The following is a 57671-nucleotide window of genomic DNA, read 5'->3' on the forward strand; positions in this document are numbered from 1 at the left end:
TCCATTAAAGTGGATAGTTAACACTTCGACAGAGGCTTATGGAAATCCTTGTTAGTTAATTGGTCCGTCGTAGAAAAAAAATGCCGCCGCCAGGCACGAACGTGCAAAGCGTCGGCATCTGTTGCCGCTTTATGTATAGAGCCGTTTACTTCTGCAATGTCGGCAATCCAAGCCGTTCATGCAGGTAGCTGCGAACCTGCTCCGCCAAATCCTCGCGCTCCAGCGCAAAATCAATGGTCGCCTGAACAAAACCAAGCTTGTCGCCCACGTCATGCCTGCGTCCGTCAAAGCGCATGGCGGTTAACGATTCCAGCCGGTTCAGCTCCTGCAAGCTGTCGGTCAGCTGAATTTCGCCGCCTTTGCCAGGCTGAGCCTTCTCCAGCAAATCAAAAATGGCCGGACTAAGCACATAACGTCCCACTACTGCATAATTGGAGGGCGCTTGGCCCGGAGCCGGTTTTTCAACAATATCGCGTACCCTGGCTATCGCCTTTCCTTGCTCGATATCAACAATCCCGTATTTATGGGTTTGATCCCATGGAACCTCCATAACCGCTACAACAGAAGAATTTTCCGCCTGATAAACATCCACCATTTGCTTGATGCAAGGAGGGTTGGAGGTCAAAATATCGTCTCCCAGCAGCACCGCAAAAGGTTCATTGCCGATAAATCTGCGAGCGCACAATACGGCATGGCCGAGGCCGAGCGGCTCCTTTTGCCGGACGTAATAAATATCGGCAAGCTGCGAGATGTCGCGGACTACCTTCAGCATCTCTTCATTATGGCGCGCCTCCAGCTCCGCTTCCAGCTCTACCGATTTGTCAAAATGATCCTCAATTGCGCGCTTGTGCCGTCCGCTTATGATGACTATGCTTTCAATGCCGGATTGTACAGCCTCTTCTACAATATATTGGATTGCAGGTTTGTCGATCAAAGGCAGCATTTCCTTTGGCTGAGCTTTAGTTGCCGGCAAAAACCGAGTGCCTAAACCGCCGGCAGGTATGATAGCTTTCCGGATAACATTATTTTTCACTTGCATTTGCTCCCTCCATAAACGGCTTTAATAATAACCAACATTATAGAAATCATAGGGCGTTATTTTTTCATACTGCCTACATCATACCCTTTTTTCCCAATTCATGCTATCTAAAAGACCCAAGATGAATGTTAGATGAACTGTATTGACAGCTATTACAGTTTGCATTAACGTAAGGACATAAGATTTGCGGAAGCAACGTTTCAGTATATTCTCGAAGGAGGCGCTTTAGATGCGCAAAACAATTATTATTGGTACGGGACCAGCGGGACTAACCGCCGCTATTTATTTGGCAAGGGCCAATCTGGAGCCGCTTGTTATCGAAGGCTGGCAGCCTGGCGGCCAGCTTACCACCACAACCGAGGTTGAAAACTTCCCCGGCTTTCCAGAGGGCATATTGGGCAGCGAGCTCATGTCCAACATGCGCAAGCAAGCTCAGCGATTCGGAGCTGAATTCAAAACCGGCTCCGTCAGCAGCATTGATTTTAGCAAACGTCCCTATACGTTGCAAGTGGAGGGGATCGGCGAGCTTCAAGCGGAATCCGTCATCATTTCCACTGGAGCTTCTGCCAAATATCTTGGCATCCCCGGCGAGCAGGATAATATCGGACGCGGCGTCAGCACCTGCGCAACCTGCGACGGCTTTTTCTTCCGCGGCAAAAAGATTCTGGTCGTTGGCGGAGGAGATTCCGCTATGGAGGAAGCCGGCTTCCTGACCCGCTTTGCGTCAGAAGTGACGCTGGTGCACCGCCGCGAGGAGCTGCGCGCCTCCAAAATCATGCAGGACCGCGCTCGCGCGAATGAAAAAATTTCATGGAGCCTGAACGTGACTCCGCTTGAAATGGTTCCCGGCGAAGTCGGCTTAAAAGGGATGCTGGTGCGGGACAATGTGACCGGCGAAGAAAAGCTGCTTGAGGCGGACGGCGTTTTTGTCGCAATCGGCCATACGCCCAACACCGGCTTCCTTGGCGGGCAAATTACGACCGACGAGCAGGGGTATATCGTTGTGGAGCCAGGTACGGCCCGCACCAATATTCCCGGAGTATTCGCCTGCGGCGACGTCCAGGACAAAAATTACCGCCAGGCCATTACGGCAGCGGGCAGCGGCTGCATGGCAGCGCTGGACTGCGAGCGTTTCCTGGAGGAGCTGTCGCATGACGCTGTTCATGCCTGACCAAGTATAAATTTGTTACAGAAACCCGTCCGTCTAATTAAGGTAGAAGCAGTTTTTTAAATATTCCAAAATTTTATTCATATTGGTATAAAAAAATCTGGTGCGAAGCTCAACATTCATGTATAATAATGGTTGTTGAGAGTTCAAAATATAAAGGCACTGCTACCGCAACCTCTGTTCCTATACGCCTCGCGAGAGCGGCGCTAGGTTAGGGAAAGGTACAACCTCGGTCATTAACCGACGGTTGTGCCTTTTTTCGCGTTATCCAAACTTTTTTAAATGGGAGAGATGTGTCATGTTGCTTGAAGCCGTCTATCATCGTCCGAAACAAAACTGGGCTTACGCCTACGACCACCAAAGCATTCACCTTAGAATCCGCACCAAACGCGGAGATGTTCATGCCGTCGAAGTCATTGCCGGAGACAAATACGCATGGAACGAAACAGTCGTCACCGTACCTATGGCGCTTCTGGCCTCTGACGGCATGTTCGACTATTGGGAAACCTCTCTGGTTCCACCCTTCCGCCGCTTGCGGTATGCCTTTAAGCTGCTGGGAGCAGATTCGACGCTGATAATGACAGAAAGAGGGTTTGTAGAAGATGTTCCCGAAAACTCGCTAAGCTTCTTCGACTACCCCTTCATTAATCCGGCAGATGTCTTCCAGCCGCCTGCGTGGGTTAAAGACGCGGTATTTTATCAAATTTTCCCGGAGCGCTTCGCAAACGGCGATCCGTCATTAAGTCCGGAAGGCGCTCAGCCATGGGGCGGGAAACCAACGCCGGTCAATTTTTTCGGCGGCGATCTTCAGGGCGTAATCAACCATCTCGATTATTTGTCCGAGCTTGGCATCACTGCGATTTATTTTACCCCGTTGTTTGAAGCAACAACCAACCATAAATACGATACCGAGGATTATTTGCAGGTGGACCGCCATTTCGGAACCAACGAAAAGCTGAAGGAATTGGTCGATTTATGCCATGCACGGGGTATTCGCGTATTGCTTGATGCCGTCTTTAACCATTCCGGCCGCACCTTTCCGCCGTTCGTGGATGTACAGCGCAATGGAAAGGATTCCAAATACGCCGACTGGTTCCATGTCCGGGAATGGCCGCTTGAAATCGTCGACGGCGTGCCTACCTACGAAACCTTTGCTTTTGAACCGCTTATGCCCAAGCTGAATACGGAAAACCGGGAGGTCAAGGCCTATTTGCTTGAAGCGGCCCGCTACTGGATTCAGGAGGTCGGGATTGACGGCTGGCGGCTCGACGTAGCCAACGAGGTAGACCATCAATTTTGGCGCGAATTTCGGACCGTCGTCAAAAAAGCCAATCCCGAAGCCTATATTTTGGGAGAAATCTGGCATGACTCCATGGCGTGGCTGCAAGGCGATCAGTTCGATGCGGTTATGAATTATCCCTTCACAAACGCGGCGCTTGATTTTTTTGCTTATGAAAAGCAGGCTGCTTCCAGCTTCGCGGAGGCGATTGGAGCGTTAATTGCAGCTTATCCCCGCCAAGTGACCGAAGCGTCATTTAATTTACTCGGAAGCCACGATACGGCGCGGCTGCTGACCCTTTGCGGCGGCAATACTCAAAAAATGAAGCTGGCGGCCCTGTTCCAGCTCACGTTTCCCGGCGTACCATGCATTTACTACGGCGACGAGGTGGGCATTGACGGAGGCTATGACCCCGATTGCCGCAAATGTATGGAATGGGACCCAGCCAAACAGGACGCCGGATTATTATCCTTCTTCCGCGAAGCTATCGCGCTTCGCAAAGCTCAGCCAGCGCTTCGGGCTTCCGGCCTTACCTTCCTTTATGCCGGCACGGAGCAAAGCGATGGCGGCGCCTTGGCCTATGCACGTTCAGACGATAACGAGCTGCTGCTGATCGCCCTTAACGCCCGTCCTGTTGAAAGCGAGCTTGAGCTTGACCTATTTTCGCTTGCCGGTATTAATCGTGCGGGCGGAGGCGGAGCGATCATCCCGTTTCGCGGCTTCACATCCGCAGCGGCCGACGATTTGGAGGTTCAGCCAAAGGCTCAACCTGCGGCTGGGGAAGACTCCGCAATACACTCTGCGGCAGCCTCTTGGGCCGTGTTGTTTTCGGGCTGTTCCGCTCTGCCCCCCGGCAGCGAGACTTACGCCGATGCAAACGGAAAGCTGGAGCTAACATTAGGCGGGTACGAGTTTGTTGTTCTAAAACGGCAATATTCTTAATTGCAGGTCTTGTAAGTCTTTATTTCATATAATCGCTCAATTGTCTCTGAACAAAAAAGGACGCTTAGAGCAAATCGGCATGTTAGCCAGAATTCCTCAAGCGTCCTTCTTTTATTTTATAATAACGGTGCTATACGGAGGAAGCGTCAAAACGGTTCCCTCCACCGAAGCTTGCGGATTGGAGCTATGCGCCAGCTCGCCAAACCCTCCATAAAAAGTGGACGGCTCAAGCGCTGCCTTATGCTCCTTGCCCGATAAATTATGGACAACCAGCACGCGTTCCTCGCGAGTAACGCGTACATAAGCGCTTAAAGCTTCACTAACACCGTCGCTTGGAGCCGAATCATCCTTGACGGCTTTCAGCTCGTATTCGCCTATCGCGCCGTCACGCAAAGCAGGCTCCGCGTTGCGCCAGGAGATCAGCATACGGTAATGCTCCAGCAGCGAGCCCTCCACTCCTGCCTGCGACTCCACCGACCTATCCCCGGCTTCGCGGTTGTGACGAGAAGCAAGCCATCTGCTCTCTCCTCTTCCGCCAGCAGGGTCGGCATACCATAACATCGGCTCGCGTATATATTCATCCGGCTTGACGCCTTTCATTCCAATTTCCTCTCCATAATAGAGATAAGGCGTTCCCGGAAGCGTCAACAGCAGCGCCGCCGCCATCTTTGCATGGTTTATATTGCCGTTCAGGACGCTCATTACTCTGTTTTGATCATGGTTGCTTAGAAACGGGGCATCCAGAAAACTGCCGCCCGAGGACTGCTCATAAGCCCGATGAATCCTCCCCAGTGAAAAAGCGAGATCGGGATCGCTTTCGTTCCTCGCCGCGCCGAGCAGCTTGCCCGCCAGGTCAAAATGGAAAGCGGAATCCAGAGCCTGATCAAAATAAGGAGCAATAATGGAAGCGGAATCCCAGACCTCACCGATCAAATAGGCATCAGGATTAACCTCGTTAAGTCCTTGGCGGAACTCCTGCCACCATGCCCGGTTTGCCGCCTGCACCTCTGGCGAGCTTGCCGTTGATTTGAAATCGCCGTAAACATGTTTGGCTGCATCCAGCCGGAAGCCATCCAGCCCTTGCCCCAGCCAATATTGCCCGATCCGGATCATTTCCTTCCGCACGGCCGGCTCGTCGAAGTTCAAATCCGGCATGCCGCTCCAGAAGATGCCCAAATACCGGCCGCCGTCATAGCTGTGCCACGGATTGCCATCCACCGCTCCGTCTGCGGGAACTTTATCCTGCTCCGAAGCGAATGTATACCAGCTGCGGTAAGGACTGGCCTCATCCGCCAGCGCTTCCTTGAACCAGGGATGCTGACTGCTGGAATGATTAACGACCAAATCCATAATGACCCGAATGTCGCGTTTTTTGGCTTCGGCAAGCAGATTATGCAAGTCCTCCAGCGTTCCGTAGTCGGGATTAATGGCGTAGTAGTCGGTAGTGTCGTATCCGTGATAGCTTGGCGACTCCAGAATGGGCATCAGCCAAATGCCGCCTATGCCAAGCTCCTGCAAATAATCCAGCTTTTCGGCAACGCCCCGAAGATCGCCAATGCCGTCCCCGTCGCTGTCATAAAATGATCTTACGAATATTTCATAAAAGACGACTGAGGGCTGTTCATCCACATCATAGAGCGGAGCGCCAGCAGACTCCGCGTCAGCGGAATGGGAGTTGCTGCTCCCTGCTTCAGCTGCCTCAGCAGAATGCTTACCGTCGGCCCCTGCTTCGCCCGCTCCGGAGGAATGATTCACAGCATGCCCTGCTTCGCCCGCTCCGGCCTTGTGCTCCGCCTCGCCAGCCCGGTCTCCTGGCCTGGCGCTCTCCTTGAAGCCGGAGCCGTCGCCGTCCGTTTTTGAACAGGCGCCAAGGGGCAGAATCAGGCATACGAGCCATATAACCAGCGCAGCGAGCCCGATATTTCGCCCCGCCTTCATCCCTTGGAGGCTCCTGCTGTCAGACCCTGCACGAGGAAGCGCTGAAGGAACAGGAACAGAATTGTAATAGGAATCGCAATAATGACACAGCCCGCCGCAAACATCGTGAAGTTGCTATTTTGCATGGAGCTGATCAATTCGTACATGCCGACGGCCACCGTCATGTTTTCTTTGGATCGCAGCACCAATCGCGCAAAAATAAAGTCGCCCCATACCCCCGTAAAGGAGGTTAACGCCACATACGTCAAAATCGGCCTGGATAACGGCAGCATGATTTTTACAAAAACCTGCAGATGGCTTGCCCCATCAATGCGGGCCGCCTCGTCCAGACTGCGCGGAATGGTATCATAATAGCCTTTTACAATAAAGCCGCCCAGCGCCGCGCCCGCGGAATAAACCAGAATCATTGCGGCATGGGTGTCCAGCAAATTGACCTGAAGCAAAATAATGTAGATGGCGATCATGCTCATAAAGCTTGGGAACATGCCCAGAATCAGCATAACCGTCAGCATGCTTTTGCGCCCCCGGAACCGGAAACGCGACAACGCATACATACTCAGCGTAACCAGAATAACGGAAAAAACCATCGTAAAGCAGGCGATTTTGAGCGTATTCAGGTACCAGATGCCAAACGTATATTGCGTGCTCGTAAACAGCTCGATGTAGTGCTCAAACGTCCATTCCCGAGGCCAAAAATGCTTGCTGTACAACGAGCCGCCGGGCCGGAACGAGGAAACGACAACCCAAAGCGCCGGATATAGCGCGCATACGGCCAAAATGATAAGCGTCAGGTAGCTGAAGGTCAGGCGCACAACGCTGTTCCTCTTTTTCATGACAGCATATCCTCCTCTTTAAACGACTTGGAGCGGCGGAAGCTCCAGATAGAAATGCCGGCAATCATAATAAAGATGAGAATGCCGATTGCAGCCGACATATTGTATTTGTTATTGACCAGCGTCAAATTGAACAGCCAGGTTACAAGCAGGTCGGTGGAGCCTGCGAATTGATATTCGCCTTTTGCCGGCCCTCCGCCCGTCATTAAATAAATAACATTAAAATTGTTGATATTGCCCGCAAACTGCATAATGAGAATCGGCGCTGTCGCAAACAGGATATACGGCATTGTTATAATGCGGAATTGCTGCCTTCTGCTAGCTCCATCCACCTCTGCCGCTTCGTACAGATCGCGCGGAATTGCTGTCAGCACACCCATAACAAGCAGCATGCTCACCGGAATGCCGATCCACATATTAACGAGAACCAGCGTAACCTTCGCCCAGAACGGATCAGTCAGCCACGGCAAACCGTCGAGTCCAAAATAAGCAAAATATTGATTGATGGGGCCAAACTTGGCATTAAAAATATTGCGTAGGATCAGCAGTGAAATGAGCTGCGGGATGGCGTACGGAATAATAAACAGGGTACGCCATAGTTTTTTGAAGCGGATGCCCTTGGATTCCACCAGCAAAGCAACGAGGATTCCTCCGAAATAACAGGTGACGGTCGCCAGAATCGCCCAGATAATTGTCCAGACCAAAACGCCGTAAAACGTCTTGCTCCACGATTTCATCTGCAGCAAATCAATAAAGGATTGAAAGCCGACCCAATCCACCAGCTTGGCGGGCGGTATATGGTTAGGCGCCGAATAATTCGTAAACGCCAGCATAATCGAAAACAAAATAGGCATGATTGTAAAAAACAACACGCCCAGCACCGGTATAAACAGCAGGAAATACGGAAAATGATGAACCGTTACATTCCTCCACGACTCGACAAAGTTTGGAACCCGTTTCCCTTCATCGCGTTTTTTGCCATTTTGATAGGCATCATAAATATTGGAAGCATAAATGATGGCAAACACAATAAATACAAGGAGCACAATAATACCGTTCAGCATCAAAAAGATGGAATGATCGCCCTTGACAAGCTGGGTCGCCTTGCCCACCTTTACAAATTTTTGCGTCGTTTCCCCCAATGTGGCAAGGCCCCATAAAGCGCCGCCGAGACGCGGGATCAAGTAATAAAGACCTAACCCTTGAACAAGCATAAAAATAATGCCCTTCAGCCATTGCCGGTTGTACAATTGACCAAGCCCTTGCAGCACAATCGACAGGACGGCCGCAGTTATGCGATGCCGTTTCATATTTTCCCAGCTCCTCTCCCCAATATGCAGTAATAAGAAGGGGCTGCCCGAAAAGTCTGTTACGGTGAATCATTATTCAGCAAAACCAGTCCCTCCCGGAAAAGGGTGTCTTGGAAGCTCAAACATTTTTGCGCGCAAAAAAACTCGCCCTCAAGACACCCTTTCCCGTCCGCTTCCCTCTGCTGAATAATGATTCGTTCCACTTGACTTTTTGGGCAGTCCCGCCAATGAATTCGTTATAACATGCAGGGCGTTAGTTGGCCCCGATGCTGTCCTTGATTTGGGAGACGGCATTATCCAGCGCCGTTTTGGCATCCTTGCCGTCATTCCAGATTTCCGAAATGGCGGACGTAATCGGATTCCATACGCTGCCCATTTCCGGAATGGACGGCATCGGCGTGGAGTTTTCAAACTGGGCAAGGAAACCTTTTGTCACCTCGTCATTGGATACCGCCGGGTCATTCGCTGCCTCCTTGTTCGCAGGGATCAGACTGTTTTGCTGGAAGTTTTTCATTTGCGCTTCCTTGGTTGAGAGGAACCGCGCCAGCAATTGCGCCGCCTGCGGATATTTGGAATTCGCGTTGACATAATAAGCTTGCACGCCGGAGAAAGAAGTCATGGGATTGCCTGCAACCTTCGGAAGCGGTGCTACGCCAAAGTTCAAGCCGGCAGCCTTGTAGTCTGCAATTGCCCAAGGGCCGTTAATATCAAGTGCAAGGGAGCCCTCCAGGAACAAGCCCTTTTTAATATCGAAGTCGATATCTCCGGTATTCAAAGGAAGCAGCTTTTGCTTGATTTCCTGCAGGAATTTCGCGCCTGCAACAGCCCCGTCATTGTTCAGGCCGATATCGGCGCTGTTTGTATTGTCGTCGCCAAACATATATCCTCCCTGGGAGGCAAGGAAAGCGAAGTTGTAATAAAACTGCTGCAGCTCCCATGCAAATGCATATTTATGCTGCGACGGGTCGTTAAAGGTTTCGGCAAAAGCAAAAACGTCGTCAAACGTTTCGGGCGCTTCCGCAATGAGGTCCTTGTTATAAATCAGGGCATAGGTTTCAACCGAGCGGGGATAACCGTACAAAATGCCATCATACGATACGGCCTTGACCGCATTTTCAACATTCTCCGCTACCACTTCGTCCTCAAACACTGTATTGGGCAAAAGCAAACCTGCCGTCGCCGCATTGCCGAGATGGTCATGAGGGAATAAAAGAACATCGGCGGCAAGTCCGGCGGGGCCATCCGTCATCAGCTTGCTGACCTGATCCGTATTGCCAACCTCTTCAAACTTGACCGGAACTCCGTATTCCGCTTCAAAGGCTTTGCCCATTTCCTCCAAAAACGCTTTTTGGTTATTGGCATCCCAAATAACAAGGCTGGCTCCCGGCTCCGGCGCAAACTCTTCCTCTGCCGCTCCTACTTCATCATTGCCGGGAGCTTCCGTGTTCCCTGTTTCGCTGCTTGCCGCCGGACTGGCATTCCCGCCATTTCCTCCGTTGCCGCCTCCGCTGCATGCGCTTGTCACCAATAACATAGATGCAGCCATCAAAACCATCCACTTTTTCATTGCTTGATCCCCTTCCCATCGTTTAATACTCTTTGCCTGACGCAACGACCTTTCGCTAAACGCCTTTTGCTTGTAATACAGCCCTTTACCGTTTGAACAAACGTTTGCTCAAAATTCGAAAAACAGTCGCTTATCAATGAATCGAACCCCTCTAACAACTATTTCCATGTCGTTTATATCAATTGTAAGCGCTGCAATTCTGTAATCACTATACATCAGCCTATCCCGTTTGTTAAAACGTTTGCACAAACTGTTTTTCCTTATATAAGCAGGTTTTTGCCGGTTTATCTTTTGTTTTCTCTTCCGTTCTCAGTTTTTCGCTATTTGTGTCTCTGAAGGCAATCAGGCTATACTTACAGGTAACAGGTGTGCAATCGTTATTTCATGCTACTGCATTGGGGGCTTCGAAGGAATATGATAACCATTAAAGATATCGCCAAAGCGGCGAATGTATCGCCTTCCACCGTATCTCGGGTGGTATCGGGGCATACGCGCATCAGCAAGGCAACCACCGACAAGGTTAAGCGGATTATGGAGGAGATGGGCTACCATCCCAACGCAATGGCCAAAAGCCTGGTCTCCAAAACGACCAACACGCTTGCCATTCTTCTCCCCCGCCCCGCGGAGGAGCTGTTTCAGGACCTTTTCTTCGGCGAGCTTCTGCGCGGCATTCTTGCCCAATCCTCCAAAGCAGGCTACGACATGCTGCTATCCGCGGCAACGTCGCCGCAGGATGAAAACGATACGATTTCCCGGCTTGTATTCGGTCGCAGGGTCGACGGCATTATATTGCTGTCCGCTCGCATCAACGATCCCTTGATCGCTATGCTGGATTCGCATCAATTTCCTACGGTGCTGATCGGACGCGACGAAAACTGCTCCACTATATTGACCGTAGACAACAACAATGAGCAAGTTGCATTTGACGCAACCCAGCATCTCATCCAGCAAGGACATGGGCGTATCGGCTTTGTCAGCGGCCCGCCCGATTTGACCGTATCGCGGGACCGCATGGCGGGTTATCGCCGCGCGCTGGAGGAAGCCGGTCTGCCCATTCGGAGCGAGTGGATCGTCGAAGGAGATTTTTTACAGCATAGCGGCTACCGCGCCATGTCCTCCATTATGGAGCTGCCTGAGCGCCCGGATGGTCTGGTCGTCATCGACGACGTTGTCGCCTTTGGCGTTCTTCGCGGCTTAAACGAGCTGGGTTATCGCGTACCTGAGGATATAAGCCTGGTCAGCTTTAACAATATTGCCCTGTCGGAGCTTGCTACTCCGCCAATCAGTTCCGTTGACATCGGCACGTATCAGCTCGGGTACACGGCATCCCAGCAATTGATTCGGCTCATTCAGGGCGAGCATCATTTCCAGAGGCGGACGCTCATCCCCCATCGGCTTGTCGTCAGGGAATCATCTATCCGTCATTATCACAAATAGGAGCTGACAAAATGTCCAACACCAACAAGCCTTATTTGATTGACGCTATTATCGGAAATTCTTCACTCCTTGCTTCGCTTGGGCGAAACGGCAGACTGCATAGAATGTGGTGGCCTCATATCGACACGCCTCAGCATATCGACGCCATGCGAACAGGCATCGCTTATGAAGACGGCCGTCTTTCCTGGTTCGATGATGAGGAAAGCGGCTGGCGGCATAGCTGCGCATACGCCGAACGCAGCAACACCGTTGCCATTGCGGCAATCCATGATACGGAGCCTTTGGCTGTCGACACCCTGCATTTTGCCGTTCCCGGCCAAAATCTGCTTGTTCGTCAATACACCTTTACAAACAGGGGGACTAGTCCCGCCTCCTTTCATTTTGTCGTGCATTCTTCCTTTTTGATTAGCGAAAATACGCTTTACAACACCACCATGTTTAACGAAAACGACGATGCATTGATCCATTTCCGGCACCGTTATTTTTTTGCGCTTTCCAGTGCAAACGTATGCAGTAAATTTCAGGCAGGGCTTCCATGGCATGAAATGACGGGCGGAGCATTACAAAAGCTGAGCGGGAAAACCATCGAAATGAGCGGAGACGGCGCTATGGCGTGGCAAATTAACGGACTGGAGCCCGGGGCATCCGTAACTATTCCTCTATTTATCTCTGCCGGACATAACGAGCCGGAGGCATTGCAGGCGCTAAGGGAAGCAAAAGGTAAAGCAGCAGCCGAGTGGGCCGCCTTAACCAACGCGTATTGGCACGGCTATTTGGAGGAGGCAGCGCCTTGCCCGCTTCCCGATATTAAAATCCGTTCCTTGTATGAACGCTCCCTGCTTATGTTCAAGCTTATGGCGGATCGCGATAGCGGCAGTATCATAGCAGCCCCTGAATTCGACGAGCATTTCAGCCGCTGCGGGGGGTATTCCTTCTGCTGGGGCAGGGATGCCGCGTTTATTACGTCGGCGCTGGATCGGGCAGGGTTATACGAGCTATCGGAGTCCTTCTATGAATGGACGCTTCAAGCCCAGTCTCCGGACGGCTCATGGCAGCAGCGCCATTATCACGACGGCTCGCTGGCTCCTTCCTGGGGCTTGCAGATTGACGAAGGAGCTTCGATTCTGTGGGGCATGAGGCAGCATTATTTGGTTAAGAAAGACGAGGAGTTTGCCCGAAGGGTGTGGCCGGCCGTGGAGCGCGGAGCAGAGTTCCTTGAAGCGTTCCTGGACCCGGACAGTGGCTTGCCGCGGCCCAGCATTGACCTGTGGGAGGAACGCGAGGCTTCCCATACCTATTCCTCCGCTGCCGTATATGGCGGACTCATGGCAGCAGCCGACTTTGCCCGAGACGCAGGGGAAATCGCAAAGGCAGAACGTTGGAGTAATGCTGCAGCCGGCATAGCGCAAGCCATTAATGAAACCTGCTGGAACGCGGATGCGCAGAGCTACTTCCGGGGACTGCATCTCACCGTTCCACAAAGCCATTATGAGGAAGCTGTGGCCACTGGCAAATCGGGTTTTACACAGAAGCTGAACAAAGGTTATGTACGTCATGTGCTGAAGCACGATGATATGCCCGATATTAGCCTGCTGGGCATCTCACATCCATTTGGAGCCGTTGCCCCGGACAGCGAGCAAATGCGCAGCACGGCAGATGCACTGGAAGCGGCTTTGACCGTCCCCCTCGTAGGCGGCATCAAACGGTACGGCGACGATCATTACATCGGAGGCAACCCGTGGATTTTGACTACCCTATGGCTTGCGCAATACCGGATTGCATCAGGTGAGCCGGATAAGGCGCAACAATGGCTGGACTGGGCAATAAACCACGCCACGGAAACCGGTCTGCTGCCTGAGCAAATAGACAAAAACACAGGCGAGACCGCTTGGGTCGTTCCTCTGACCTGGTCGCATGCCATGTTTGTATCAACGGTTCATATGATGGCCGAAGCAAAAATCTTGCAGCCTACCTGCGAATCGCAGTCAACCTCGGCATCATTGTAGTCATTTATTGCACAGGCTGGTTTTTTAACCGGAACCTTTAACCATTTCATAGCTAAAAGCCGCCGTTTTTTACTCAAGGCGGCTTTTTAAATATCTTCTTTTCTGGTTCATCCTAATAATCTGCGTTTGGCATTATCTGTCTTCTGTCGGTCATTCATGACCGTTACAGAGTAAAAATTCTGGATTTCTCTTGAGAAACGGTCACTCGTGTCCATTAGAGCTCTGATGTGGCGCATATAAGCGGGATTTGGGCATGTTACGGACGCCAATGTCCACTACACATTTATTTTACGTCGAAAACAACTCCTACCGGTCATCCTTGTCCGCAGGAATGGGGCTCCCACAAAAATCCTTAGCGCTCCTCAATAGAGTAGCTTGATATCCTTTTCAAGCTTGATATCTCCTTCAAAGACTTGACAAATGATTATTAATTTATAATAATTATAAATAAGGATTTAGTATAAGTCTTTATTTGATGCGATAAAGTGCCGATTATGGCTCATTATCATTTAACCAGGGTAACAAACTTCACTGATTCATCATCTTCCGACATGTTTAAATAAGGACATAACGGAGCAAACCAATAAGAGAAAGGATGATTTAACATGACTATTCAACAACATCTCAACCGTCAAATCGCAAACTGGAGCATTCTTTACATTAAGCTGCATAACTACCACTGGTATGTCAAAGGCTCGCAATTTTTTACGCTGCACGAAAAGTTTCAGGAGTTTTATGAAGAAGCCGCGCTGCATGTCGATGAAATCGCCGAGCGTCTGCTTGCCGTTAAAGGCCAGCCGCTTGCCAAAATGAGCGATTATTTGGAGGCATCCAGCATTAAGGAGGCAGGAGGCAATGAAACGGCGGTGGAAATGGTGGATCAATTGATTCACGATTTCTCCGTTATCATCGAGGAGCTGAAGGCGGGCATGGCTGCCGCACAGGAGGCCGGCGACGAAACCACTGCCGACATGCTCCTTGCCATTCATACCACGCTTGAAAAGCATGTTTGGATGCTCAGCGCCTTTAACGGAAGATAAGGAAGACGCAACGGCCGCCCCTCCCTCCGGTTTTAATTGCCGGAAGTGAAGGGCGGCCGTTGTTCTTTTCAAAAAAACCATTCTTAATCTTCGTTCATTCGCAGCGCATCGGCGGCTTTCAGACGAAGCGCCGCTTTGGCGGGCAGCATATTGAGCAGCAGCGACAGAAGTAGCAGGGTGCCTAATATCGGCAGTACGACTTCGTATGGGTACGAGATAGCAAGAGCTTGCTCGTAATCCGGCACATCGCGCTGGGCTGCGCCTATAAACAGCTGCGAGCCGGTAGAGCCGATGGCCCACCCTGTCAGCAAGCCCGCTCCGCTAATGAAAAGCCCCTCCAGCACAAAGATCCAATAAAGCTGTTTGCCGGGAACGCCAATACACCTCATCATGGCGATTTGCTTGCTTCTCTCTCTTACAGATCGGAACTGTACAACAGCAAGTCCCATCAAGCTGATCAAGCCCGAAAAAGACGCAAAGCCTACAAAGCTGTAGACAAGCCGTTTTGTAAAAAACTCTTGCGCCCCGTTATTCAGATAAGGAACCGTAAAGTTCATTACGCCCCCCACGGCAAATCTTTGCTCCAGCTCCTGAGACAAGCCCACATCCCTGTAATCAAAGCGGAGCAGCACAAAGCCTTGCGTATTTTGATTGCTCCACTTGAACCCGAATTCCGAAAGCTCCTCGGCAACCGAAGCATGCATATAAGTCGTATTATAAAAATCGATCTGGTGCTGTTGGGCCTCCGGAGGCAGAAACCCAGCGATACGGAACGTTACGGCAGCGCCTTGCTCCATAGGCTCGTTCTCCATCCGCAGCTGCTTGTGAATAAATACCGGAAGCGTCACTTCGTCTCCTGCTTTAAGGGAATGCCACCCCGGCAAAGACTCTACTTCCTTAATAAAGGCCATCGGCAGCACAATGGAATCGGGATTATTCAGTACGCTCTCCCACGCCTCCTGATCGCTTCCGAATTCAGGGGAGCGTCCGGCTAGAGGAGGAAGCTCGCCTTGGAGCAGCTCCTCTGTTACCGGAATGACTGCTTTTGCCAAGCCCTCTTCATTTGGGCCCAGATTCAGCATAAAAGGCTCCACAGCCAACATACCGTCTATTACGCCTGCAATATCGGGATCTAACCGTGCGACGTTCAAAATTTTCTCCCGCTCCGTCTCGCTTTGATAAGGCGCATAACCTCCGCTGCCAAGCACCGTTTGCGGAACGCGATGCACCGATTGCATAGCGGTCACCAGGCTTATGATGGTAACAGTCATCGTCACGATCATCATAATCAGGCTGAACAGGAGCGAGGTTGTATAAATGCGTCCCATCCCGTTACGAGGATATTTGACTGCCAGCATCAGAGATAGCTGCGGTATGCCGATCCGCTTCAACAAGGCAATCAAGGGTCTCTCAAGCTTGCCAACGGCATAAATAACGGCAGCCAATATTGCGCAGCAGGTACCAAGCCAGGTAATTATAATCAAGGGCATATTGCCCTCCTTGCTTAGATCGGGAGGAAAAAGAAACGTCAGACCAAAATGAAAGAGGACGGCATAGCAGCTCAAACCAATAAGCAGCCAGCGGAGGACCCTGGATTTTCTTTTACGAGGCCCGCCGTTATTGCCCGCTCCTCTGAGCGCTTCCACTGCGCTGAATTTCCCCGCCTTTCTTGCAGAGAGCACTGAAACCATTCCAAGAAAAGCGAATACTAGCGCAAACAACAACAAAACTCCTATCCACGAAATATGAGGTTCAATAAGTATCGCTTGCCCCACCATCCGCTTAAGCTCATCATGATAACCCCCATAAAACAGAGAGACAAACGCAAAGCCGGCCCCAATACCGGCAGCGCAGCCGACCAATGAGCTAAGCAGCGACAGAAGCATGGCTTCCATTGCAAACATGCCTGCAACTTGCCTCCCTGATAAACCAATGGCCTTTAAAACACCATACATTTCACGGCGGGAATCCGCGATCATAATTAGCACCTGACGCATAAACAGCATGCTGGAGAAAATGGCTACAGCACTAATAAAGCCGATAATCAGGGTGAAATTCATTTTTCGGCCCGTGCTGCGCAATTCTTTTTTCAAATAGTGGACATTGTAATCTACCTCTTCAATCCGAAACATGGCATCTTCGGATATATCGGGATTATCCGAGCCCGACAGGATGGCAGGATATACCCCCTCAGGCAAGCCCTTTAACTCACGGACCAGGCTTTCCGCAACAATAACCGTTCCTCCATAAACTCCGCCTTCGGCAAATCCGGTCAGCCCCTGCTCCTTCACAACATCTCTGACCCGCAGCAGCCTGTCCGATTCCCCCGCTTCCAGGCTGATGACATCGCCCTTGGCAGCGCCAAGCAGCTCCGCCGTTGCCGCGTTCAGAATAACCTCGTCATCGCCAACTGCTTCTCTCCATAAACTGGCGCGGCTTGGGCTTGGATCAAAGTTAGCCGCCGCTTCGCCAGGATAACTGATTGCCAATACGGATTTTACGACAGATATCTTATTGTCGTCTCCATCCTCCATTCGCAGCGTCACTTCGCTGGACACATATGGAAGCATTTTATAGGAGTCGGTTACTCGTTCCCCCGCTTCTACCAGCTTGTCCACCTGCTCTTGCGTAAAACCAGGAAGTTGATCATCGGTTGGCTTCAGCATCCAGGTTATCGGCCCAAGCTGCCGGTCAATGGTCTTTTGAATGCTATATTGCAGCGAATCATAATTGACGAAAGTAACGGCTATCAGTATAGCGCCTATCGCTCCAGCTCCAATGGTGAGCAGCGTCTGCCGCCAATTTCGGAGCAAATTGCTCCATGCCATTCGCCAAATCATGCCGGCCCCCATCATGGCCCGTTTCCTCCATCATGAAGAATGCGGCCGTTCCGCATGCTGATTGTCCGGCTGCATCTGCCCGCCACTGCCGGATCATGGGTAACGATGACGATCGTTGTTCCATGATGCTTGTTCAGCATTTCCAGCAAACCAATAATCTGGTCCGCCGTATGAGTATCCAATGCTCCCGTAGGCTCGTCCGCCCATATGATTTCCGGATTGCCAACGATCGCTCTGGCAATCGCTACCCGCTGATTTTGCCCGCCTGAAAGCTGGGAAGGATATTTGCCGGCTTTGTCTCCAAGCCCAACCTCCTTAAGCGCCTCCAGCGCCCGCTCCTTCGCCTTGCCGGTTGGCGCGCCGGACGCAATAAGCGGAAGCGCCGCATTTTCCCATGCCGTCAACACAGGGATCAAATGATAGGACTGAAAAACAAAACCCATCTTCTCCAGACGGAGTCTGGCTATTTTTTCATCATCCCATTCATGCAGCGGCGCGTTCCCAATCCATACCTGACCGCTGTCTACCGACTCAATGCCAGCCAATACGTGCAGCAGCGTCGTTTTTCCGCAGCCGGAAGGTCCGGTTACGGCAATCATCTCGCCTTTGCCGATTTCAAGCTGCACCTCTCTCAGCGCACGCGTGGCGGCTTCGCCTATGCCGTACGTTTTTGACAAGCTCTCTACTCGGATTAACACCTGCATCATCACCTCTTGTTCAACTTAATGCCTTAACATTAGCAGAACATTTTGCAATCCTGATGGACTGAATATGCAGAACTTGTGCAGAGGCCTATTCCTCCATCACCGGTATTTTTACCCTGAATATCGCACCCTGTCCGTAAATGCTTCGTACCGTTGCTTCCCCTCCATGCGCACGCGTAAATTCGCGCACGATTGCAAGCCCAAGCCCCAGACCTGCGCTTCGTTCCTTTCGCTGCATGGCATCCGTGGAGGCAGATCGGTAAAAGCGTTCAAAAACGGACTCCAGCTCCTCCTGTTCCATGCCAAGCCCATCATCGCCAATTTCCAGCACAACGCAATTCTCCTCCCTCAAAATACGCGCCTCCACCTTGCTGCGGGCATGACGAAAGGCATTTCCGGCCAGATTGATCACGATTTGTCTAATTCTCGTCTTATCCCCGTAAAGCATTGTGCTGCCGGTATCCTCCAGCCGGTAGACAATACCCCTTTCTTCTCCCTCCACAGCAAGCGTCTCAAACACTTCCTCTACCACCTCAGACCATACAAACCAAGATTTATCCAGCGGCAGGTGTCCGCTCTCCGCAAGCGACAGCTCTTGAAGCTCTCTTACCAGCCTGGTCAAACGAAGCGTTTCGTCATGCAGCGAAGCCGTCTTGGCGGCATCCATCATAGCTCCCTTCTGCAAGGCATGGTCCAGCGTTGTCCGCATAATGGAAATTGGCGTGCGCAGCTCATGGGCTATATCGGCGACCATCCTTCTCCGCACGGTTTCCAGCAATTCATTACGGGCTAATAGTTGACGCACCCCCGCCAAAGCGACAGCCCAAGCTTCATCAGCTTCTGCCTGACCAATCGCCCAGCGCAAGGCCGGGCCATTTTCCCCCCCATGTCCTCTTGAAGCTGCAGCCTTGGCATGTTTCCGCGTCCCTGACGCCCCGGACAGATTCGAGGCAAGCTCCCCCGACAAAAAGATGCGTTCTTTTGCTCTCGCCTTGGCCAAAACACGTTTTCGCCATTCACCGAGGCCATACAGCAGAACCGCCAATCCACCAGGCAAGCCGTATTGCATATAGGCCAGCCCTGAAGGAGCGGCAAAAAAAACCTGAGTATATCCGATAATGCGGCGCTCGCTCATAACGAGAAGCTGGCGCCCAGGACTGAAAGCTGCGTCCTCTCCCAGCAGAACCTCCCGCTTTCCCTCCATATCGATCCAAACAAGAGAAAGCCGGCCTATATCCCCGGCATGCAAATACCCTTGGGCGTTAATCCGCTCTCCCAAACCGTCAACACGGCCCGTCAAATCCATATACATCTGAACATAGCCGTTCCAGAACAGCTCCGTCTTCTGCCGCTCTCCCCGTTCCCAATCCAGAAGCAGCGGACGCAGAAGCAAACCGGCAAACAGCGCAGCCGCAAGGCACGCCAAAACAAGCCGAAGCCGATAAATGGAGCCTGTTCCATCCCTTTTAACGGGCCCTTTCATTTGTTATCCTCCTGCTCCTCCGCAAACCGGTAGCCGACGCCATAAACCGTCTCGATGAGTTGATGCTCCGCTTCGTTATCCCCCAGCTTTCGGCGAAGATTGCGAATATGGGAGTCCATGGTGCGCTCATAACCCAAGTAGTCGTCCCCTAGCGCTTCATCCATTAAATTCGCCCGGGTAAATACTCTGCCGGGATGGCTTGCCAGCTTCCAAAGGAGCTGAAATTCCGTTTTTGTTAACTCCAGCCGCCTTCCATCCAGCTCCGCGGCAAAACGCTCATTGTCCAAAAAAAGCCTGCCCCGGCGCAGCTCATGGACTTCCCGCTTCTCCCCGCTATGACTGGAGGCTTTGCCGGAACGCCTTAGCACCGCCTTAATGCGCGCGCTTAGCTCCCGCAGACCAAACGGCTTGGTTAAATAATCGTCCGCTCCAAGCTCAAGCGCCAGCACCTTGTCGAATTCATCGCCTTTTGCCGTCACCATAATAAGCGGCAGTTTCCAGCTCCGCTCGTTCCGCTTGCAGAAGTCAAGACCGCTTTCCCCTCCCGGCAGCATCCAGTCAACCAATAGGAGCTCCGGCCGATGCTTTTCGATATACGCATCCGCTTCTCCCGGGTCCGATGTACCGTACACCTGTATGCCTTCGCCCGACAAATAGTTGGAGCATTCCCGAAGCAGCGCGCCTTCATCCTCAATCCATAAAACCTTCAATAATTGCCAGCTCCCTTCCCTGCTTTATTCCAAAACACTGCTTTATAGCAAAAAAAAGGCCCGCAAGGAGCTGTTTTCTCCTGCGGGCCGGTCATCCCCGGTATACCAAAACGATCCAGCGGGGCCTTGCTTCGGACACAAGAGCTAGACAAGCCGCACCGAGCAATGTCCCAGCCTGTCCTGCCCCCAAAATGCCTCAAGCCGGTCGCCGTCCTTCAGCGCAGCAACGCCTGCAGGCGTTCCCGTAAAAATAAGATCGCCAGGCCCCAGGCCAAAATGGCCGTCAATATACGTCAACAGCTCCTGCACGCCAAACAGCATGTCGGACGGGCAGCCGCGCTGAGCCACCTCGTCATTGCGAAGCAGCGTAAAGTGGCGGGTCTGCAAAGTCTCCAGTCCCGGAAACGGAATCCATTGGCCGAGCGGAGCCGAGCCTTTAAAGCCTTTGGCCGGAAGCCACGGATGCCCCTTGGTCTTCAATCTGGACTGAACATCTCTTAAGGTAAGATCAAGGCCCAGCGTCAATGCGTCGATGCTCTGCAAAAGCGGAATGCCGCTGCCGCATGCTTCGCCCATTCGGAGCACAACCTCCAGCTCAAAATGAACCTCGCCCGCCCCGCCGGGAAGCTGAATCACTCCGCCATCCATCGCCGCTGCTGAATGAGTTGGCTTAGTGAACACCATCGGCTCATCCGGCACCTCGTTTCCCAATTCCAGCGCGTGCAGCCTGTAATTGCGTCCTATGCAATAAATGTTGCCGATCCTCTCGTCCGTAAGCTTCATACCGTCGCTCCTCCCCATCGCTACCGCGATAGAACCTTCTGACCTTCTGACAACCGCATTTGCCCATCTTGTAAACGCCGTTTCAATCTTGATTTATCCTTTGCGCTGCGCCTCGATTTCTTCAGCCAGCATGTTCAGCTCTGTCCAGCGCTCCATCAGCGACTCCAGCTTTTCCTCCAGCCGGCTCTGCTCCCCGGCCAGCTCCTGCAGCGCTGAGGAATCGCTTGCGCTTTCCTCCATCCTGCGCGCTACCGCAGCCAGCTCCTCTTCAGCATCCTGAATCCATCCGTCAATCGACTCAAAATCCTTTTGATCCTTGTACGACATCTTTAGCGCCCGTTCCTTGCCCCTGGAGCGGCCGCCGCCATCCGGCGTTCCTCCGTCTCCCGAAGCTTTGGCAACGCCGGAGGACGCTGTACCAGAGGATGCTACGGCCTTTGAAGGCTGGGCCGACGATCCAGCGGAGCGGCCCTCTCCGGAATCCGGCAGGCTGCGCTTAACGGCCTGCTCCTGATATTCGCTGTAATTTCCGGTATACAGGTCAATCATTCCATTGCCTTCAAATGCAATTATTTTATCCACGGTGCGGTCCAGAAAATAACGGTCATGGGACACCACAAAAACAACGCCCGGGAAATCATCCAGATAGTCCTCCAAAACGGTCAAGGTTGAAATATCCAGATCATTTGTTGGTTCATCCAGCATCAAAACATTTGGCGCGTCCATAAGCACGCGGAGCAGCTGCAGGCGGCGCTTCTCTCCCCCTGAAAGCTTGCCGATTGGCGTCCACTGCATTGCAGGCGAAAAGAGAAAACGCTCCAGCATCTGTCCAGCGGAAATGGTCGTGCCGTCAGCCGTCTTGACCTGCTCCGCCCCTTCGCGGATATATTCGATGACCCGCTGGCTTTCATCCATTTCCTCGCGCTCCTGCGAAAACCAGCCTAGCCTTACGGTAAGCCCCAGCTCAACCGTTCCGCTATCCGGCTGAAGTCGTCCGGCCAGCAGCTTTAGCAGCGTAGACTTGCCCATTCCGTTGCGGCCAACGATGCCAACCCGATCCTCCGGCACGGCAATATAGCTGAAATCCCGGATCAGCTGGCGGTCGCCCATGCTTTTGCACACCGCCTCGGCTTCCACAATTTTTCGGCCGAGCCGCGAGGATGCCACAGACAGCTCCAGCTTTCCGTTAGCCCCTTTTGGACCGGCTTCCTTCAAGGCCTCGAAGCGGTCAATTCTTGCTTTTTGCTTGGTGGTGCGGGCCTTCGCTCCCCTTCTGATCCAGGCCAGCTCGTTGCGAAGCAGATTTTGGCGTTTGGCTTCGGATGCCGCCTCCCGTTCTTCGCGCTCCAGCTTCAGCTCCAGAAAGCGGCTGTAGTTGGCCTGGTAGAAATGGGCCTCGCCGCGGTCAAGCTCGATTACCCGATTGCTGACGCGGTCGAGGAAATAACGGTCATGCGTAATCATCAGCAGTGCGCCGCGCCGCTTCTGCAGCATGCCTTCCAGCCAGGCGACGGACTCATTGTCGATGTGGTTGGTCGGCTCGTCCAGAATAAGAACATCTGAAGGCAGCAGCAGCGCCGCCGCCATCGCAACCCGCTTGCGCTGTCCGCCGGACATCGTTTCCACCAGGTCATGATGACCGGAAATGCCAAGCTTGCTCAAGGCGGTTTTGGCTTCATTCTCAAGGCCCCACGCATCAAGCTCGTCCATTCTGGCGTTAGCGGCAATCAAGCTGCGCTGCAGCTCCTCACTGCCCGGATTCAGCTCCAGCGCCTCAAGCGCCGCGGAATAAGCCTGGACCGCCTTCAGCTCCCGGGAGTCTCCGCCCAGCACATGCTGAAGCGCCGTTTCGCCGGGCGCAAACACGGGGTCCTGGGACAACATCCGGATAACGGCGCCGCCCGCGACGGAAATATTGCCGGAATCCGGCTGCTCAACGCCTGCAATCACCTTCAGAAACGTCGATTTGCCCGTGCCGTTTACGCCGATGATGCCGATCTTGTCGCCTTCTTCAACGCCAAACGAAACGTCGCGGAACAATATTTTTTCGCCATAGCTTTTGGTTATATTCTCAATTGATAATAAATGCATGCATAAAAACCCACTTTATAAATAATGTTATCTTCTTGATCATCATATCACAAACAGGCCGCGTCAAGCACTCCTCCTCTCTTTTCCCGTTTTTAACAGATTCGGGGCAATGTGACGATATAAAAAATAAGGAAGGAGCGTGACTGACATGGCAACCAAACGTCCCTATATCTTTATATTTACCGGCACCGCAGGCTCTGGCCGCAAAACAACCGCCCATAGAGCGCTTAAGGGCAGAGACGGCATCCAGCATGTGCCCTCCTGCACCGATCGGCCGCCGCGGAGCATCGAGCATCCCGACAGCGATTACCGGTATGTCAGCCCGCAGCAATTCCAGCTTATGCTGCTAAACGATTATTTTGCCGAGCATGTTATCATCGATCGTCATTATTACGGAATCGGCAGACGTTATCTCGAAACGGCGCTGGACACCGGCAATCATGTTTACCTGATAGTAAACCGTGAGGGCAGCGACGCCATTGTTAAAAAATACGGGGACAGAGTCATTCGAATTTTTCTGTACGCGGATAAAAAAACGGTGCAGGAGAGATTGGAAAGCAAAGGCATGTCCTACGGCGTTATCGACAACTACCTAAGCCATTACGGCGAGGAGGTCACCTATCGAAAAAGCTGCGAGCATGTCATTGAAAACGTAGAAATCGAAGGCACGGTTGCCCAAATCCGAAGAATTGTCGAGGATTATATTTCAGAATAAGGCGTGTATGCATACACGCCTTAGGCCGGGGGCATCCGACCTCAAAAAGCATCATCCGTAATGGCGTAGAGGATATGATCCTCCCAGCTTCCGTTAATATGCAAATAGCGGCGGGCAAGCCCTTCTTGCCTGAAGCCGCATTTCTCCAGAACAGCGGCGGAGGCTTTATTGATCGGCATAACCGACGCCTGAATGCGGTGCAGCCCCTGCTCCCGGAATGCCATTTCTATGCAGCGGGACACCGCTTCGGTCATTAAGCCCTTGCCGCTATTTTCATGATGAATGAAATAGCCCAGATTGGCATTTTGAAAAGGGCCGCGGGCAATGCCGGATAATTCGATTCTGCCGATCAGCTTCCCCGTCCCGATTAACCATATGCCCAGCGGCAAGCTCTGCCCCAGCCGCATAGCCTCAAGGCCGGCAGCAATATGCTCCCTCTGGCCCTCCAGCGTCCAAAAGCGCTCATCCCGAATAGGCTCAAAGGGCTTCATAATGTCTTTGTTTTCCACTCTGATTTGCAGCATAGCCTCTGCATCGCTGATCTCCAGCGGCTTCAGTTCTATACGGGCAGGATTTCCCATAAGGCGCACACCTCGTTTTTCAAATTTTCAAAGCATATAAGGCTGAAAAATCGGCTGCCTCTTACGTTATAATCAGCAGCCACACATAAAGTCCAATAAGAGTAACCAGTAAAGTCGGCACAGTCAGCAAAATGCCGATGCGGAAATAATAGCCCCAGCCGATTTTGACGCCCTTCCGCGACAGAACATGAAGCCAGAGCAGCGTAGCTAACGAGCCGATTGGCGTTATTTTGGGACCAAGATCGCTGCCGATCACATTGGCGTAAATAAGCGCCTCCTTGATAACACCTTGCGCTCCGATGCCGTCTATAGCAAGCGCATTAATCATAACGGTAGGCAAATTGTTCATTAGAGAGGATAACAAGGCTGCCAGAAAACCCATGCCGATTGTAGCGGCGAACAAGCCTTGCTCCGCCATCCGGCCAATCAGCGTTCCCAGCGCATCCGTCAGCCCCGCATTTCTCAGGCCATAAACGACGACGTACATCCCGATGGAAAAAATAACAATAGACCAAGGCGCGCCCTTGACCAGCTTTTCGGTGTCGATTGTGCCGCTGGCGCGGGCCAGCATCAGAAAAATCAACGCTATCGGACCGGCCACAAGCGATACGGGAATGTGAATAAATCCGCTTATCAGATAGGCAGCCAGCAAAACAGCAAGCACAACCCATGAAAGCTTAAACAATCTTTTGTCCTTGATAGCGTCAGCGGGTTTGCCCAGCGTATCCAGCTCGTAGCGGGCAGGGATACCCTTTCGGAACAACAGATACAAAAACAGCAGGCTTGCCCCCAGGGAAACGATACCGATAACGATCATCCGGCTGCCGTATTGAATAAAGTTGATGCCAAAATAATCCGCCGACACGATATTTACGAGGTTGCTGACAACAAGCGGCAGCGAGGTGGAATCGGCAATAAACCCAGAGGCCATAATAAAGGGCAAAATCATCGCTTGAGGAAACTTCAGCGCCCGGACCATCGCCAGCACGATCGGCGTCAGAATCAACGCGCCCCCGTCATTGGTGAAGAAGGCCGACACAGCAGCACCCAGCACGATCATATACAGAAACATAAGCTTGCCGCTGCCTCCGGCCAATCTTGCCATATGCAGCGCGGCCCATTCAAAAAAGCCGATATCATCCAGGATAAGCGAAATCAAAACAACGGCGATAAATACTAAAGTGGCATTCCATACAATGCCGGTCACCGTCCAGACGTCCTGCAGGGAAACGACCTGAAACGCAAGCGCCAGCAGACCGCCTCCGGCTGCCGTCCAGCCGATGCCAAGCCCTCTGGGCTGCCAGATAACAAAAATAATCGTAATTAAAAACAACAGGCTTGCCACATATATCATGGTGCTCTCTCCCGGCTGCAGGTTATTATTCCATCCATCATTTTCGCAGCAGCCCGGGGTTTTGTAAATGGTTATTTTTAGCGCGCAGCATCAAGCTCAGGGAGCCAGCCAGTTCGCAAGCTCCTCCGTCTGGGCAAGCACGGCGATAGGATCGTAGTACCAGCTTCTCTCCTCCGGCCACAGATAGATTCGGTCCTGTTTAACAGCCTCCAGAGAGCCCCAGATGGGATCCTCTTTAAATTTTTGCAGATTCCATTCACTGATTGAGCCGACAGTCACAACAAGGTAGTCGCCCGCATATTCCGGCAAAATCTCCATTGATAATTCCTTCCATTGCTTCTCCATAATTTCATCGGCCACCTCTGCTTTTGGAGCGCGTCCCAATGCCTGATAAATCGGCTGGCCGCCGCGTCCAAAATTATCTCCATACACCCAAACTGCCTTGTCCGACCGCTCGAAAATAGTAAAGGTGGCATCGGCTGGAATTGCTTCATCCACTCTTGCTTTGGCTGCCGCAATTCGTTTATCGTAATCGCTCAGCCATTTGTCGGCCTTCTCTTTTAAACCGAGCAGCTCTCCAAAATAGGAAAGCTCCTCATGCGCATTTTTCAGCTCGCCATAAGGGATAGCGATCGTTGGAGCAATTTTGTTCATTTGCTGAAATCGGGCATCATCGTTGGTAGCTGTAATAATCAAATCGGGCTGCAAAGCGATTATTTTTTCAGAAGAGGCATTGCCATAATCGCCTATATCCTCCACTCCCTCAAGCGCTTCTATGTAATAGGGATTTTTAAGGTGAAGGCCCGGTGTGCCCACAGGGATAGCATCCAGAGCAATCAGACTTCCCAAATAATCGTCGGCGACAATCCGTTTTGCTGCAACCGGCACTTCAATATCACCAAATACAGTGGAAACTGTCTTGGTGCCGGATGCCTCCTTCTCTTCTGCTCCTGCGCTTGTTTCCAATGCTTGACCCTCCGGGTCCTTATTTTGATCGGCTTGGCCGCAGGCCGCAGCCAAAACGGCTGTCAGCAGCAGGGCCAGCAGCAACGCCGTTATCCTCCATTTTGGTTGTACATTTTTCATAATTCTTTTCCCCTCTCGCGATTTCTATAATGATAATCATTATCATTAGATTACTTTACCGCTGAATCCATTTAAGGGGAATGTCATTCTATGACTCGCGACCATGTTCATTTATGATGTCAAGCACTCAATCAAGCGCTTGAGCTGAAGCCTGGTCGAACCAGGATCAAATCCGTAAAAAAGCTCAAAATCGTTAATAACGTAAACCCTTCCCCGAGCAACCGCCCGCAGCCGGCCCCATGCAGGAGAATGAAAAAGCTTTTTGGACTCGATGGAATCCTCCATAGCGACGATAAACAGATAATCGCAGTCGAAATCAGCCACCTCAGATATAGGAAAGCTCAAAAACCCTTTTTTGTCCAAGCCTTGCTGCACAAGCTCCGCCGGCTTGCAAAATCCCAAATCGCCATACAATACCTGGGCGCCGCGTCCATAGGTTTCATCAAATGCGTAAGCAACTTCGGAATAGATTTCCCATACAGCCGCCGTGCCTCTGACGATGCCCCGCTTGTCCAGTACAGTGTTAGCTTCAGCTGCCCTTTGATCGTAATCCTTTAGACGCTCCTCCGCCCGCTCACGCCGGTCCGCTATGCTTGCAATGATGCGAAACTGCTCTCGCCAGGAAAGCGTCAATAATGACAAGGCCGCAACAGCTCCATAGCGATACAGACGTTTATCCTCCGCCAATAGCTCATAGCCAAGTATGACATCGGGCTTGCATTGCTCCAACTGCTCATAAGTGCCGTATCCAGCCGACCAATGCAGCTCCCATTTTTCATTTTCGCCCTCCGGCCTCTGGTGGCGCGACCACGGCGCATATGCGCCAAGCACAGGAGCAACGTCCAGCTCCAGCAGCATTTCCGTATGATTATAGTTTGAGGAAACAATGCGGCGAGACTTTTGCAAATAAAGGGACGGAGCCAGACCGATAATGCTTTTGAACTTTTTGCTAAAATAATAGCTGTCAATGTACCCGACCTGGCGGGAAAGCTCAAGCACATTATGAGCTTGTCCTGTAAGCAGCCTCAGTTGCGCCTCCCTTATGCGGAGCAAATTATGATAGGCCTTAAAGGTGCTGCCCGTTTCCTTGCGAAAGACTCTTGAAAAATGCTCAGGGCTGACGCCGGCATAATCCGCAAGGCTTTCGCGCGTCCATTCTTCAAAATAGCGGCGATGCAATAAATCCAGCACACGAGACAGCCAGGGTACAGACTGTGCTGCGCCTCCCTCCTGACGCTCCTCATGCAGCCTTGTCAGCAGCTCCAGCAAAAGGCGCTGAGGGTCCAGAGGTTTATTCAGCCGCTCTTTCCATGCCGTCTCCAGCTGCTGGCCAAGCAACAGCATTTCCTGCGAGCCCGCAAACGGCCTTAGCGGCAATGCTACCGGGGAAGGCCGCCTTCCATCAAGCGTCATTGCCTGATACTCAACTGCAATGGCTCTAAAAGCGATTGTCTCAAGCCAGCGGAAATGCTGAAAGCTGTCGCAGCATAACACGCTGCCCCTGACAAGCCTCTGCTCAGCGCCACGCAGCAAAACCCGGCTCCAGCCATCCGTTGCGATCAGGATTACCTTGCTGCTGCCCCATTCATATTTTGTCATCAGTGACGGGTTGTCGCCCGTTAACCGATGAACCGAAACCGGCAAATAATAGGTATAGTCTGACACGGCTCTGTATCCCTCCATCAACCCGGCTACCGTCACTGCTTGGGCCGGTGCTCCACAGCTACGGCTAATCCGGGCTGGTACTCATTGCTCCGGCTTATATATTGATCTATTATGCATGAAACGGAAAAAAGTGAAAAGCACCCCCTGTCCATAAAGGACAAAGAGTGCCGTTGAATAAGTCAGGCGAAATTTCGCGCTTCAAACGCAGCCGCCGTCTCTTTATTATTGCTGTTGTTATCTTTTGCCGATCATATTTTCAGGCTTAACGTATTCGTCGAATTGCTCTGCGGTCAGAAGGCCGCTAGCAATCGCGGATTCCTTAAGCGTCAAACCTTGCTTATGGGCGTTTTTGGCGATGGCTGCCGCATTTTCATAGCCGATATGCGGATTCAGCGCCGTTACCAGCATGAGTGACTGGTCCAGGTTGCGCTTGATCACGGCTTCGTTCGGTTCGATGCCAACGGCGCAATTGTCGTTGAACGACAACATGGCGTCCGCCATCAATGCCAGGGATTGCAGGAAATTATACATAATGACCGGCTTAAATACGTTCAGCTCAAAATTGCCCTGGCTCGCCGCAATTCCGATTGTGGTATCATTGCCGATGACCTGGCAGACCGCCATTGTCAGCGCTTCACTTTGCGTCGGGTTGACCTTGCCCGGCATAATGGAGCTGCCCGGCTCATTTTCCGGAATGACGATTTCGCCAATGCCGCAGCGAGGGCCGCTTGCCAGCCAGCGTACGTCGTTTGCGATTTTCATCAGGTCCGCCGCCAGCGCTTTGATTGCGCCATGCGTGTAGACGATTTGGTCGTGGCTGGTCAAGGAATGGAATTTGTTCGCCGCCGTTACGAAGGTTTTGCCCGTAAGCGCCGTTACTTCCTCCGCTACCGCTACCGCATAGTCGGGATGGGCGTTCAGGCCCGTGCCTACCGCGGTGCCGCCCAGCGCCAGCTCGCGCATTGTATCTACGCTTTGAATCAGCATAGCCCGCGTTTTGTCCAGCATCGCGTACCAGCCGCTGATTTCCTGCCCCAACGTAATGGGAGTGGCGTCCTGAAGGTGAGTGCGCCCGATTTTGACCAGATCGTTGAATTTTTCCGCTTTTTCATGCAAGGTGCGGTTCAGCACGTCCAGCGCCGGAATCAGCCGGTCCTCGACGGCAATAACGCCCGCGATATGCATGGCTGCAGGAAAGGTATCGTTGGAGCTTTGCGAGCGATTGACATCGTCATTGGGATGAATGCGCACGGCGCTGCCGCGCTCGGCAAGCAGCTGGTTGGCGCGGTTAGCCACCACTTCGTTTACGTTCATGTTGGTTTGCGTGCCGCTGCCTGTCTGCCAAACAACAAGCGGAAAATGCTCGTCCCACTTGCCGCTCAAAATCTCGTCGACTGCTTCGGCAATAACGCTTGCTTTATCTCCGTCAAGCACGCCCAGCTTGCTGTTCGCAAGAGCGGAAGCCTTTTTGATAATAGCCATTCCGTATACGACTTCGATTGGCATGCGTTCGCCGCCGATTTTGAAGTTTTGCAGGCTGCGCTGCGTTTGAGCTCCCCATAGCTTGTCTGCAGGAACCTTGATTTCACCCATCGTATCCTTTTCGATCCGATATTCCATTGCCGCAACGACTCCTTTTTTCAAATTTGCGCTTAGCTTCACTAAAAGTCCAAACCCAATTAACAACCCTTACCCTATCCTTTATAACGGAAAACGGGGCAGGAATCAAGACTTTGCGCAACGCTTTCATTCAAGTTCAATGCGCTTCCTGCCAGCTTTCTGCCTGTTTTCTGCCTGCTTCCTATCTGCTTTCTGCGTCAAGCTCTCTGCGTCAAACAAAAAGCGCCCTCCGCTTGGGGGCGCCGTCAGGATGCAGACGTCGTTACACGCCTTTGGCCTCGCGATACGCAGCCATATACGCTGCCGCTTTTTTCTCGATAAGGGAAAAATCCCCCGTTTTTACTGCATCTTTGGTCAGGTCGGAGCCAATTCCCACCGCTACTGCTCCGGCTTTGATCCAATCCTTCAGGTTATCCAGAGAAACGCCGCCTGTCGGCATGATGTTGGCTTGAGGAAGCGGTCCCTTGATGGAAGGAATGACGCTTGGCGAATACAGATTGCCAGGGAACAGCTTGACGATGTCCGCACCTAGCTCCAGCGCGGTTTGAATGTCCAGAATTGTCATTGTGCCCGGCAGCATTGGAACGGCATAGCGGTTGCACAGCTTGACCGTTTCCGGATTCAGGGAAGGTGCCACAACGAATTCTGCGCCAGCCAAAATGGCTGCGCGAGCCGTTTCAGGGTCCAGCACCGTTCCAACGCCGATAATCGCGTAGTTGTCGCTTTCAGGCGGCGCGTCGCTTGAATATTCCCTGGACAATTGCTCAATCGCCTTTAAGGCAAACGGCACCGTCATCGTAATTTCGATAACCTTGATGCCGCCTTTGACAGCCTGTCTTGCCATTTCCGCTACTTCCTCGGGCGAGTCCGCCCGCAGGACAGCTACTACTCCGGCTTCCGCCATTCTTTGCAAAATCTTTATTTTTTTCACGTGCGTCCATCTCCCCTTTGGTGCGTTTAGGTTTGAAAATGTATGTTATTCTCTTGCCATTATAGTCTTTTTTGGGGAATCCGGCAATTGCCCCGAATGCGTTTACAAACAGGCCTTAGCGAAGCTGGTAATCGATTTCAAGAAACCTCTCCACTTCAGTTTCCCAGCGCTCGCTCACAAACTTCTCATGCAGGGGATGGGCATTGTAGTCTTCATATTCATCCTGATTGGCAAATTCCATCGAAAATCCAAAGTCGTAATCATTTTTTGCGCTGACCTGCTTGTACACTTTAAAGGCCTTCACCACCGGAATGGAGGTCAGGATCGCCTCGCCGTCCGCCAAAAAGCGCTGCTCGGCCTCCGATCCCTTCTCATGCTTCAAGCTGAAAATAACAGAATGAAGAATCCAGTTTTCCTTGTTCACGCTGCTCATGGGCTCACTCCTTCAATGGTTTGCACTGCTTTCTTCAACATAACACAAGATAAGAGGCAATGCGACCCTTGAAGAGATTGACTTCACGACTATACAAAAAGGAGACCTTTTAATCAAAGAGGAAACCTTCCAACCAAAGAGGAGAAGCCTTCCAACCCGCCGCTCCGTCGCTAACCCACTCTTTTATAGTTTTAAACTATAAAATATATTCTTTTTATATATTTCCATATAGACTTAATGCCATTTATGCTTGATGTATCTTAAACAAGGAGGCGGTCGTTCATGACTGAACATGGCGTAAAATTTCAATTCGATAAGGCTGCTGCAAATTATGATGTCGAGCGTCGCGGGCTGATTCCCTGCTTTGACGAATTTTACGGAGCGGCAGTTGGCTGGACGGAGATTAAAAAGGAGAAGCCGCGCATTCTGGACCTGGGAGCCGGCACCGGGCTGTTGTCCGCCATGCTGCTGGAAAAATTTCCCTACGCTTCAATGACATTAATAGATTTCAGCGAAGAAATGCTGCAAAAAGCCAAATCCCGCTTTCAGGACGATAGCCGAGTCACCTATATCGCAGCAGATTACACCAACTATGATTTTGCCGAACCTTTTGACGCCGTCGTATCCGCCCTTTCCATCCATCATCTGTCCCATCAGCAAAAACAGGCGCTGTTCGCAAAAATCCGGGGCTGGCTCACGCCCGGCGGCTTGTTCATGAATGCAGACCAGACGGCAGCGCCGTCGGATAGCTGGGATCAAATCTATCGCCGGGCGTGGATAGATTCCGTCCGCAGAAGCGGCTTATCGGAATCAGCGCTGGAGGCTTCCCTCGAACGCCGCAAACAGGATATCAACGCCGGCTTGCGAGAACAGCTGGGATGGCTTGACGAAGCAGGCTTTAGCGAAAGTGATTGTGTCTACAAAAGCAATGAATTTACCGTATACGTCGCCTACGCCAATCCGGTCCAATAAAGCGTTCAAGCCAGCAGCGAACACCGACGCTATTCTTGATGTGTTTGTACGATTCATCGTACAAAATCGCGCATACCGACGCTCATTTCATTGCGTTTGTACGATTCATCGTACAAAACCGTGCATACCGACGCTCATTTCATTGCATTTGTACGATTCATCGTACAAAACCGCGCGCACTGACGGTAATCTCTATGCGTTTGTACGATTCATCGTACAAAACCGCGCACACCGACTCTCATCTCATTGCGTTTGTACGATTCATCGTACAAAACCGCGCACACCGACGCTCATCTCATTGCGTTTGTATGATTCATCGTACAAAACTCTCATCACTGTCGGTCGCCTTTATCCATGAAATGAAGAAGAAGACGTTTGGGTAAAAAAGCAGGCGGTCCCGCTCAGGGAACACCTGCTTTTTTGTTCTGGAGATTCGGTGATTATATGCTCCTTGCCTCATCTCATAAGCAGCAGTCGAATGTCCGTTTGACTTGGAAACGGGCTAATGGCGCGATACTGCCCACGCTTGACGCAATGCCGCACACGCTTGGCGCAATGCCGTACACGCTGGCGCAATGCCGCTCACGCTTGGCGTGTCACCCTGCCACTGCCATGCCAGACGTCAGGCCGCTTTTTTGCGCTGGCCCGTCAGTAAAACAAAGCTAACAACAGCCAAAGTGACCATAAGCAGCATGACAGCTGCCAGCGGAACGGCGGTTGTTTCGCCGCCAAGCCCAACCAGGGGAGCTGCTACTCCGCCAAAAATAAACGAAAGCATACCCAGCAGCGCCGAGGCGCTTCCCGCCGATTTGCCCTGATCCTGAAGCGATAGCGAGGTGGTCGTTGTAGAGATTATGCCGATACTGGATACAACAAGGAAAAAGGCGGGAATGACAAAAGCCAGACCAAGCTTCAGCAAAGCAGAAGCCATCAGCAGCAGCGCCCCCGCAGCAGCCATCGCAAGGCCAAAGCCGAGCAAACGCCGGGCTTCAATCCGGGCCGCCAATCTTCCCGCTATCTGTGTTGCAATAATAAGGCCAAGGCCGTTCAGGCCAAAAATAAGGCTGAACATTTTGGCAGACACGCCGAATAGCTGCTGCAGGACAAAGGTAGACCCCGATATATACGCAAACATCGCCGCCATCATAAAGCCTTGCGTGAGCGCATACCCAACGAATGTGCGATTGCCAAGCAGCTTTCTGTAGCTCATGAGCATATTGCCCATACCGCCCTTGGAGCGGCGCTCTGGGGGCAGCGTTTCTTTGAGGCCCAGCAGCACCGCAGCAAGCATAAGAATGCCCAAAAAGCCCAGCACCGCAAATACGCCCCGCCATGAAGTAAAGGTCAAAATATTCGCGCCGATAATGGGCGCAAAAATCGGCGCCGCGCCGTTAACAAGCATAAGCAGCGCGAAAAAACGGGTTAACTCTACGCCGGAATATAAGTCCCTGACGCTTGCCCTGGCTACCACAATCGCCGCTGCGCCAGCCAGGCCTTGCCCAAGCCGGAGCAGCACAAACGTCCAGATGCTAGGGGCAAAGACGCAAAGAAAGGAAACTAGCGTATAAGCTGCAACGCCAAAAATGAGCGGATAACGTCTGCCGCGCACATCGCTGATGGGACCAACGATTAATTGGCCAAGCGCTATACCAAGCAAAAATGCGGTCAGGCTAAGCTGCGTCAAGCTTGCCGAGGTTTTTAGCTCCTCTGCAAGCGCAGGCAGCGCCGGTAAATACATATCGATGCTAAGCGGCCCGATCGCCGCAAGCGACCCCAGCACGGCGGCGAGGAACAACCTGCGCGAGCGCGTTGACGAAGAATGAGATAAAGATGCGGAATTCATGATGAGTACTCCCTTTCTAGTAGCTGCTTACAAAACATAAGCTTAATTGTAAACCCGCTGTCTCATTTCGGCAAATTATTTTATCACTAAAGGACCCAATCACATGGATTAACTTGTAATTATATGGTATTGTTGGGTTGTACAGCGCTTTCATTATTTTTACACCTATTCCATAAGGAGGTTAAAGTGATGAAGCTATCAGGAAAAAAGATGTACATCGTTGTATTCATGCTAATTGGAGCACTTCTGGCATCCGGTTGGAGTTCAGCCGCCCCTCAGGGAAACAATGGCATCACCGTTCAAACAGCCAGCAGCATGCAAGCCTATGTTGAAGATATGCAGCCTGGCTGGAATTTGGGCAACAGCTTTGATTCTGTCGGTCTCGGGGGCACATCCAATCCATCCGCCGAAAACGAAACGGCGTGGGGCAACCCTATTGTCACCAAGCAGCAAATTGAACAAATTGCAAACCAAGGGTTTAAAAGCATTCGCATTCCAGTCACCTGGGAGCACAAGCTTGGCGCGGGGCCAAGCTACACCATTACACCTGCTTATCTGAACCGGATTCAGGAGGTTGTTGATTGGGCGCTCGACGAGGATTTATATGTCATGCTCAATATTCACCATGACTCCTGGAGATGGGTTAACAACATGGGTTATCAGAGAACACAGGTGCTTGAGCGGTTTAACGCCATATGGGAGCAGCTCGCCGACCGCTTCAAAAACCACTCCAGCAAGCTTATGTTCGAAAGTGTGAACGAGCCGCAATTCAGCAGTCCCGGTATAGCCGGCGAACAGGAAATGCTAAATACGCTCAACGAATCCTTCTACGATATTGTTCGTACATCCGGCGGAAACAATGCTACTCGCCCGCTTGTGCTGCCCACCATGCATACCTCCTCCGAGCAGCATCATCTTGATGCTTTATACACTTCCATCATCGGACTTAACGATCCCAACCTGATTGCAACAATCCATTATTACGGATTTTGGCCGTTCAGCGTCAATATTGCCGGGTTTACTAAATTTGACGCGACAACCCGTAATGATATCGTCTCTTCCTTCGACCGCATCTACAACACCTTTACCGCGCGTGGCATTCCCGTTGTTATCGGAGAATTTGGACTGCTGGGCTTTGACCAGCATACCGGCACCATTCAGCAAGGCGAAAAGCTCAAGTTTTTTGAATATATGATACATTACGCCCAGCTCAAGGGGCTGACCCATATGCTTTGGGACAACGGGCAGCATTTTAACCGGACGACTTATCAGTGGAAGGATCAGCAGCTGTTCGACATGATGGAAGCCAGCTGGAGCGGACGTTCGGCAACAGCCGCCACCGATCAGGTTTTTGTCAAGCAGGGACAGCCTGTCACGGACAAGTCTATCGCGCTGGAGCTTAACGAGCCTGGCAATGCACTTCTGAATCTCTCTATCGGAGGCGTCAATCTGACTGCCGGCACCGATTACACCTTCAGCTCCGGCACGCTGACGCTTAAAGCCGGGCTATTGAGCAGCTTGACCTCCTCAGCCGCGCTTGGCAGCAAAACAGCCATCAAAGCCAGCTTCAGCAAAGGGGCAGACTGGACCTTCAACGTGATGCTGTACAACACGCCCACCTTGTCTGCTGCTTGGGGCAGCACGGGCAGCTTTGCCATTCCGGCATCCTTTAATGGAGACCAGCTGGCTACCATGGAGGCCAACTACTCCTACGGTGGCAATGCCGGCCCGCAAAATTGGACATCCTTCAAGGAATTTGCAAGAACATTCGAGCCGGTTTACGCCAGCAATCAAATCTTGCTGAAGCAGGAATTTTTTAATGAGGTGCATGACGGCACCGTCATTCTGAAATTCCATTTCTGGAGCGGAGAAGTGCTGCAATATACGCTGAACAAAAGCGGAAGCAGCGTAAGCGGCACCCCATAAACTTCTTGAGAATATTGGGGATGTTGTTACACCATTTCTGTTAACTATAATGAAGGCGCTGTCACTGTATGTGTGTTAATGTAGTGCTGTACGCGAAAAACCCTTCAAGCCCTGAGGGAACAGGAGCTTGAAGGGTTTTATTTTTTTACTAAATGCAAAAAAGCGACAGCCAGGCGAAGACCTCTTACAGCAATACCAGCAGCAAAATTCCTGCGGCAAAGCAATAATAAGCGAAATAGCCCAAATTGCCCTTGGCCATAATATTCATCAGCCATTTCATGGACAAGTAGGTCAATATTAGCGTAGCGATAAACGCAATAGCATAAGGCAGCCAAAGCGTGGACATTTCGGGATCGGACGCAATATCGGAAGCGCCTACCAGCAGCCCGCCAAGGCTGATCGGAATGTACAGCATAAAGGAAAAGCGCAATGCGGTCTCCTGCTTCATCCCTACCGCTATCGAAGCAATAACGGTTGCACCGGAACGGCTAATGCCCGGAATCAGCGCCACTGCCTGAGCCAAGCCAACAAGTATGGCGTCCTTGAGCTTCAGATCCCCTTCCCTCTTTACCCCTCTAAGGTTACGAATCAGCCATAGCGCCGCGCCAGTAATCAGAAGCGTAAGCCCCACCATTTTGGCCGATGAAAAAACAGACTCGATCTGATCCTTGAACAAAACGCCGAGTATGCCTGCCGGAATCGTGCCAACAACGATATAAACGATAAACATAAAGTCCGACTTGTATTCCCTTTTGCGCGTTGTCATAAATTTGCAGCCGTTTACCGCAAGCTTCAGCAGCATCTCTCTGTAAATAAACAAAATCGCAATCAAGGAGGCGGTATTCAAAAACACTTCAAACGCCAGCCCTCTGTGTTCCATCCCCATCAATTGCTGCGCAATAATCAAATGACCGCTTGATGACACGGGGATTGGCTCTGTAACGCCTTGAATGATGCCCAATAGCAAATACTTCAAAATCAAAATAAACTGTTCCATTTTTCCACTCCCGTATGTATGAAGTTGCAGTCGATTCTTATTCTATCGTTATGCTTTTACATAAGTCAGTATAAAAAGGCGGAAATATCATCGCTATCGATTTCCCTTTCGGCAAGCTTACAAATTTGTAAGATTAAATCAGCCCCGGAATGCTGTTGCCTTATCTAACATATATAAGTTGAACAATCGAAAACAGGACGACATGCCAGCGTGTGCAATTGGCGATCGGAAGAACTTTTCACACGGCGGCCCCATTCGCTGTTATTTTTTTGTTCGCCTCATCTAGTATAGCGATTTTGTGGAGAATGAGCAAAGCGGGTCGACATCTGATAGAATAAATAAATGGAGTTTATGAAATCGGAGGTTGCTCATTTGGATTATATTATTTTGGACATTGAATTTAACGGCCGCAAGTTTGCCAGCGAGCTGCCGATGGAGGTCATCGAAATTGGCGCGGTCCGATTAAACAAGGATTTGGAGCCCGTGGATGAATTTACAGAGTTCGTCAAACCGGTTTATTTTGCAAAACTAAACAGCTTTATTCAAAAAAAAACCGGCATCCCTCAGGAGTCGATTGATACTGCCCATCGTTTCCCAAAGGTCATTGGCCGTTTTCTGGAATGGCTCGGACGGAGCGAGCAGCTGATGCTTGTAGCTTGGGGCGGAGAGGACTTGAAGCGGATTGTGCTGGATACGAGAATGCACAAGCTGGATGACAGCTTTTGGCTGGGCAACGATTATTACGATTTGCTAAAAGGTTTTTTGCGCTGCAAGGGGCTGACCAACGACGTCAGCGTTGAAGCCGCTTTAACCGATCTTGGACTCAGCAGCGACGGTTCTGCGCACCGCGCGCTGGACGATGCCCGGATGACAGCGGATATTTTCCGCGCTGTGTATCATCAGCTCGACTTCTCGTTCGTAACGCGATATAAGGACACCTATTCCAATTCCAAGGAAAGACGGCTCATCAAAAACAATATCCGTTTTTTCCGTTCGCAGAAGGTTCCGCAAACCTGGGAATCATTCCTCGAGCATGTCCTGAAGGACAAAATCAAAGGACTCGACAATCCTAAAAAAAGGGATGAATTGCAGGCTTGCTTTGAGGCTGAGATGGTTAAAAAGCCGGTTCCCAAGGAGAAGCGCGCCCCCCGGACAAGCGAAACGCAGCCTGAAACGGCTGATCAAGCCTCGCTCCATTCGGAAACAGATCTTAAAAAACCTGAAAGCCAGCCCTGATTTCTCCCAAACATGCAGGCATAAGTCAGGCCAAGGCTATTTTGGCCTGGGGCGTGTATGAAGCTGCCAGTGGAGCAGAAGATGAACACGCCCAAAAAGCCCGCATGAAAATTTTTCAAAGCTGCTCCAGCTGCTGCAGCCGGCTTTCCAAAATACGCCTGTTTCCACCCTTCGCCTCCATCAGCCGCTTCTCCAGAAAATGAATATATTTAAACCGAAGCTCCTGCCTTTTGGCATCGGCCCACTGGTAATACTCCATCTCCAGCAAATCTCCCCTGTACAGAGCCAGCATTTCCTCGATCTGTTGTTCTCCGGCGTGATCGCCCGCTCTATCCAGCAGTTCCTCAAGCCGTTCAAAATCGCTGCTGATCCAATCCGTGTTCATCCAGTAGCGTTCATCCCCAAATTCCACTTTGCCAAAAAAACCTTCCGACTTCAGTATATTCCGCAAGCTATACAAGGTCGTATGAAACAAAGCCTGCGCCTTTTCGCTGTCGATATTGGGCCATAGCTCGTCCATCAGATGATAACGATGAACCGGCTTTCCATTATGCAGCCACAAATACGCAAACAGCTCCTTTGTTTTTTTGGTTCGCCAGGTCATCAGCTTTCCGTTTTTGTCGTACAGCTCCAGACTGCCCAGCACCTTTAACTGGAGCTTCCCCTTCACCTCCGGCGTTTTTTGAAAAATAGTGCCCTCCAGCTCGCTATGTCTTAATTTCAGGCGGGCATAACGCTGCAGCGTTTCCAGCAGCCTTTCCTTGGAAACCGGCTTTAGCAAGTAGTCAATCGCGCGGGCGTCGAAGGCCTGCACCGCATATTGATGATAGGCGGTTACGAATACAATTTCGGCATCCGGACAAAGGGCGGATAATTGTTTGCCCGCATCAAGCCCGTTCATACCCGGCATTTCAATATCCAGAAAAATAATATCCGGCTGCAATTTCCCCGCAGACGCCAGAGCCTCCGATGCAAGCTGGCATTTGCTTATGACTTGAACGCCGCCAATCTCATTCAACAAAATCTCCATAACATCCAGTGCAATTTTTTCATCGTCGATCAGCATGACTTTCAGCATCGCTTACCTCCGGTACTAGAAGCATAACACGGGTGCCTTTCCCTTGTACGCTGTTGATTTCAAGCTTCAAGTTGTACAGCATTTGCAAACGCCGGTTTACATTGCGAAAACCGATACCCGAAGCCCGGTCCTGCTCCAGCGTTTCCATTTGCTGCATGCTCATCCCTACTCCATCGTCCTCCACAACAATTTGAACAGCTCCATTACGGCGGCGCGCGGTAATTCTCAACGTTCCGCCTTCCGGCTTTGGCCCGATGCCGTGCCGCACGGCATTTTCCACAATAGGCTGAAGCGTCAGCGGAGGGATTAAACATTCAATATTGTCGTCCAGATCATAGACAATTCGCAGCCTGTCACCAAAACGCAAGCTTTCAATCGCCACATAAGCCTGAACCAGCTCCAGCTCGCGTTCGAAGGCTATTCGCTCGCTATGGAACACAAAGGTGAATTTAGAGCGAAGATAGGTCGTTAAATGATAAATGGTTTCCCTAAGCTTTATTGTATCGGTATAACTCAATCCTACAAGACTATTCAGGCTGTTGTACAGAAAATGAGGCGTAATCTGGGCCTGCAGAAAATCCATTTCCTTTCGGACGGCCTGCTCGGAGGAATCCTTCATCTTGATTAGCGACTGCATTCTGGCCTTTAATTCCGCCAGCTCAAACGGCTTCTGCAAAATATCGTTGGCGCCTGCCTCGAATGTCGCCACCATATCGCCGGTTCTGCCAGAAGCGGTGAGCATCAGCACGGGCAACTCCGCCATCCCCTGCGTCAGCCGGATCCGGCGGCATACCTCCACCCCGGAAATGCCCGTCAGCATCAAGTCCAGCAAAACCAGATCCGGCATACGGCCGCTCTGCAGCACATCCAGCGCTTCCTCGCCGGAACCTACCGCGTCATAAGAATAACCCATTGCGGACACAACGTCGATCAGCACCTTCATGTTAGAAAGCTCATCATCCACAATCAAAATATGGAATAGACCGCCCGGAGCGGATTGCAGCTTGCCGGAAATCCGATCCCTGTGCTCAGCCAGCGAGTCGTCTCCCTCCACCTCCGCCTTGGTTGCCGCCACCTCCGCTTTTGCATCCAGCGGAAGCGTAAACGTAAACCTTGAGCCGCGGCCTACCTCGGAGTCTACCTCCAGTTGCCCCCCCTGCATTTCGATCAGCTGCTTGGAAATGCTCAGGCCTAGTCCAAGGCCCTCCGGAACCTCATCCTGCCCGGCTTCTCCGTATTGCCGTCCAAAGGGCTGAAGGATGTGCTCAAGCTCCTCCGCTGGGATGCCCGGACCTGTATCCGTAACAGAGATTGCCAGCTTTCCGTCTCGGCATTCCGCAGTTATGCTGACCGTGCCTTGCTTGGTAAATTTCAGGCCGTTTTCGATCAGATTATGCAAAATTTGCTTCAGCCGGTTTTCGTCGGCATAAACAAGCGGCAGCTCCGAAGGCAGCTCGTTAATGAGCCGTACCTCTCGGTTAATCGGCACAATTGACAAGGTCTCCATCACAAAATGAAGCGATGTCCCCACGTTAACGGAGGAGGGATGAATAACGAACTGTCCGTGTCTGATCCGGTTCATGTCCAGTATATCATTGACAAGGCCGGACAATCTTCGTCCCATCAGATGGAGAAGACGAATATTTTCGCGATGCTTCTCCTGCAGGGGTTGCTCCGCATTATCCAGCAAGGATTGAGATAAATTAACAATGCCGTGTAACGGCGTTCGCAGCTCATGCGACGTTTTGGCCAAAAACTCATCCTTCTGGCGGTCATATTGCAGCAGCTTTTCAGAAAGCTGTTCACTACGCAAAAAATTGTCCTGCAGCCTGTCGGAAATCAGCATCGCCTGCGACAAAAGAAGCAACAATGGCGTTACAATCATAAAATAGGGGTTATCCAGCGCAAACAGATACCTTGATTGTCCGAATATAAACCATACCATCAGGAAAAAAAAGCCCAGCAGCAAATGCTGGCTGCCACGAATGTCTTTTTGGCGTCCGCGAAAAATCGCTCTTAAAATAACAATTAAAATAAAAAGCTGCATCACAAGGGCAATCGGCGATAGCGAGGGCAAATAAGCATTAGGCAAAAAAAGCAGCACTGCCAAAAACGCCAACACGCTAACCCGCAGCCTTTTGAACAAGACGGCTTTGGCTTCATCCATATAGGTATGGACATAAGCGGCAAAGAAATAAAAGCAAAGAAAAGGCAGCAGAAATAACAGCCGCTGCAAATAAGGAAACGGCAATTGCGGAAAAATGGTTAACGCCACAATTTCATTGTCAATACTGACAAACAAACCCGTTGACAGGCAAAACAGGCAAAAATACATAAAGTACCGTTCCTTGCCCCACTGCCTGAACATGCCAGCATAATAAAGGCCAAACGTAATCAGCATCGCTAATATAGCCACGTCAGCCAGTCTTGCGCTGTCAATGCGCTTGCCCAGGTCCGCAGCCAGGCCGAATTCCGGAGCCTGAACAATCCCTCCGCCCAGCAGATTATAATTTGCCGTATGCACGATAATTTCCGCAATTCCTTTATCCAGCTGAAAGGTTTGGTAATACGGTTTATTGCTTGGCAAAAATTCCTCGGCGGAAAGCGCCGGCTTCCCGCTCCCGCCCAAATCAACCCCATTTACAAAAAAACGGCTGGCTATCCGTACCTTCTTGGCACGAAGTCCGTATATGCCGCTCTCGGGAACATTGATCAGAAGGCGAAAGGTGGCCGCACCTTCCTTTTTCGGATTTGCGGATATGATGCTTTCTTTCACATCAGTGGGCACGCTTTTAAGCGTTCGTCCCTCAACCGGATTGCCGCCCCGTGCTCTAAAGTCTGCGGGAGTCAGCAATTCGTTGTCATAATGCTCCCACTCCCCGCGCAAAAGCAAATAACCGTTTGTTTTGAAATCCCACTCCCCTGCATCAAACAAACCGTTCAGAGCCTTTACTCCATTGCTTGAAGGGGTAAGCCATTGGTAGACGCTAATAACCGTGATGAGTGCAAACATCCCGATCATAAGCAGCAGAGTAATCTCTTTTTTTGCTCTCATTATCATTGATCTCCATTTTCTTTATATCCGCTAATCATTCGACAAATTTGTCGAACTTCCTGTATTTTATAAAATCTGTATTTATAAAAACAAGGAATATGATGTTATTTGTCGAATGTATCTCTTACAAAATGGGGATTCCATAATATTCAAGACCGGGCATGTCTTCAGAAACGCCCTGCTAAGAGTCCTGCATTATACCACATTCTTTTGGAGGGAATCGTTTCATGCAAATCAAAAAATCGGTATTTATTTCTTCACTTCTGGCTTGCAGCCTTGTCTTTGGCTCTGTAGGCGTAGTTGCCTCAAACGGGATAGAGAAAATTTCCGCGTCCCTAAATCACAACATTAAATTTTTACTAAACGGAAAATCATGGAAACCGGCTGATGTAAACGGAAATGAGCTTTCCGCGCTTGTGTACAAGGGCTCCACCTATGTACCGCTTAGAGCAGTAGGCAACGCGCTGGGAGCAAATGTTGACTACGACTCCAAAACATTGGTTATATCCATTGATGGCTCCGATAGCGGTATTCCCTATTTGGACAGTTCCTCTGGGGGGAGCACAAGCGGAAGCAGCAGCAGTTCCGGTTCCGCGACAGCACCAGTCTCCAAAGGCCTGATGAGCTATCCTGCTAACTTTGACGCTGAAAAAATTGCAGACAGTGATCTGAGACAAGAAGCCGTTAAGCTGATCAAAATATATGGCGAATCGCTTGCAAGTAAAAGCACCAGCAAATTTGATGCCTATATTAAAGAAAAGGCTGCTCCAAAAACAAAAGACGGCCTCTTTACCGGGCATCAGTTTTCCATTAATTCCTACTCAGAATTAATTAAAGATACACTTAATGACAATGATGCAAAAACGATAACCGCATATTCCAACACGATGAAATCCGTAACTGCGGCTGACCTCGATATATTCGAGAACTACAAAGATGAATATACCGCATCCTTTAGCTTCAGTTTTTATCCTGAGGATTGGAATGACGACAGCGGAGCATACATCTCCTTCTGCTTTGTTGTTCAAGATGACGGAAAATATGTATTAGATTACATCTTCATGGGCTAGAATGAACAAATCAACAATGATGACACAGCAAGCTTGAACAGAACAAATAAAACTCTTCATGCCATCTCAACATTTAATAAGCCGAAATCACTGCACCGATATGCAGGAATTTCGGCTATTTTTGTTATCAGTCGGCATTATTGATGCCAGCTTAAGTTATTCTAGCTTTGCTTGAAGCGCGGATACGCATTTGTTAAAGCACCTAAGTTAAAGACCCATAAGCAATGCAAGCAGCTTGGCGCTTTCAGCACGGGTTGCGTAGCCCTCCGGCTCAAAGGCTCCATTGCCGCGGCCTTCCAGAAGACCCAGCTCGACTGCAGCTCCAACGGAGCTTTCCGCCCAAGCTGCGATCGAAGCACGGTCAGTGAATAACTCTGTGCTGCCCGCTTTCGGAGCTCGGCCTTCACGAAGCTCGAATGCCCGAATTACCATAACCGTCAATTCCTGGCGGCTGATGGCCTCCTCCGGAGCAAAATGTTCGCCGCTCCGTCCCTTAATCAAACCAGCCTCCGAAGCCGCAGACACCGCTGACGCGTACCAGGCCGAGCTGTCAACATCCTTAAACGATGTACCCACAGTGCTTGTTGTCAAACCTAAGCTGCGAACAAGCATAGCTGCAAATTCAGCCCGTGTAACAGCCGCCCCGGGCGCAAACTCCGTTTCGCTTTTTCCTGTAATGATATGTTTTGCAGCCAATGCCTTGATGTAGGGGAACGCCCAATGCATCTCACCTGCATCAAGGAAGGTTTTGTTGTATTCCAGCAGTCCATATGCGCTGAAATGCGAAACCTTCGCTGTCATTATGCCATCAGCTATTATACCTCCTGCATATTGAAGAGTACCGTCCTCGCCGATATAATAGACGCCCAGGGTGCTGGTATCGGCATCCGCAGGCACGGACCATTTCAGCTCGACAGGCTGGCTGAACTCGCTTAGCTTCGTTTCATTGCCATCGCGATCGATAACCGACAGCGTCAGCTCGATTACAGTTCCCGCTTGCTTTAGCTCCGCGCCGGCCTTTGTCCCTGCGAGGGTTAGCAGCCTGCTTTGCTCCGTTTTCTCAAGCGGAGCAGCCTCCAGTGAAATATATGCTCCAGCAAGCTTGTTCTGGAGCATCTGCTTCAATGAATCTATTATTTTACCGGGAATTTCAACAGTCAGCTCCCCGGTCTTTACGACCAATTTCCGGCTTCCGTCAAGCCCGGCCAGACCTGCTGGCAGAAGCACACGGCTTTCGCCGCTATCCAGACCTGCTTCAATATTGCCCTCCGCGTCCCGCTCCGGGTTATTGATCACTTTACCTGCAGGCAAGGACGGAGCATTCGGCAAAATAATGGGCGGATTTCCACCCGAAGGCGCTTGTGGAGCAGCGGATACAGACTGAGACAAGGCAGATTCAACGCCGTTTTTGTCAAGCGCGGACACCTGGAAGCTATAGGTGGTTCCATTGCTCAAGCCGCTGGCCCGATAGACGCTTTCCGTAACCGTCGCTTCGCTTTCCACGGCCGACTTTTGCTTCGCGCCGTTGATGTAGATGTTGTAACCAACAAGGCCTTCGACTTCAACGGCATTCCATTTCAAATCGACATAACCGTTGCCGGCCGTCGCCGTCAAACCTGTCGGTACGGCAAGAACTGGCCAACCTCCGGGGTTGCCGCTGTCCGGCAGATCGCCGGTACGAATCAGCTCCCAATCGTCAAAGTCACCGCCCGCTTCTATAGCGTCTGTTACCACGGCGCCGATTTCCAATGTTCCGTTAGAAACCGCTATGCCTGCAATTTCATTGCGATTCCAGCTGCTCCAGCCAGAAGCGGTCAATGCGGTTTTCTGCACATCATTGCCAGCCCCCGCGTACATATAGCTTTCGCCAATCGGGGCCGCATTAGCTCCAATTCTGGACATCATCGACAACGTATACACGCCGTTTGGCAGGTTTGTTACGATTTGCTTCGCAGTGATCAAGCTGCGATTCCAGAAATGAAGAGCGTAGGAGCCGGAATAAGGCGCTTCGCCAGTGCGGCTGCTATTGCTCAATATCCATGCCGACATATCGCTGCTTTCAAAGCCGGGATTCGCCACATAGTTTTTTGGACGGACAACAATGGACGCCTGCACGACGCCTCCACCCTCCAATGTCCCCGTGGCGCTGTAGGTCCCTGCTTTTTCGTAAGGGTATTCAGCCGGAGTCCAGGACAATACATTGATGTCGCGATAAGCTCCGTCCTCGTAGAGACCTTTTGTTTTGCCCGGCAGCGGGACATTAATGCCTTCGCTTGTTGCAAGAGACACATGTTCTGCCTCTACCAGATCAGGCGCTGTATAATCGCTGCCATCTCCACGGACCAGATTAAACACCTTTATGGACGGAATCGCTTCACCGAAAAAGGTAAACATCGCCTGATTGGACCAGCCGCTTCCGCCGTCCTCGGGAATTTCCTCTCCCTGATACGATGCGGCATATTTGGTGCCCCAGCCCGTATCTGCGCCCGGAAGCCATGCCGGCTCCCAATAAAACACCCCGAGGCCGCGCTCATTCGGAACCTCTGCCACTGCCGCGATTACGTCGCGGATAGCAGACGCCTGGCCGGATACCGTAGCTTTGTAGCCGCCGGCTTTTTCCGATGCCTGATTGAATACGTGGCCCGTCGGACCATTGTTTGGCACATCCTCCAGTGTATAGGCATAGGAGGTTTCCGCGATGACAACATCCTTGTTGAAGGTTGCGGACAAATCGTTCATCACCTTGCGGATATTGTCAAAGGAGCCATGCCAGAACGGATAATAGGACAAGCCGATAACGTCGTAATCCAGATCCTTATAATTGCTATAAAAGTCTACTAATCTTTCTGTTCCATGATCAGGATTGGCGCGATGCAGCAGCACCTTGATTCTGTCCCCGCCCTTGTCGCTTTGGGCCTGGCGAACAGCCTGAATTCCGCTATCAATGTATTTGACTGCCGCGGCAGGCGATTTGCCCAGCGGCCATAACATGCCATCGTTAATTTCATTGCCTACCTGAACCATGTCGGGATAAGCTCCGGCATCCGCCAGGGATGAGATGACATCCAGCGTGTAGTCATAAACAGCCTGCTGCAATTGAGCTTCATTAAGGGAAGCCCATGCCTTCGGCGTTTTTTGCCGTGCAGGGTCAGCCCAGAAGTCGCTGTAGTGGAAATCAACCAGCACCTTCAGCCCCGCCGCTTTGGCCTGCTGGGCCATTTCAATAACGGCTTCCTTGTTTACATTGCCGGCGCCGTACCAGTTGCCATTTTCATCCTTGGGATCATTCCACAGACGAAGACGAATCCAGTTCACGCCATTTTCCTTCAAAATATCCATTAACGGCTTCTGCACGCCATTCAGGTCGTAATAGCTGCGCCCCGCCTGCTGGATCGCCAGAATAGTGGAAATATCAGCGCCCATAATAAAATCGTTCCGCTTGCCATCCTGAAGCTCGGCTACAGGCTGTACAAACAGCGTGCTGTCTCCCAGCCGCTGCATTTGATCCGATACAAATACGGATGTTTTTCCGTTTGCCGGATTGCCGTCAATTGTGCCGGAAACGGTAATAACCGCTTCCCCGTTACCTGCGGCAGTAACGATTCCGGCTGCGCTAACCGTTGCAACGGATTCGTCGCTGCTGCTGTACACCGCATCGGTCACAGCAGGCGAGTTAGCTTGGCCTTTTACTTTGACGGCCAGCTGCTGAGCTGCTCCCGGACGCAAATTGATTCCGTATGGACTAATGAGCAGCGTCTTTACCGATGGCTCATGCTCGGCGGCAAAAACAACATCCTTGAAATAACCGTAATGCTCGGCCGACGCTTTTACGGTAAATCCGATAACGGCTTCCCCGCTTGCGCCAACTTCAATGCCGCCCAGGCTCAAATCGCGCGGGGACGTCCACCCGCTGCCTGTGTAGGTAACTGGCGTACTGAAGCTGTCCGCTTCCGTTTGGGCAAACATAACCGACCCTGCCGACGGCTCGCCTTTGTCGCCATAGGTTTTGGCCGTCAGCTTGTAGGTGCCCGGAGCCAGCCCCGTCAGCTTGTGCGTGATGGTAAAGTCCATGGACGAGCCGTCCCAATAACCCAAACCTCCTGCGTCCGCTGCCGAATTATCCGAAAGGGTTTGCGGCCATTCACCGTTAAGCAGCCACTCGGCGATATTGCCATTGACCTTGAGATTGCTTGTCGGAACAATATCATTAGTTGCGGCCTGCACCTTTAATCCCCCCAAAGGAAACAGCGATACCACCATAACCGCTGCGAGCAAACCCGCCATATGCTTAAACCATTTGCGTTGCATATTCTACCTCCTCACAAGATGTGCGCTGATATATAAGCGCTTGGTCATCTTATTTTACTTGTCCGGGATTAAGACAGGTATGGCACATAAGCAAGGTATCTGCACTTTTTGAAACCAAAAAAGAAAAAAGCGGCAGCTTCCTCCATGGAAGCCGCCGCAAGATGCAAATGATTGGAAAAACAAGGATTATTGAACAGAGCCGTACCAGGCATTCACTTCCTTCGTGATGTCGTCTCCCCCGCTGGATTTCCACTTATCAACAAAAGCCTCGAAGGCTTCAAGGGGCTGTTCGCCATAAATGATTTCACTCATGACTCGCAGCTCTAGCTTGTTCAAATAATCCTGCCTGACGTTCATCGTTTCGGTGGGGGGGCCCGTAAAGCGGTTTTTGAAGGAGATATTTTCCTGCTCCAGCAAAACCTTTGCAGCCGCCGGCGTCTCTAGGCCGTATGCCGTCTTGACTTCCTTCTCCAGCCTTGTCTCCGCCTTTTTGCCTTCCGCCAGGTTCAGCAGCGCCTTGATCTGGGCATCGGGGATGCGCGCTCCATCGCGGACAAGCAGATACCTTCCCGAATTGACATAACCGCCGGGAATATTCTCCCAACGGAGAAGCGAGCCGTCATCGGCTATATCGTAGTCGTAGTTTTTGAATAAGCCATTGTCAAACACGGTGCCTGGCTTAGGATCGGCGTAATGGTCGAACATATAATTCTGATAAGCGAACAACGCTTCGGGATGCTCCATATCCTTGCTGATCAGCGTTACGCCATTGGTAAACAACGAGCCGTGTCTCATGGCTATCCCATCTGGTCCCGCAGGAATGGGATAAGGCTTCCAAAGAGCATCCGGGGCATGTTTAACCGTATCGGCGAGCGGCCAGCCGCTCATCCAGTAAGGTCCCGGAATGATGCCGGCCGTTCCCGCAACAGCCGGCTCGGAGGTTTTGGTCTCATCCCATAACGCTGCCTCTTGTGGAATAAACCCCTGCGCCAGCCAGCTCTTCAGCTTCTGCAGACCCTGTTTCATTGCAGGCTGAACCGAGCCGTATTCCAGGCTGCCGTTCTCTCCCTCGTTCCATTGCTCCGGCAGCGTGCCGTAAGCGCCAAAAATCCAGGAGGGGTCGCCCATCCACGTGCTGAACGTGTCTTTAAAGCCAATGCTGAGGGGAATAACCGCCTCCGGCTCCAGCCCGTCCGGATTATTATATTTGAAAGCCTCCATAACCGTCTCCAGCTCAGCCAGCGTTGTTGGCGCCGATAACCCAAGCTTCTCCAGCCAGTCTTGTCTGATCCAGAGCAGGTAGTCATGGTTATAAGCATAGTCCAGCACGGGCAGACCCATTTTTTGACCGTTGCGCATATAGGGGTTCCATACCGTGTCATCAATTGCCATCGCTTTTTTCCACGTATCTCCCGCGTATTGATCGAACAAAGAGCCAACCTCGCGGAATAACCCGGAGTCAATGAGATCATGCGCCAATTGGGCATCCCCGATAGTCACGACATCAGGAAGCTGTCCGCCGGAGGTCAAAGCAAGCCGCATTTTGGTAGCAAAAGCGTTATTGGAGTCCGTTACGGACCACAACGTTTTAATGTCGATGCCAAGCGTCTCCTTCGCCCAACGCGTCGCCACATTGCTTTCGATGCTTTCGCCGTTTTTGAACTTTAGCTCGGGATCGATGCCCCATACGGTTGTGATGGCAATAGGGGGATCAAACTTCCCTGCTCCCGCTTCTCCCATCTTCTCCGCCGATTCCTCCTTGCACGCGACTAGGGGCAAAATAAGGATGATTAGCAATAAGAGACGCCAAACAAGCCGCACATTTCTCTCAATAGCGTTATTCATACCATTTTCTCCCGGTATTCCTGCGGCGTCATGCCGTAATGCTTTTTGAATATTTTGCTAAAATATTGCGGATTCTGATACCCCAGCTCCGTTGTAATTTCATATATTTTTTTATGGCTCGACTTCAGCATCTCGACAGCCCGCTCCATTCTCATGCGCATAATATAATCGCCGAGGCTTTCTCCGGTTTCGTTTTTGTACAGCTTGGTCAGGTAGACGGGATGCAAAAAAACTTTGTCCGCTATGCTTTTGACCGAGGTTTCCTCTCCCAGATTGCCCGTAACCAGCTCCTGAACCCGCTTGATCATATGCCGTTTGCTGGTCGTTTCGCTCTCCGCAAGCAGAGCTTCCAACCTGTCCAATATCTCGTCGCACCACGCCTTAAGCTTATCTGTGGAGCTGATCAGACTGCGGTCCAGCAGCATATGGAAGCCTTCCGGATCAACATCCTGCATTGCCATGCCTTGCTTGTGAAGGAGATACAAAAAAGCGTTCGAGATCGACAAAAATGCCTCGTGCAGCTCTTCGCGGGTTAAAGCCTCTTCCCCTTTTTCGCGATGAAGAGCCTGCGCTATTTTTCCACGGGCCGCATCCCATTGACCGGATTCAAGACAATGAATCAGCGTTGGCGGCTTGTACAGCTCCTCGATTCCTTTGCCGCCCGCGGAGCTGCGCCGGGGCAAGTCCTCCACAAACAACAGCGCGCCGCCACGGTCCAGACGGTAAAACGCAGCCAGCGCCGTGCGATATATCATTCCCAGCTGCTCCGGCATCGTAAACCACTCCGAAACAACAATTGCGATGTCCCCCTTCAAATAGGAGCTTACCAGCTCCTGAAAATCAAGGCAGCGACGCGTGATGTTTTCCTTGCGGAACAAGGAGTAGTCTCCGCCCTCGGGAACCGAGGCCACAATGGCCAGACAATCATGCGGCGCCTTGCTGTGCCAAATCCGGTAGGACGGTCCAAAAACCTCCTCGGCGATGTTGCCAACCGCATATTCCATCAGCGCGATGGAGCGGCTGTCCATTCCAGTAAAGCTTCGGCCAAGCTGAACAAGCATCAGAAGCGCAGAATCTTCCGCCTCCACCTTTATTTCGTATTGCAGCAGCTTATCGCGCAGCACAGCGAGCGACATTTGCCGTCCGAGCAGCAGCTCCTGCATCAGATTTTGGCGCAAAACGGAACGGTCGGATTTAATTGTATACATCAGGCGATGATACTGGTCCGCTTTCTCCCATTCCTCCTTCAGCTCTTCGATGCTGCCAGCCAGACAGCGAATAAATGCCTCGTCGTTAACCGGCTTCAGCAAATAGTCGAGCGCCTTGAGCTGAATCGCTTTTTTGGCGTATTCAAAATCGGAGTAACCTGTCAGCAGAAGAGAGCGTATATGGGGCCAACGCTCTTTGACTAGTCCGATCAGCTCCAGTCCGTTCATTTCCGGCATGCGAATATCCGTTACCAGAATATCTATCGCCTGTTCCTCCAAAAGTGTCAGCGCTTCGACGGGCGAAGCCGCCTGATAAACGCGGGCAACGCCAAGCTCCCGCCAAGGAATCGTTGCTGCCAAGCTTTCCGTCACATAGCTTTCGTCATCCACCAGCAATACCTCGATCATCGTTTCACCTCCTCAAGCTTTACCGCTTCCGGCGACCAGGTCAATACAACCCGAAGCCCGCCCAATGGAGACTTGGCAAAAGTCAAGCCCGCCTCCGCGCCGTATCTCAGCTGCAGCCGCTGCTGGACATTCCATAGTCCGTAGCCGGCTTCTCCATCCATCGGAAAACGAAGCTTTTTCCCAAGCTCATGCAATGCTTCCTGCGACATTCCCCTGCCGTCATCGTCCACAGTAACGGACAACAGCCCCTCTCCGGCCTCTTCAGCTGTAATCATGATTCGGCCCGACTCCAGACATGGCTCAATGCCATGCTGCAACGCGTTTTCCACTAACGGCTGGATGACAAGCGGCGGTACGGGCTGCTTTCTGAGCCAAGGCGGCACAGTAATCTCGTAATGAAGCCGCTTCATCCTCATTTTCCCGATATCCAGGTAATTGACGATCAGCTCCAATTCCTCCTCCAGCGCCACAAACTCCCGCTCCTGTCTGGTCGCATACCGATAATAATCCGACAGATTTTGCGACATCGCGATAATCGCATTGTAATTTTGCAGCTTGGCCATGCTGGAAATAAAGGAAAAGCAGTTATAAATAAAATGGGGATTAATTTGTGATTGCAGCTGCTTTAAGCGGGCCTCCTTCACATGAAGCTTCTCCAGGTAAACCCGCTGAAACAAATCCTGGATCTGGGCAACCATCGAATTAAAACGAGTAAACAAAAAGCTGAACTCGCTGCTGCCCTTAGGCTTCAGACGGACGGTATAGTCCTCGTTTTTAAGCTTCTGGAAGCTGGTCACAAGCTGGCGGATCGGCACTTGAACCTGCGCATAAAGCAAATAAGCTACAATACCGCTCATCAGTAACAGCGCCGCGGCGGAGATGTAGAACAGCAAGCTGGATTTTCTCATAGGCAGCGTAACATCGGATAACGGAACGTAATCCACCAGCATCCAGCCCGTTGTATCCGACAGCTGGGCATTGACCAGAAAGGATTGGCCGTCTATTTTTGCAACCGCGTTCTGCGGCGGCTCCTCCGCTCCCTCCAGCAGGCTAGCCGCCAGCTTGCCGATCAGGACAGAATCCGATAATCCGTTTTTAATGACCCCTTCCGATTCCTTATAATAAAAGGGGTCGCGCTGTCCGTCCCCGCGAAATGTATCCAGCAGACGAACAATATTGCTGCTGTCGAATTCCACCTCGATGATCAAATTGGCTTTTTCCGGCTGGTGAAAGGAGGATAGCGGCGATACCGTAATAAGCGAAAAATAATGGCTTGTCTCGCCGTTTTTTTCGGCTGTGCGAACCTGCCATCCCTGCTTTAGCCTTTGTTTTACATCGGCAAAATCATATGTGTATACGTCGCTTGCCGTTATGGCCCGTCCCAGCGACGGCGAATAGATGATTAACCGGCTTATCCAGTTCAGCGAGCTTTGCTGAGCGCTCAGCTTTTGTTGAATACGCTTGACTAGCACCATGGTGTCCAGGTCCAGATAAGGGCTTGTCTGCTGAAAATAATCTTTAAGCTCCGAAATATCGGGATCATGCAGCAGCAGGTTGGGCCATAGGCTGATGGATTGAATGGTCGTATCCACCTGATGCTGAAAAAACTGCAGCTGGCTCCGGCTGGATTCATGAAGCTCGGCTCGCAGCACGTTAGTTCCAATCTGATTGGAATAAATGTACAGCCCCATTATGGGAATAAGCATAAGAAGAATAACAGCCATCATTTTACGGAATAAATTAAATTTAAGCATAGATCCGATCACCCTGTTTCTTCATATGCGCCGTCTTTTACAAAAAAATAAACAGCCGGCTGCTGTCGCGCGGACATTTACATTATATCGTCCAGATGCATGGAGTAAAGCCATAACTATAAAAAGGCCGGCAAGGCAGTTAAAAAACCGCCTTGCCGACCCCTTTCCGTTACTAATCGAAGCTAGAGCCTATAGGTCCCTTCCATTGCCGATTACGTCTTGCCTTACGGACATTTTCGGCCATCAGCCATTAAAGCTCCAAGGAAACTGGCGAATGATCCCGTTTGTAATAGTATCCGCCATCATAAGCGCCTGCTTTTGAATCTCATCGCTTATCCCAGAGCGACCGCACGGAACGGTTTAACTCTACTTTGGACGGGGTCCACATGCATTGCCAGTCCTGGCGCGGCGCGTAGTGGCCGTACGACGAATAATAACCATAAGCGGGATAATAGCTGTACAATGGAAGCACCTCTTTTTTTACCAGCATATGGGCGAAGTTACCAAGAGGTGAACGCTCAGACAAACGCGGCGTTGTTGTTTTTTTGCAAGCTTAACCTGCCGCTATGCCAGACAATGCCGCACGACGCTGAACGCTTCGAAGCCGCAGCATAAAGCCGACAGCGGCGCACGTTAATCCAATGATGATTCCGACCCAATAACTGAACGGTCCCATTTCGGTTGCAACAGACAGGACATAACCGCCAGGCATGCCGATCAGCCAATAGGATACGAAAGCAATAAGGAATGTTGCCCGAACATCCTTATATCCTCGCAACACGCCCTGCAGAGACGCCTGCGCGGCATCTGAAAGCTGATAAATAATGGCAAACAGCAGGAACTGAACAGCCAGCACCGCTACCTCGGCGTCATTCGTATAAATAGCGACAATACCCTCACGATTGAAATACATAAAAATGGCGCAAAGCCCCATAAACCCGATGCCTCCAAATGCGCCAAGCAAGGCGTACCGTTTGGCATTGTCAATCCGCCCGCCTCCAACCGAAAAACCAACCACAATGGTTAATGCCATAGAGATGCTGAGGGGAATCATAAAAACGAGAGACGAGAAATTTAAGGCTATCTGATGGGCGGCAACCGTCACTTTGTTGTATAGTCCGCCCACAATCAAGGTAACCACCGAGAACAGGCTGACCTCGAAAAAAATCGACAATCCGATTGGTACGCCGATATTAAAAAGCTCCTTCCAAGCCTTCAGGGAAGGTTTGGGCCAGCTTAGGAACAGACGATGCTTTGCCAAGGCGGGAAGCTTGACGCACAATATGATATTAATAATCAGGATAAGCCAATACGTAATAGTGGTAGCATAACCAGCCCCGATGCCTCCTAGCCGCGGCATGCCAAGATTCCCAAAAATAAGGCCATAATTCAACAAGACATTAAAGGGAACCGCAAACAGCGTCACCAGCATGGATACAAACGTATACCCTTGCGCATCGATGAAGTTACGCAGCACGGTAAAAGCAAATAATGGGACAATACCTATAAGAAGCCCGATCATATAGTGATAAGCGATATGCCTAACTCCGGCTTCAAGGCTCATCAGCTCCAATATTGGCGGGAAAACCAGCAGCAGCAATACTCCGATAATCAAGGAAATAAAAATGGAGGCGTACAAGCCCTGCATGATTTTTTGCGGGATTTCTTGCTGCCGCCCGCTTCCCGTAAGCTGTGAAACAATCGGCATAATAGCGACCAAGATACCGGTAAAACCGGTAATGACGGGCATCCAAAGACCCGATCCTATCGCTACCCCGGCCAAATCGTCTGTGCCTGCTCTCCCTGACATGATAGTATCCGCAAGATTCATGGCGCATAATCCAATCTGAGTAACGAGAATTGGCCAAAATACTTTGCAGAACTGCAGCAATCTGCCTTGCCAGCTGTCTTCGTGCTTCATTTCTACACCCCTTCGCATACATACAAGAACGCCTCCCTGCCACCGCAAAACGATGAAGGAGGCGTTCCCGCCGCTCTAATCTATTTTTCAGCATACCGTCATAGCGTTACTGTTCTATCGGTCTTATTGCCCTTCCGTTACCGTGCGGGCAGGCAGCATCTTGACGTATGCATCGGACAGCTTCATTAATTCAAGCACATAATCATAATCGGCCCGATATTGGCTGAAATCCTCGACAGGCTCGAATGTTTTCAAATCAATTGCCGTGCCGTCTTCAAAGCCTTTGCCCGGAACAAACATAATGTCGTCGTTAAAAAACGATCCCGTCGGCATATAATACCGCATGCCTATGACATTACGCTTTGTATTCAGCAGATCCTTGCCAAACACAGTATGATTTTCTTCCTTGAGCGATATGCCCAGCAGATTCGCAAGCGTAGGCATCATATCCACCTGGCCGCCTACACCCTCCATCGTTTTCCCGTCTACGCCAGGAACGCGCACGATGAACGGAATGTTGAAGCGGCTGATCTGTTCATTATAATTGACGCCCAGAACTTCCTTGACCCATTCGGGGTCATTTTCTTTGGTCTGCATGCCAAAATGATCACCGTATATAACCAGCACCGTATTGTCCCACATGCCGTTTGCTTTTAACTCTTCAATCAAGCCGCCAATTGCCTTGTCGGTATAATTGATGGCTGACACATAATGGCCCAATTGCTTGCCGCTAAGCGAAGCCGGCACCTTTATATTCAAAAACTTGGACGGTACCCAGAAGGGATGATGGCTGGAGGTCGTAACGAATTGCGCATAAAATGGTTTTTGTTCATTTTTCAGCTCCACCAGCTTTTCCATACCTACGCGATACATCTCTTCGTCGGATGCGCCAAAGCCGTTAAACTTGTCGTTATTAAACGAAGGGCGATCATAATACTTCGTAAAACCAAGAGCAGGGTAAAGATTATTGCGGTCCCAAAAGGTTACGTCGTTGACATGAAATGTATTGGAAACGTAGTCCCTTTCTGCCAAAAGGCGAGGCATGCTTGGTATTTCGCGGTCGCCGTACCCTTTTGACATGGCAATTGCTCCCGTTGGATAAATACCTGTGTTGGATATAAATTCTGCGTCAGAGGTGTTGCCTTGACCGATCTGCTGAAAGACTTTCGGAAAATAAAAAGCTTCGGTATTAATAAGCTCATTCAGCACAGGCGTCACTTCCTGACCATCAACCTCCAGGCCGATCATCATATTTTGAAAGGACTCCATTTGAATGACGATGACGTTCATCCCTTTGGCAACGCCAAAATAGTTCGGGGTTCCCGCCTCGACAGGTCCGCCCGCTCCGTTCAAGCCTTGCTCCAGCTCTTCCAGCGTCGATTGCGTCTCCCCGGCAGTAGCGCCCTTGATGGCGCTATTGACTTTACTTTCATTAATCGCCGTCGCTACCTGATAATTCAAAACGCCCAAGCGCTCGGCTTGAACCAGCTCATTGGAAATGTCCAGATCACTGCGGATATAAAGGACGGAGGCTATAAGTGAAACCGCCAGCCCGATTCCGACATAAAGCGGCTTTGCCGCCCTCTGGTATTCGCCCTTTGGCACTTTAAGGAAAATCAAAGAAACGAAGTATGCGACGGCTAATACGGCAAGATCGGCAAACAAGATGTAATATTTAAGTTGGATGGCAGAATTAACGCTATCTTTAACTTGTCCGACCTGATCCAATCCATATAAAGCCGTATAAGTTGGTATGCTGCCGAAAAAGGAGAAATAGACACAGCATGCAAACAGCAGAAAGGATATCAACGCATTAAAAAATGTAAATGCAACGCCCTTCCATATTTTAGTCGTCACCAGCTCGACTACGCATAGCAAGGTCAAAATTGCGGCTGCATCAGCCAGCAGTCTTCCGTAATCAATGCCTCCAAATGTAAATTGCCGGAACAGGCATATCTTAAGCATAATGATTATAAAAACAGTCCAAAACGGAGCTTTGCGGTATCCGTTCAATATAGCAATCAATTTAATCACTCTCCCTTAAGCTTGGGTATATCTTCAAACTCCGTCAGGAGCAGATTTCGCAATGGGTGAAAAGGGGGGAAATGATTGGTCAAAAATAACCGCCCAAATTCGGCGGTTTATAGTATTTTAATGTTGCACCTGCCCAATCCATAACATTCATCTTAACTCAAACAAAGAAATAAATAAATAGGGAACTCTATACAGCTCCAATTGCCAAGTCCTGACTTAAAGCTGCCGGCTTCATAACTGCTCTAAAACCCGCATACACTTGAAGCGACAAAGCTGTTTACGCCGCCTGCCAAATGGAACGGAAACGGAAAACTGCTGTTTATACATGGTTTTTGTTGTAAGCCATGAGTATCTCTGTTATTATTTTTACAGCATTGCAGGAACGTTTTTTGCTATTATTCGTATGAATACTTCTAGATTCGACATGTCAAAGGAGGAAAATAATAATGGATGATCATTCC

At 51.0% G+C, this 57671-nt stretch carries 38 protein-coding genes; 10 read left to right on the top strand and 28 right to left on the bottom strand.

Annotated features, from left to right (window positions below):
• Positions 1 to 145: 145 nt before the first annotated feature.
• Positions 146 to 1039, bottom strand: a complete 894-nt coding sequence (gene galU, locus A7K91_RS09885) for a UTP--glucose-1-phosphate uridylyltransferase GalU (RefSeq protein WP_068682184.1) — start codon at positions 1037 to 1039, stop codon at positions 146 to 148.
• 229 nt (positions 1040 to 1268) lie between these two features.
• Between galU and trxB the strand changes: the two genes are divergently transcribed.
• Together trxB and A7K91_RS09895 are read left to right on the top strand one after the other, a co-directional pair.
• Positions 1269 to 2210 (top strand): thioredoxin-disulfide reductase, encoded by a 942-nt coding sequence (trxB, locus tag A7K91_RS09890; protein WP_068682185.1) that lies wholly within the window; start codon positions 1269 to 1271, stop codon positions 2208 to 2210.
• Between the two features lie 295 nt (positions 2211 to 2505).
• A complete protein-coding gene (locus A7K91_RS09895; RefSeq protein ID WP_082967351.1) occupies positions 2506 to 4428 on the top strand; it encodes a glycoside hydrolase family 13 protein in 1923 nt (640 codons plus the stop codon).
• A 111-nt stretch (positions 4429 to 4539) separates the two neighbouring features.
• On the opposite strand, the gene A7K91_RS09900 is transcribed toward A7K91_RS09895, so the two are convergent.
• From A7K91_RS09900 to A7K91_RS09915, 4 genes are all read right to left on the bottom strand, one after another.
• Positions 4540 to 6366 (bottom strand): alpha-amylase family glycosyl hydrolase, encoded by a 1827-nt coding sequence (locus tag A7K91_RS09900; RefSeq protein ID WP_068682186.1) that lies wholly within the window; start codon positions 6364 to 6366, stop codon positions 4540 to 4542.
• Positions 6363 to 7199 carry a sugar ABC transporter permease gene (locus A7K91_RS09905; protein ID WP_068682187.1) on the bottom strand — a complete coding sequence of 279 codons (837 nt, stop codon included), beginning with the start codon at positions 7197 to 7199 and terminating at the stop codon, positions 6363 to 6365. Before A7K91_RS09905 ends, A7K91_RS09900 begins: the two co-directional genes overlap by 4 nt.
• Entirely contained in the window at positions 7196 to 8509 is a 1314-nt protein-coding gene (locus A7K91_RS09910) for a carbohydrate ABC transporter permease (RefSeq protein ID WP_068682188.1), read from the bottom strand. Before A7K91_RS09910 ends, A7K91_RS09905 begins: the two co-directional genes overlap by 4 nt.
• A gap of 253 nt (positions 8510 to 8762) precedes the next feature.
• Entirely contained in the window at positions 8763 to 10076 is a 1314-nt protein-coding gene (locus tag A7K91_RS09915) for a sugar ABC transporter substrate-binding protein (protein ID WP_068682190.1), read from the bottom strand.
• Positions 10077 to 10490: 414 nt separating this feature from the next.
• On the opposite strand from A7K91_RS09915, the gene A7K91_RS09920 reads away from it, so the two are divergent.
• The 3 genes from A7K91_RS09920 to A7K91_RS09930 all read left to right on the top strand — a co-directional run bounded on the left by A7K91_RS09920 (position 10491) and on the right by A7K91_RS09930 (position 14559).
• Positions 10491 to 11513: a LacI family DNA-binding transcriptional regulator gene (locus A7K91_RS09920; RefSeq protein WP_068682192.1), complete on the top strand. Its 1023-nt coding sequence runs from the start codon at positions 10491 to 10493 to the stop codon at positions 11511 to 11513.
• A gap of 11 nt (positions 11514 to 11524) precedes the next feature.
• Positions 11525 to 13519, top strand: coding sequence for a glycoside hydrolase family 15 protein (locus tag A7K91_RS09925; protein WP_068682194.1), 1995 nt, complete (start codon positions 11525 to 11527; stop codon positions 13517 to 13519).
• 605 nt (positions 13520 to 14124) lie between these two features.
• The gene (locus tag A7K91_RS09930) at positions 14125 to 14559 is read left to right on the top strand and encodes a Dps family protein (RefSeq protein WP_068682196.1); all 435 of its coding nucleotides are present in this window, start codon (positions 14125 to 14127) and stop codon (positions 14557 to 14559) included.
• An 83-nt stretch (positions 14560 to 14642) separates the two neighbouring features.
• Here A7K91_RS09930 and A7K91_RS09935 read toward each other — a convergent pair whose 3' ends face one another.
• From A7K91_RS09935 to A7K91_RS09960, 6 genes are all read right to left on the bottom strand, one after another.
• Positions 14643 to 17414 carry an ABC transporter permease gene (locus tag A7K91_RS09935; protein WP_068682198.1) on the bottom strand — a complete coding sequence of 924 codons (2772 nt, stop codon included), beginning with the start codon at positions 17412 to 17414 and terminating at the stop codon, positions 14643 to 14645.
• Positions 17411 to 18106: an ABC transporter ATP-binding protein gene (locus A7K91_RS09940; protein ID WP_068682200.1), complete on the bottom strand. Its 696-nt coding sequence runs from the start codon at positions 18104 to 18106 to the stop codon at positions 17411 to 17413. Before A7K91_RS09940 ends, A7K91_RS09935 begins: the two co-directional genes overlap by 4 nt.
• Positions 18107 to 18191: 85 nt before the next feature.
• On the bottom strand, positions 18192 to 19586 hold the full coding sequence (locus A7K91_RS09945) for a sensor histidine kinase (protein WP_068682202.1): 1395 nt from the start codon (positions 19584 to 19586) through the stop codon (positions 18192 to 18194).
• Positions 19583 to 20296 (bottom strand): response regulator transcription factor, encoded by a 714-nt coding sequence (locus tag A7K91_RS09950; protein ID WP_068682207.1) that lies wholly within the window; start codon positions 20294 to 20296, stop codon positions 19583 to 19585. The genes A7K91_RS09945 and A7K91_RS09950 overlap by 4 nt, the downstream gene beginning before the upstream one ends.
• Before the next feature lie 144 nt (positions 20297 to 20440).
• Entirely contained in the window at positions 20441 to 21079 is a 639-nt protein-coding gene (locus A7K91_RS09955; RefSeq protein WP_068682208.1) for a fumarylacetoacetate hydrolase family protein, read from the bottom strand.
• Positions 21080 to 21172: 93 nt separating this feature from the next.
• Positions 21173 to 23170 carry an ABC-F family ATP-binding cassette domain-containing protein gene (locus A7K91_RS09960; protein ID WP_068682209.1) on the bottom strand — a complete coding sequence of 666 codons (1998 nt, stop codon included), beginning with the start codon at positions 23168 to 23170 and terminating at the stop codon, positions 21173 to 21175.
• Positions 23171 to 23318: 148 nt separating this feature from the next.
• On the opposite strand from A7K91_RS09960, the gene A7K91_RS09965 reads away from it, so the two are divergent.
• Positions 23319 to 23885: a guanylate kinase gene (locus A7K91_RS09965; protein ID WP_082967353.1), complete on the top strand. Its 567-nt coding sequence runs from the start codon at positions 23319 to 23321 to the stop codon at positions 23883 to 23885.
• Between the two features lie 41 nt (positions 23886 to 23926).
• Here A7K91_RS09965 and A7K91_RS09970 read toward each other — a convergent pair whose 3' ends face one another.
• The 7 genes from A7K91_RS09970 to A7K91_RS10000 form a co-directional block, all read right to left on the bottom strand.
• The gene (locus A7K91_RS09970) at positions 23927 to 24466 is read right to left on the bottom strand and encodes a GNAT family N-acetyltransferase (protein WP_068682213.1); all 540 of its coding nucleotides are present in this window, start codon (positions 24464 to 24466) and stop codon (positions 23927 to 23929) included.
• Positions 24467 to 24527: 61 nt separating this feature from the next.
• On the bottom strand, positions 24528 to 25820 hold the full coding sequence (locus A7K91_RS09975) for an arsenic transporter (RefSeq protein ID WP_068682215.1): 1293 nt from the start codon (positions 25818 to 25820) through the stop codon (positions 24528 to 24530).
• A 96-nt stretch (positions 25821 to 25916) separates the two neighbouring features.
• On the bottom strand, positions 25917 to 26906 hold the full coding sequence (locus A7K91_RS09980; RefSeq protein WP_068682219.1) for an ABC transporter substrate-binding protein: 990 nt from the start codon (positions 26904 to 26906) through the stop codon (positions 25917 to 25919).
• A 111-nt stretch (positions 26907 to 27017) separates the two neighbouring features.
• Positions 27018 to 28571 carry an AraC family transcriptional regulator gene (locus A7K91_RS09985; RefSeq protein ID WP_068682221.1) on the bottom strand — a complete coding sequence of 518 codons (1554 nt, stop codon included), beginning with the start codon at positions 28569 to 28571 and terminating at the stop codon, positions 27018 to 27020.
• Between the two features lie 234 nt (positions 28572 to 28805).
• Positions 28806 to 30191: a class II fumarate hydratase gene (fumC, locus tag A7K91_RS09990; RefSeq protein WP_068682223.1), complete on the bottom strand. Its 1386-nt coding sequence runs from the start codon at positions 30189 to 30191 to the stop codon at positions 28806 to 28808.
• Between the two features lie 262 nt (positions 30192 to 30453).
• Positions 30454 to 31122, bottom strand: a complete 669-nt coding sequence (locus A7K91_RS09995; protein WP_068682224.1) for a bifunctional 2-keto-4-hydroxyglutarate aldolase/2-keto-3-deoxy-6-phosphogluconate aldolase — start codon at positions 31120 to 31122, stop codon at positions 30454 to 30456.
• Between the two features lie 115 nt (positions 31123 to 31237).
• Positions 31238 to 31555, bottom strand: a complete 318-nt coding sequence (locus tag A7K91_RS10000; protein ID WP_068682226.1) for a Dabb family protein — start codon at positions 31553 to 31555, stop codon at positions 31238 to 31240.
• A 282-nt stretch (positions 31556 to 31837) separates the two neighbouring features.
• Here A7K91_RS10000 and A7K91_RS10005 point away from each other — a divergent pair, with 282 nt between their 5' ends.
• On the top strand, positions 31838 to 32527 hold the full coding sequence (locus tag A7K91_RS10005) for a class I SAM-dependent methyltransferase (protein WP_068682228.1): 690 nt from the start codon (positions 31838 to 31840) through the stop codon (positions 32525 to 32527).
• Positions 32528 to 33149: 622 nt separating this feature from the next.
• On the opposite strand, the gene A7K91_RS10010 is transcribed toward A7K91_RS10005, so the two are convergent.
• Positions 33150 to 34370, bottom strand: a complete 1221-nt coding sequence (locus A7K91_RS10010) for a multidrug effflux MFS transporter (RefSeq protein WP_068682230.1) — start codon at positions 34368 to 34370, stop codon at positions 33150 to 33152.
• Positions 34371 to 34559: 189 nt separating this feature from the next.
• On the opposite strand from A7K91_RS10010, the gene A7K91_RS10015 reads away from it, so the two are divergent.
• Positions 34560 to 36296, top strand: coding sequence for a cellulase family glycosylhydrolase (locus tag A7K91_RS10015; protein ID WP_068682232.1), 1737 nt, complete (start codon positions 34560 to 34562; stop codon positions 36294 to 36296).
• Positions 36297 to 36480: 184 nt separating this feature from the next.
• On the opposite strand, the gene A7K91_RS10020 is transcribed toward A7K91_RS10015, so the two are convergent.
• Positions 36481 to 37293 (bottom strand): undecaprenyl-diphosphate phosphatase, encoded by an 813-nt coding sequence (locus A7K91_RS10020; RefSeq protein WP_068682233.1) that lies wholly within the window; start codon positions 37291 to 37293, stop codon positions 36481 to 36483.
• Between the two features lie 372 nt (positions 37294 to 37665).
• Between A7K91_RS10020 and A7K91_RS10025 the strand changes: the two genes are divergently transcribed.
• Complete coding sequence (locus tag A7K91_RS10025) at positions 37666 to 38529, top strand: 3'-5' exonuclease (RefSeq protein ID WP_068682268.1); 864 nt, start codon at positions 37666 to 37668, stop codon at positions 38527 to 38529.
• A gap of 115 nt (positions 38530 to 38644) precedes the next feature.
• Here the strand turns inward: A7K91_RS10025 and A7K91_RS10030 are convergent, their stop codons facing one another.
• Both A7K91_RS10030 and A7K91_RS10035 read right to left on the bottom strand, forming a co-directional pair.
• Complete coding sequence (locus A7K91_RS10030; RefSeq protein WP_068682234.1) at positions 38645 to 39607, bottom strand: response regulator; 963 nt, start codon at positions 39605 to 39607, stop codon at positions 38645 to 38647.
• On the bottom strand, positions 39579 to 42662 hold the full coding sequence (locus A7K91_RS10035; protein WP_068682235.1) for an ATP-binding protein: 3084 nt from the start codon (positions 42660 to 42662) through the stop codon (positions 39579 to 39581). The genes A7K91_RS10030 and A7K91_RS10035 overlap by 29 nt, the downstream gene beginning before the upstream one ends.
• Before the next feature lie 227 nt (positions 42663 to 42889).
• Between A7K91_RS10035 and A7K91_RS10040 the strand changes: the two genes are divergently transcribed.
• Positions 42890 to 43732 carry a stalk domain-containing protein gene (locus A7K91_RS10040; protein ID WP_068682236.1) on the top strand — a complete coding sequence of 281 codons (843 nt, stop codon included), beginning with the start codon at positions 42890 to 42892 and terminating at the stop codon, positions 43730 to 43732.
• Positions 43733 to 43939: 207 nt separating this feature from the next.
• Here the strand turns inward: A7K91_RS10040 and A7K91_RS10045 are convergent, their stop codons facing one another.
• The 6 genes from A7K91_RS10045 to A7K91_RS10070 form a co-directional block, all read right to left on the bottom strand.
• Positions 43940 to 48040, bottom strand: coding sequence for a glycosyl hydrolase 53 family protein (locus tag A7K91_RS10045; RefSeq protein WP_068682238.1), 4101 nt, complete (start codon positions 48038 to 48040; stop codon positions 43940 to 43942).
• A gap of 186 nt (positions 48041 to 48226) precedes the next feature.
• Positions 48227 to 49885, bottom strand: coding sequence for a type 2 periplasmic-binding domain-containing protein (locus A7K91_RS10050; RefSeq protein ID WP_068682240.1), 1659 nt, complete (start codon positions 49883 to 49885; stop codon positions 48227 to 48229).
• Entirely contained in the window at positions 49882 to 51501 is a 1620-nt protein-coding gene (locus A7K91_RS10055) for a response regulator transcription factor (RefSeq protein WP_068682242.1), read from the bottom strand. The genes A7K91_RS10050 and A7K91_RS10055 overlap by 4 nt, the downstream gene beginning before the upstream one ends.
• Positions 51498 to 53255, bottom strand: a complete 1758-nt coding sequence (locus A7K91_RS10060; RefSeq protein ID WP_068682244.1) for a sensor histidine kinase — start codon at positions 53253 to 53255, stop codon at positions 51498 to 51500. The genes A7K91_RS10055 and A7K91_RS10060 overlap by 4 nt, the downstream gene beginning before the upstream one ends.
• 553 nt (positions 53256 to 53808) lie before the next feature.
• Positions 53809 to 55176 carry an MATE family efflux transporter gene (locus tag A7K91_RS10065; protein ID WP_068682246.1) on the bottom strand — a complete coding sequence of 456 codons (1368 nt, stop codon included), beginning with the start codon at positions 55174 to 55176 and terminating at the stop codon, positions 53809 to 53811.
• 123 nt (positions 55177 to 55299) lie between these two features.
• Positions 55300 to 57201, bottom strand: a complete 1902-nt coding sequence (locus A7K91_RS10070; RefSeq protein WP_068682248.1) for an LTA synthase family protein — start codon at positions 57199 to 57201, stop codon at positions 55300 to 55302.
• Between the last annotated feature and the right edge of the window lie 470 nt (positions 57202 to 57671).

The organism is Paenibacillus oryzae (assembly GCF_001675045.1).
Classification (GTDB): Bacteria; Bacillota; Bacilli; order Paenibacillales; family Paenibacillaceae; genus Pristimantibacillus; species Pristimantibacillus oryzae.

Coding starts and splice junctions, on each gene's coding strand:
- galU (WP_068682184.1), bottom strand. CDS start 1,039: ATGCAAGTGAAAAATAATGTTATCCGGAAAGCTATCATACCTGCCGGC.
- trxB (WP_068682185.1), top strand. CDS start 1,269: ATGCGCAAAACAATTATTATTGGTACGGGACCAGCGGGACTAACCGCC.
- A7K91_RS09895 (WP_082967351.1), top strand. CDS start 2,506: ATGTTGCTTGAAGCCGTCTATCATCGTCCGAAACAAAACTGGGCTTAC.
- A7K91_RS09900 (WP_068682186.1), bottom strand. CDS start 6,366: ATGAAGGCGGGGCGAAATATCGGGCTCGCTGCGCTGGTTATATGGCTC.
- A7K91_RS09905 (WP_068682187.1), bottom strand. CDS start 7,199: ATGAAAAAGAGGAACAGCGTTGTGCGCCTGACCTTCAGCTACCTGACG.
- A7K91_RS09910 (WP_068682188.1), bottom strand. CDS start 8,509: ATGAAACGGCATCGCATAACTGCGGCCGTCCTGTCGATTGTGCTGCAA.
- A7K91_RS09915 (WP_068682190.1), bottom strand. CDS start 10,076: ATGAAAAAGTGGATGGTTTTGATGGCTGCATCTATGTTATTGGTGACA.
- A7K91_RS09920 (WP_068682192.1), top strand. CDS start 10,491: ATGATAACCATTAAAGATATCGCCAAAGCGGCGAATGTATCGCCTTCC.
- A7K91_RS09925 (WP_068682194.1), top strand. CDS start 11,525: ATGTCCAACACCAACAAGCCTTATTTGATTGACGCTATTATCGGAAAT.
- A7K91_RS09930 (WP_068682196.1), top strand. CDS start 14,125: ATGACTATTCAACAACATCTCAACCGTCAAATCGCAAACTGGAGCATT.
- A7K91_RS09935 (WP_068682198.1), bottom strand. CDS start 17,414: ATGATGGGGGCCGGCATGATTTGGCGAATGGCATGGAGCAATTTGCTC.
- A7K91_RS09940 (WP_068682200.1), bottom strand. CDS start 18,106: ATGATGCAGGTGTTAATCCGAGTAGAGAGCTTGTCAAAAACGTACGGC.
- A7K91_RS09945 (WP_068682202.1), bottom strand. CDS start 19,586: ATGAAAGGGCCCGTTAAAAGGGATGGAACAGGCTCCATTTATCGGCTT.
- A7K91_RS09955 (WP_068682208.1), bottom strand. CDS start 21,079: ATGAAGCTTACGGACGAGAGGATCGGCAACATTTATTGCATAGGACGC.
- A7K91_RS09960 (WP_068682209.1), bottom strand. CDS start 23,170: ATGCATTTATTATCAATTGAGAATATAACCAAAAGCTATGGCGAAAAA.
- A7K91_RS09965 (WP_082967353.1), top strand. CDS start 23,319: ATGGCAACCAAACGTCCCTATATCTTTATATTTACCGGCACCGCAGGC.
- A7K91_RS09970 (WP_068682213.1), bottom strand. CDS start 24,466: ATGGGAAATCCTGCCCGTATAGAACTGAAGCCGCTGGAGATCAGCGAT.
- A7K91_RS09975 (WP_068682215.1), bottom strand. CDS start 25,820: ATGATATATGTGGCAAGCCTGTTGTTTTTAATTACGATTATTTTTGTT.
- A7K91_RS09980 (WP_068682219.1), bottom strand. CDS start 26,906: ATGAAAAATGTACAACCAAAATGGAGGATAACGGCGTTGCTGCTGGCC.
- fumC (WP_068682223.1), bottom strand. CDS start 30,191: ATGGAATATCGGATCGAAAAGGATACGATGGGTGAAATCAAGGTTCCT.
- A7K91_RS10000 (WP_068682226.1), bottom strand. CDS start 31,555: ATGAGCAGCGTGAACAAGGAAAACTGGATTCTTCATTCTGTTATTTTC.
- A7K91_RS10005 (WP_068682228.1), top strand. CDS start 31,838: ATGACTGAACATGGCGTAAAATTTCAATTCGATAAGGCTGCTGCAAAT.
- A7K91_RS10010 (WP_068682230.1), bottom strand. CDS start 34,370: ATGAATTCCGCATCTTTATCTCATTCTTCGTCAACGCGCTCGCGCAGG.
- A7K91_RS10015 (WP_068682232.1), top strand. CDS start 34,560: ATGAAGCTATCAGGAAAAAAGATGTACATCGTTGTATTCATGCTAATT.
- A7K91_RS10020 (WP_068682233.1), bottom strand. CDS start 37,293: ATGGAACAGTTTATTTTGATTTTGAAGTATTTGCTATTGGGCATCATT.
- A7K91_RS10030 (WP_068682234.1), bottom strand. CDS start 39,607: ATGCTGAAAGTCATGCTGATCGACGATGAAAAAATTGCACTGGATGTT.
- A7K91_RS10035 (WP_068682235.1), bottom strand. CDS start 42,662: ATGAGAGCAAAAAAAGAGATTACTCTGCTGCTTATGATCGGGATGTTT.
- A7K91_RS10040 (WP_068682236.1), top strand. CDS start 42,890: ATGCAAATCAAAAAATCGGTATTTATTTCTTCACTTCTGGCTTGCAGC.
- A7K91_RS10045 (WP_068682238.1), bottom strand. CDS start 48,040: ATGCAACGCAAATGGTTTAAGCATATGGCGGGTTTGCTCGCAGCGGTT.
- A7K91_RS10050 (WP_068682240.1), bottom strand. CDS start 49,885: ATGAATAACGCTATTGAGAGAAATGTGCGGCTTGTTTGGCGTCTCTTA.
- A7K91_RS10055 (WP_068682242.1), bottom strand. CDS start 51,501: ATGATCGAGGTATTGCTGGTGGATGACGAAAGCTATGTGACGGAAAGC.
- A7K91_RS10060 (WP_068682244.1), bottom strand. CDS start 53,255: ATGCTTAAATTTAATTTATTCCGTAAAATGATGGCTGTTATTCTTCTT.
- A7K91_RS10065 (WP_068682246.1), bottom strand. CDS start 55,176: ATGAAGCACGAAGACAGCTGGCAAGGCAGATTGCTGCAGTTCTGCAAA.